The following is a 54,961-nucleotide window of genomic DNA, read 5'->3' on the forward strand; positions in this document are numbered from 1 at the left end:
GAGAATAGTATCTATTTTTACTTTTCATATTAGGAAGTTACCATACATTTTGTATATGTTTACTTCCTAAGCCCCAAGGTTTTTAGCAATTAAACATGACGGCGCATCAAAAAATGCAGGTTAAAACTGAACCAGTTCAATATTAAAAATGTGATTATCATTTTGTTTGAGCTATTCGGTTTATCGTAACTTTTAGCGACAAGCGCTGATGTACTTATTGATCTTGATTTATAATTGTTCAAAATACTGCCTCATCAGAACTGCCATGAAATATTTCAGCTGCGCTGTTTGTCATAATCAAGTGTTTTTCGCCAACACCGAATGTATGAGCTGTCATACAGCATTGGGTTATATTGCCGCTGAAAAAGACATGGGCTGTTTTGAAAAACACAGCGCGACGCTTTGGCTGGCACTTAATAATGAACAAAAAGGGAAACGCTACAAGCCTTGTTATAATTATCAGCATCACCAAGTCTGCAACTGGATGATACCCGCCGAAAGTGATGAAATCTATTGTGAATCATGTCAGTTGACCCACATTATTCCAAGTTTAGATAACCCCGACCATATCGTATATTGGGCGCGTTTAGAGTATGCGAAACGACGTTTTTTATATTTGATGCAACAGCTCAATATTATGCCTAGAGCCAAACGTAGTGATGATGATCGTTTTGGGCTAAGTTTCAATTTTCTAATGCCGACAGAAAACCAGCCTGTCATGACGGGACATGCCAATGGCGTGATTACCTTAAATGCCAGTGAAGCCGATGTGATTTACCGTGAAACAACGCGGGTTAAAATGGGTGAAAACTATCGAACCCTTTTGGGGCATTTTCGCCATGAAAGTGGACACTATTATTTTGATTTACTTCAACATGTATACCCAGAGTTAATTGATGAATTTCGTTTGTACTTTGGCGATGAACGCCAAGACTATAATGAAGCATTAAAACGCCATTATAATGATGGTGCACCGCTGAACTGGACAGATAATTTTGTTAGTTCCTATGCCAGTACACATCCTTGGGAAGATTGGGCCGAAACTTGGGCACATTATTTACATATGATGGATACCTTAGAAACCGCCTATCATGCAGGTTTAGTGGTCAAAACCAATAAACATAATTTGAATAATTTAGAACTTAATGAAAATCCGATCGGCGCACAAGATTTTGATTTATTGCTGCAACATTGGATGACACTCACCTTCAATTTAAATGCCTTAAACCGTAGTATGGGCCTAGATGATGCCTATCCCTTTACCTTGTCCAACCTCGTTTTAGACAAATTACGCTTTATTCATCATAAATTATTGCTGATTAGCTTTAATCAACCTGACACAGCTAAATTTTTAAGCTAACAATTCTTTAAACTGTGTAATTCCATTGCCCATGAATTAAAATAAATCAAAGCTTTGTGAGTGTATGTCATGTCAGTATTAGCAGCAACTTCAACCACCTTGATGATACTTATAAGCATCAGTCTTCTTTCTGGCTGCCAATTGATCAAACTCAAAAAAGATAAAATCAGCGCACTTTTGAATAAGGTCTGTTGAATAATATTTTGATTATTTGACCAAAATTTCATGGAGCATATGACGCAGCCATTGATGACTCGGTTTATGGTGACAGGACATATGCCAATACTGTTTTACCCCATAGGTTGGAAAAGCAATCGGTGCTTCAAATATTTTTAAATTGCCACGAGAAAGTAAGACTTCACTCAGATAATACGGCACTGTGGCAATCGCATCCGTATCTTGCACCACCAGACCCACACCTAAATAACTCGGCAAACGCATCAAAATATCGCGTTTCAAGTCGAGGTTCAGCAACTCATTTTCTATATGGTAATGCCCCATTCCGGCATCAATATCGATATGCGATTCACTTAAATATTGTGCTGTTGTAATGGTATCGCCTGTAAGACGCGGATGATCTTTTGCCGCAATCACCACATAATATTGTTCAAATAATTTTTGCTGATAAAAACCACTTTCTAAATGTGGTAAAAAACCCAGTGCCAAATCAATTTCGCCATTGGCCATTTGATAACTGGTCTCACTGGTAATTGGTCGAACATTTAAGCGGATTTGTGGCGCATGGTTTTTTAAATATTGGCTAATTTTAGGCAATAAAACCAAGTGCGATACATCGGTCATCGCCAAGGTAAATTTCTGATCCGAAATCGCTTGGTCAAAGTCGATCGAAAAGTTATTAATGGCTTCAACTTTACTTAATGCTTCACTGACCAAAGGAAAAAGCTGACGAGACAGTTCCGTTGGCACCATTTCATTGCCTATTCTTAAAAATAATGGGTCGTTATAATGCTGTCGGATTTTATTTAGGATATTACTCACCGTCGGTTGACTCATTTGTAAATGTTCAGCAGCCTGCGAGACATTTTTGTACTTATAAACATGAAAAAAAATGCTAAGAAGTTTACAGTCCAATTCAAACACGAAAGTTAAAATCCTTCATCGATAACGCTAAAATTTAGTTTGTATCATCGGCAGAAATATTGAAAATGCCAATATCGAAATATTACTTTTATTACCAATGAAACGCCAGACTATTTACCAACCCCACGTATGACTTTCATTCACTCCTTAGAATCCGCATAATTCCCTAAAATTGGGCGAGGATATAAAGCATGTTGAATGCTAAAAAATTGGTATGTTTTGACCTTGATGGGACACTCATTGATTCTGTGGGGATTTGGAATCAAGTCGATGCACAGCTCATTCAAGACTTAACGGGTCAAATCATCAGTCATTTAAGCATCCAGCAGCAACGTGATATTCAACTACAAAAATTTAGGCAAAGTCCTGATCCCTACCTAATGTACTGTCACTTTCTCAAAGAAAGCTATGAGATTCAAAATTTAAGCGTAGAAGAAATCAAAACGTATCGTTATACCATTTCATATCATTTTCTCGATCATGTGATTCAACTCAAACCGCAGGCAGAGATTTTTGTTCAAGCCTTAATTCAACAAGGCATCGCCGTTGCCATTACCACCACCACGAGTATTCACAATATTCGACGCTATCAATCCAAGAACGCGAATATTCATCCTAAATTGCATTTTGAACGAGACTTCCACCTCATATTGACCCGTGAAAATGTGGAAAATATCAAACCACATCCAGAAGTTTATTTAAAAGCCATGCAGCATTTTGGGTTTAAACCAGAGGAATGCTTAATTATTGAAGATTCTTTAATTGGTATTGAAGCGGCCAATCAAGCCGGTATTGAAGTTGTGGCGATTTATGATCAATATTCTGAACATGAGTTAGAGCACATCAAGGCAAAAGCGGATTATTTTGTACAAGATTTTGCTGAGTTGATTACGGTAATTTAAAATTCGACTTAGAAATAATCACAGAAAAATAAAAAAGCCCGAACGAATCGGGCTCTTTCTTCACTTCAATTTAATCGCTTTTCATACTGCCTGTTTCTTCAAATTTTGCATGCCAAGACAAAGCTTCATTTAACAGATGCGGTGTTTGTCCACCACGCTCGCAAGCACGTTCAAAGTAGCTCATCAATTCTGCGCGATAGCTTGGATGTGCACAAATTTCAATCACTTTGCGTGCACGTTCACGCGGCGCAAGGCCACGTAAATCTGCCAAACCTTGTTCGGTTACCACAATATCCACATCATGATCGGTGTGATCAGTATGGCTAACCATCGGCACTACAGATGAAATCGCACCACCTTTCGCCACTGATTTCGTTACGAAAATGGCTATATGTGCATGGCGGGTAAAGTCACCTGAACCACCAATGCCGTTCATCATTTTGGTTCCGGTCACATGGGTGGAATTCACGTTTCCGTAAATATCAAACTCCAATGCTGTATTGATTGCAATAATGCCTAGGCGACGGATGATTTCAGGATTATTCGACAGTTCTTGCGGGCGCAGCACAATTTTGTCTTTATATTGGTCAAAATTGCTCATCACATGCTGTGCGCAAGGTTCAGACAAGGTCATTGAGCAACCGGAAGCAAACTTCATTTTGCCTGAATCAATCAACTGGAAGGTACAGTCTTGAAGCACTTCTGAATACATTTCAAGATCATGGAAATTTGAATGTTCAAAGCCTGCAAATACTGCATTGGCAATCGAACCGACACCTGACTGCAATGGGCCTAAATTTTCAGGTAAACGACCATCTGCCACTTCACCTTCAAAGAAAGTAATTAAATGTTGAGCAATCGCTAAAGTTTCAACGTCTGGCTCGTCCATTTTGAATTGCGTATCTGGTAAATCATTGATCACAATTGCAGAAATTTTTTCAGGACTGACATTGATGCCAATCGTACCAATACGCTCACCCACTTGCGTTAATGGAATTGGCCCACGATTTGGACGCGCTTTTGGCACATAAATATCATGTACACCTTCAAGTACGGGATTGATGGTATTGTCAATTTCGACAATCACATGATCCGCCATTTCAATAAAGTTTGCCGAGTTACCGCACGAACCGGTTGGAATGATTTGGCCATCTTCGGTAATTGCGGTTGCTGCAATCACCGCTACATTAATACGCGGTAAATTATGATGGCGAATATTGTCTGCCATTTCAGACAAATGCTGATCGATATACATCACCTCACCCGCATTGATGGCTTTACGTAAGCCTGGGTCTGCTTGGTAAGGATAACGACGCTCAATGGCATGCGCCTCGTTTAAGCGGCCATCGATACTATTGCCTAGGCTTGCACCTGTTGCCAGCGTGATGCGTAAAGGATGTGAAGCAGCGTGATCGGCAAGTGCTAGAGGAACTGTTTTTGCTTCACCTGCACCACCAAAACCACTTAAACCAACCACTGAACCATCTTGAATTAACTCAATTGCTTTTTCAGCAGACATCACTTTGTCGTGAAGGGAGAGTAAACGAATGCGATCTAAACCGTTCATAATCAAAATCTCAAAAATAACATCTCAAAATAAACATCTATAGTGTCGCCATCCCAGCGGGCTGAAATGGCTTTGTTATTGCTTATCTAAAAACTTACTTATCTAAAAAAATGATAATTGAGGCAAATTACACAAGTTCAACCGCAATTGCTGTTGCCTCACCGCCACCAATACATAATGCCGCTACACCTTTTTTACCGCCTGTACGTTTTAGTGCGTGTAAAAGTGTCACGATAATACGCGAACCTGATGAACCGAGCGGATGACCTAGTGAGCAAGCGCCACCATTAATGTTCACTTTTGCTTCATCTAGGTTAAATCCATCAATGGCAAGCATGGTAACCATGGCAAATGCTTCATTCACTTCCCAAAGATCGACATCTTTGGCATCCCAACCTGCTTTTTGCAGTACTTTTTCAATTGCACCAACTGGCGCAATGGTAAATTCTGAAGGATGCTGTGAGTTGCTCGCATAGGCCACAATATTGGCCAATGGCTTTAAGCCACGTGCATTGGCTGTTTCAGCAGAAGTAATCACCAAAGCCGATGCACCATCAGAAATTGAGCTGGCATTAGCCGCTGTAATGGTGCCATCTTTTTTAAATGCAGGACGTAAAGTTGGAATTTTGTCAGCTTTTGCATTTAAAGGTTGTTCATCTTGTTCAACTACGACATCGCCTTTACGGCTTTTCACCGTTACAGGTACGATTTCATCTTTAAAGAAACCACCGTTAATGGCTGCAACAGCTTTATTTAATGAATTAATCGCAAACGCATCTTGTTGTTCACGGGTATAGCCTTTTTTGTCGGCCATTTCTTGCGCAAGAATACCCATCGACAGACCTGTTTCAGCATCCTCTAGGCCTTCTTGGAACATGTGGTCGGTGGTTTTGCCATGCCCCATACGGTAGCCCGCACGTGCCTTTTCTAATAAATAAGGGGCATTCGACATCGATTCCATACCGCCTGCCACCACAATATTGGCAGAACCAGCTTTAATCGCATCGGCAGCTTGCATCACTGCTTTCATCCCCGAACCACAAATTTTATTAATCGTGGTTGCACCTGTTGAATCAGGCAAACCCGCTTGGCGCATGGCTTGACGTGCAGGACCTTGTTTTAAACCTGCAGGCAGCACACAACCAAAAATCACTTCATCAATATCAGTAGGTTGTAAGCCTGAACGTGACACTACGGCTTGGATCGCTGTAGCACCTAAATCTGGGGCTGTACAAGATGAAAGTGAACCCTGAAAACCACCCATCGCTGTACGCACACCATCTACAATTACAATCATTTTTTATTTCATCCTGTTTTAAATCTTTTCAAACCAAGGAAACATGGCTGCTTCCTTGGTACTTTCCATCTTAATGTGTTTTGCTTAAATTTCGCCTACAGCTTAAGACTGAGCGGTGAAGTATTCTTCAGATAACTGCATAATCAGCGCAGAACCCGCTTTGATACGTTGCGCACGTGCTGCTAAATCAGGCAGGACTTTTTCAACATAATAGTCGGCAAGAACCAATTTGTTTTGGAAGAAGCTTTCTGGTTTTGCCGCTGCCGCTTTGCTAATACGTGCAAACATATATACAAAGCTTAATAAGCCCACAGCATGCAAGTAATCAACCGCGACTGAACTAGTGAAGTCAGGTGCGGTTTTTGACTGCTCAACAATAAATTGCGTTAAAGCTTCAACTTCGTCACAAACCTGAACCGCAGCCGTTTTCACTTTAGAATCCGACATTGACGCTGCAAATTCACGAATTTCTGCAATATATTCTGCAATGAATACACCATTACATTTCGTGGTTTTACGACCAATCAAGTCAATCGCTTGTACGCCGTTGGTGCCTTCGTAAATTTGTGAGATACGTAAGTCACGGATACATTGCTCCATGCCCCATTCACGAATATAGCCGTGGCCGCCAAAGCACATTTGCGCTTCTAGTGTTGCTTGCAGCGCAGTATCGGTTAAATAAGCTTTAGCAATTGGAGTTAACAGTGCAACACGGTCATTGGCCTTTTTCACAGCCGCTTCATCCGTTGAATATTTCGTGATGTCCAGTTGTTGACCGACATAGACCGCAAATGCACGAGAAGCTTCATTATTTGCGCGTACGTTCAGCAACATACGGCGTACATCACCATGGACTAAAATTGAATCTGCTGGTTTTTCTGGCGATTGAACACCCGTTGCAGAGCGACCTTGCAAGCGGTCTGTCGCATATTGTGCAGCGTTTTGATAAGCAAATTCTGCCGCGCCAATCCCCTGAATACCCATAGATAAACGCTCATAGTTCATCATCACGAACATCGCAGCAAGACCTTCGTTTTCTTTACCTACGATATAGCCTTTGGCACCATCAAAGTTCATGACACAAGTTGCTGAGCCTTTAATCCCCATCTTGTGCTCAATAGAACCTGCTGATACTGCGTTGCGCTCGCCGATTGAACCATCATCAGCATTGACATGAAATTTCGGCACGATGAACAGTGAAATGCCACGTGAACCCGCTGGCGCATTTGGTGTTTTTGCCAAAACTAAGTGAATGATGTTTTCACACAGATCGTGTTCACCGCTGGTAATGAAAATTTTTGTACCGGTAATATTAAATGAACCATCTTCATTGGGTTCTGCTTTGGTTTTAATGATCCCCAAATCAGTTCCTGAATGCGGTTCAGTCAAACACATCGTACCTGACCATTCACCTGTGTAGAATTTTGGCAAATAGGTTTCTTTTTGCTCTTGCGATGCGCGGTCATTGATCGCCATACCTGCGCCCACAGTCAACAGCGGATACAGCATAAATGAAGGGTTGGTACTCCAAATCATTTCATCTGCAAGCACAGTCAGCATTTTCGGCATGTTCTGACCGCCCCATTCTTCAGAAGCGCCTAAACCGACCCAACCACCTTCAGCGAATTGTTTGAACGCATCTTTAAAGCCTGTAGGTGTAGTGACAACGCCCTGATTAAACTGTGCACCGCCTTCTTCATCGGCACTGCGGTTCAAATCTAGAATGACGTTTTTCGAAAATTTCGCCATTTCTTCTAAAATGGCATTTGCAGTTGCCATATCGATGTGGGCTAAATTTTCATTTGACTGCCAGAATTCATCTGCCTGAAACACATCATTTAAAATAAACTCCATGTCTTTGAGTGGCGCATTATAAATTGGCATAATTTCTTCCCTTGTACATTGAATGCTGCTTTAAAGTAATGCCGCATTTTTTTTAGATAAAAGTATCCTAAGCGAAATCAAAGTTTTAATTTCAACTGAGTAAAATTGGTGAGATTTTGTGTTCGATGTTTTAACTAGAAAACATTGAAAAATACTGAAAATATAGCGTTCAGTTTTGAATTTTTTAGAACCGCGATCGGGCAGATAAAAATTGGATAAAGCAGATTAAGCTGATAAATTGATTTTTCGTTGAAGCGTACATATAGAACCTAAAACCTTGTCCAAAGGACTGATCTTTCAAACTCATGGTGATGAATTATTAGACTTAACCGCCGTTTTTGTGCGCATTGACAATAGAATAAAAAAAATTAAAATGGAATTTTATTCACTAGAAATGACCTCTAGAGTTCACTTTTCTTGACTTTACATAACAACTTATGAAAAACAGGAAAATTCCAATAATTTTCGAGTGTTTATTTTTAAACCAAATTTGAGCATTCTTCTCGACCATAGTGTTATTTTAGATAAGATCGAAAGACCGTAATCTAGGAGTTATGCTCGCCATTGATGTATTTGGAACGATAAAGATGACTACAGTACGCCAACAAAATTTTCTAATACGCAAAGAGAAAATTTTAGCGATGGCAGAAACGTTATTGCTGGATAATAATCAGGATATTACCTTAAGTGAATTGGCTAGCGAGCTAGATATTGCCAAAGGCACGATTTACAAACATTTTAAAAGTAAAAATCAGCTGTATTTAGAATTGATTATTCTGAATGAAAAACGCCTGCTGGAAATTTCTAAAAAATATAATCACGATATCAAGACTTATGTTTCGCAGTACATGCTGTACAACATGCTAAATTCAAACCGTACGATTTTATTGCATGTGATTGAAGAACGTTTGACCAATAACGAGCGTAAATTAAAAGAGTTATTTGAAGAATTATATCAAGTACGCGAAGAACGGATTATTGAAATTAAGGACATGACCAGTGACTATTTAAAATCACTCGAAAGTGCCATGTCGATCCGTGACTATTTATCCTACATTTGGACAGTGACTTATGGTGCATCGCTCCTGCTCAACTCGACACACTACCAAAAATCGATTGGTTCACGTGAGCGCCTAATTAAGCTTTATATTAACCAAGCACTGATGACCCCAGATAAAATTTCGGCGGTTTAAAACTTACAATATAAAAGCCGAACATCTGTTCGGCTTTTTTACAACGATTATCGATTTTCTTATTTATCGATCTTCTTAGGACTGAATGGGTGATCCATACATCACAGTAAAATCATCCTTAAGAAAGTCAATATCATTCTTTAAGCAATTACTGGCGGAAAACCATCTTCAGTCAATGCAGCAACAATTTTATCTTCTGCAACGGTCGTGTTCACTTCAACCAATTTAGTGTCCACATCAATATTTACAGTTGCATTTTCATCTAAATCTTTAATGGTCGCTGTTACGCTACGTGCGCAACCACCACAAGTCATATTTTCAATACGAAATTTCATTTTTTCTTCCTCATATTTCACTGATTAAGACTATAAACCTTGCCACAATAGGAAGGTCAAGGCATTTTTACTCTGGAGCGGTATGGCAACTTTCTGCTATTCCTTTTTCAATCTGGTTCAAAATATTACAGTCTGCTTGTTCATTGCCTGCACAGCCATCCACAGACTGCTGCAATATTTCTACCATGGCTTGTAAATCTGCAATTTTTTGATTCAAGGTATGAATATGTTTCAAAGCCAATTGCTTCACTTCGGCACTGTGGCGTTCCTCATTTTTCCAAAGACCAAGCAGTTCTTTCATTTGCTCAGATGAAAACCCCAAATCTCGTGCATGACGTAAAAAGCTCAAGATTTTCACATCCGCATCACTATAAATTCGATAGCCTGCTTCTGTACGTCGAGCACTTGTCAACAAGCCAATGGATTCATAATAACGAATCATCTTGGCAGAAATACCTGATATTTTTGCTGCTTGACCGATATTCATTTTAAGACTCCTTAAATACAGGCCCTTTAAAACCTTTGAGTCGAAGTGCGTTTGAAACTACAAAAACTGAAGATAATGCCATCGCACCTGCGGCAAACATTGGTGAAAGTAATATGCCAAAGAATGGATAGAGAACACCCGCAGCCACAGGAATTAACGCTGCGTTATAGACAAATGCCCAGAATAGGTTTTGACGAATATTATTCATGGTTGCCGTACTCAATGAAATTGCGGTTGGCACCATTTGTAAATTACCCGACATTAGTACCACATCCGCAGCTTCAATCGCCACATCCGTACCTGTACCAATTGCCATACCGACATCTGCCTGTGCCAACGCTGGCGCATCATTAATCCCATCACCGACAAAACACACAACACCATGCTCTTTTTGCAGTTGTTGCACTGATTGCACTTTTTGATCAGGCATCACTTCTGCAATAACATGGTCAATCTTTAATTGTTTCGCAATCGCTGTTGCGGTATGACGGTTATCCCCCGTGATCATGGCAACTTTTAAACCTAGATCATGCAAAGTTTGAATCGCTGAATAGGTCGTGTCCTTAATTGGATCGGCCACCGCCACAATTGCTGCAAGTTTCTGGTCAATTGAAATATAAAGCGGTGTTTTACCTTCATTGCCCATGTTTTGTACATATTCAGCAAATACGGAAGTCTCTAAACCCAGTTTTTGCATGAGATGATCGGCACCAATATAAATATGCTGACCATTAACCACAGCCTGAATCCCGGCACCTGTGACCGAGTCAAACTGTTCAACTTCAAGCAACTCTATTTTTTTATTTTGTGCAGCTTGCACAATCGCATAAGCAATCGGATGTTCAGACTTACTTTCAACTGATGCTAAAATTTGAAACACACGATCTTTATCAAAACCTTGTGTGACATCAAAATCAGTCAGCTTAGGCTTGCCTTCGGTTAGGGTTCCTGTTTTATCGACAGCAACCACTTGTGTGCTTTTAAGTTGCTGTAGCGCTTCACCTTTACGAAAAAGCACGCCAAGTTCAGCACCGCGACCTGTACCCACCATAATTGAAGTCGGTGTTGCCAACCCCATGGCACATGGACAGGCAATAATCAGTACCGCAACCGCATTCACTAAAGCATAAGTTAAACTTGGTTCTGGTCCAACAAAATACCAAACCAAAAACGTTATCACGGCAAGTGACATCACCACAGGTACAAACCATAAGGTGACTTTATCGACTAAAGCTTGAATCGGAAGTTTTGAACCCTGAGCCTGTTCAACCATATGAATGATTTGCGCCAAAACGGAGTCTTGCCCAACAGCAGTTGCTTTAATTTTTAAATGACCATTTTGGTTAATCGTACCGCCAACCACTTGATCCCCAACTTGTTTTCCCACAGGAATCGGTTCGCCACTGATCATTGACTCATCAATATAACTATTACCAGATACCACCTCACCATCCACAGGACAACGTTCGCCAGGCCGTATTTCAATGATCATGCCAGTTTGCACGTCTACGACTGGCATATCTACCGTTTCACCCGCGTGTTCTACACGTGCTATTTTCGGTTGCATACCTACTAGATATTGAATGGCTTGTGATGTTTTACCTTTAGCTTTGGCCTCCATAAAGCGGCCAAGTAAAATCAAAGCCACAATGACTGCTGCCGCCTCAAAATACACATGTACCGTACCTTGGGGCAATAATTGAGAAGCAAAAGTTGCAACGCATGAAAAACTATATGCCGCCAAGGTTCCCACTGCGACAAGTGAGTTCATATCAGGTGCTAAACGCAGTAATGCGGGTATCCCATGTTGGTAAAAACGTCGTCCGGGAAAAATCAACACCAGGGTGGTTAAAAAAAACTGAATGTACCAACTATTTTGGGTACCAATATTTTGTGCAACAAAATGATGGAAAGCTGGGATCATATGCGAACCCATTTCCAAAATAAATACAGGCACAGCCAAAACTAACACAATCCATAAATCACGTTTCAGCAAACGCAATTCATCAGCTTTTTTATCAGTTTGAGATGGTTGCTGGGTTGTAGAAAGCTCTGCGCGATAACCTGCTTTTTTAACCGCAGCAATTAATTCATTCACTTTTGATGCAGGTGCCTGAATAAAGGCTTTTTCCAATGCCAGATTCACAGTAGCCTGTGTGACACCATCAACTGCATTCAGTGCTTTTTCGACGCGGGCAACACAGGACGCGCAAGTCATCCCTTCAATATTCAGTTCAATATCTTGCGCGGCAACATAAAATCCGGCTTTTTCAATCGCCTGTATAATCTGCGTATTTTCTACCGATGCCACAGCCTGAATTGTGGCTTTTTCTGTGGCTAAATTGACTTGAGCAGAAACCACAGCAGGTACTTTTTGAATGGCTTTTTCGACACGTGCAACGCAAGATGCGCAAGTCATTCCTTCAATGTTCAGCTCTATGCTTTTAGTTGCAACCGTAAACCCAGCTTTTTCTACAGATTGAATGGCTGCTGCATAATTGATAGGTACATGACCACGAATATGAGCGGTTTCTGTCGCCAGATTAACCGAAGCCTCCTCAATACCCTCAACTTTTTTTAATGCTTTTTCAACACGTGCAACACACGACGCACAGGTCATGCCCTCAATTTCGAGTGTTCCTTCAGACAAGGATGATTGTGTTTGTAAGCTCATAACGATATCTCAATACTAAGACTCTATGACATGTTATAGCTTAAACATTGACATTATTGTAAGGTCAAGTTTTTTTATACTTCATTTCAGACTATAGCTGCAACATTAGGGATAAGGAACTGATTCAGTTGATTTATAACTATCGTCAGGGAGTGAGTGACTCTTAATAAAAAAACAATAAAAAAGCCCATTCAAATGAACAAGCTTTTTGTATTTTACTGAAAAATTAGTCAGCACTAATATCTTCAAATAAAACAGAAGAAAGATAACGTTCACCACCATCAGGTAGGATCACGACAATATTTTTCCCTGCATTTTCAGGACGTGCTGCTAGTTTAGCTGCCGCTGCCATTGCTGCACCACTAGAAATACCAACTAAGATACCTTCATGTGTTGCTGTTTTGCGCGCCCATTCAATGGCTTCGCTACTTTCAATGCTCATCACTTCATCAACAAGATCTAGGTCTAAGTTCCCTGGAATAAAGTTGGCACCAATCCCTTGAATTTTATGTGGGCCTGGAGTTAACGGTTCTCCTTTTTTCACTTGCGCAATAATTGGAGATTCCGCAGGTTCAACGGCAACAGAATAGATCGGTTGATTTTTTACTTTTTCAAAAAAGTTTGAAATACCGGTAATCGTACCACCTGTCCCCACACCTGCCACTAAAATATCGACTTTACCACCAGTCGCTGCCCAAATTTCAGGACCTGTGGTTTGTTCATGAATTTTAGGGTTTGCTGGATTTTCAAACTGTTGAGGTAAATAATAAGTGTCAGGATGTTCATCGACTAAATGCTGTGCTTCATCAATCGCACCTTTCATCCCTTTAGCAGGTTCAGTTAACACTAAATTTGCACCAAAAGATTTCAACACTTTGCGGCGTTCAATACTCATACTCGCAGGCATAGTTAATGTAATGTCATAACCTTTTGCTGCAGCTACGAATGCCAGTGCAATACCAGTATTACCACTGGTTGGTTCAACAATATGCATGCCCGGTTTCAACAAACCCTTTGCTTCAGCATCAGCAATCAGCGCAGCACCCACACGGCATTTAACTGAAAATGCTGGGTTACGACTTTCAACTTTTGCCAATACCGTTGCATCAGACTGAATTGCACGATTAATACGAACCAATGGCGTATTACCAATGGCTTCTGCATTATTACTATAAACCGCAATACCTAAATTTTCTGGTACTGGAAAAGCTGAATCTGTGCTCATGAATATTTCCCTGATGTCTTTGTATTAAAATGATGTTTAGATCATACAACCAAATTAAAATTCTGCATGTTTTTTTAAGCGAATGACTTATATCTATAAATGTTTTTATGATAGATTGCACTAAATTTAAGCAATAAAATTAACTGATAAACTTATTTTTTACTTATAAATAATATTGATATTAAGATTCACTAAAAACCATAAAATTTGTCTTATTTATTCAATGTATTAAAATCTGATATCCGTATACTTGAATTGTTGTTAATCCTATGGACATTTTCCAATGAATACCGATCTGGAAATCACCACTATGCGTGATTCTGCCGAACTCGTCGTGGGCGTTTTGAAATCACTGGCAAATACGGATCGTCTCCTAATCTTATGTCATCTGGCACAGCAAGAATTAAATGTGTCTCAGATTGAACAAATCACTGACATTAAACAACCTACATTGTCTCAACAATTGATGATGCTACGTAAAAGTGATGTTGTCATGACTCGTCGAGACGGAAAACAAATTTATTATTCGATTAAAGATGCCAATTTAGTTCAGGTATTGAATACGCTTTACCAGTTATATTGCCAACAACCCTTTAAGCAGTATTAATTTAAGCTACATTATTGAATGCTGTTCACCTTAATTTTAAAAACAATGAGCAGCATTTTTTCGATTTTTTAAATAAAAATTTAAAATAATTTCTTATTTTTCAATCTAATTCATAAATAAAAATTTATATAATGCCTCAGAACTTAAAAATGGTTTTGTACTATATTGAAATAGGATTCATCCTAATAAAGACTTCTTAGCACTTTTTGTGCATAATATATATGAATTTGTGATTTAGATAATTTTATGTCAGATTTAAAAAAATCCATGCTACAGCATTTCCCAGCTTGGCAATGGCTACAGACTTATACTCCTGTCAAATTTAAATCTGATGTATTGGCAGCACTCATTGTCATTGCCATGCTGGTTCCTCAAGGTATGGCCTATTCTATGTTGGCAGGTCTGCCACCGATCATGGGCTTATATGCCAGTATTCTTCCCATGATTGTGTATGCCTTGATTGGTGGAAGTTCGACTTTATCCATCGGGCCTGTCGCGATTATTTCGATGATGACTTTCGCTACACTCAATCCCTTATTTGAAGTGGGCTCGCCTGTTTATATTGAAGCTGCAACCTTATTGGCTTTGATGGTCGGGATTATTTCCCTACTTTTGGGCGTTTTACGCTTTGGCTTTCTGATTCAATTGATCAGCCATCCGGTCATTAAAAGTTTTATTATTGCTTCAGCGTTGTTAATTGCATTGGGCCAATTCAAATTTTTAGTCGATGCCCCCCTGCAAGCCAATAACATTCCTGAATTTGTCATTTCTTTATGGCAACACCTCGGTTCGATGCATTTTGCATCCCTGATCTTTGGTGTTATTGCCATTTTATTTTTGATTTACATGCCAAAACTGTTGGCCTCTCAATCGGTACAATCCCGAATCGGTTCGACTGCATTTTTAAGTAAAGCTCTCCCTTTATTGTTAGTCATCATGTCAATTGGCAGTGTGCTGCTGTTTAATTTACAGGATGTCGGCATCAAAACTGTCGGTGAAATTCCTTCTGGTTTTCCACCACTGAGCTTTCCGAGTTGGAACTGGCAATTGGTACAAACCTTACTGCCGGGCGCAACCATGATTGCGATGATTAGTTTTGTAGAATCTTTATCAATTGCTCAAGCCACCGCGTTACAACAACGCAGTCAGTTAAATAGCAATCAGGAACTGATCGCTTTAGGGCTTGCCAATTTAAGCGCCGGAGTCAGTTCATCATTTCCTGTGACCGGAAGCTTATCGCGTACCGTAGTTAACGCTGATGCCGGTGCCAAAACCCCCATGGCAGGTGTACTTTCCTCTCTATTGATCATCGTTGTTAGCTTATATTTCACTGGTTTCTTCCGTGATTTACCGCTGGTCATTTTGGCAGCAACAATTATGGTGTCGATCTGGAAATTGGTTGATTTCAAACCATTTATTGATACTTGGCGTTATTCCAAAGCAGATGGTATTGCCATGTGGGTTACTTTTTTTGGCGTAGTCTGCATTGATATTTCTACAGGTCTGATTATTGGCATCATTTCAACCTTTATTCTTATGTTATGGCGCATTAGCCGCCCGCATATGGCAGTAATTGGCTTGGTTGAAGGTACACAACATTTTAGAAATGTTCAGCGTCATCATGTCTATACCTCACCGCATATTTTATCCATGCGTATTGATGAAAACTTAACTTTTTTGAATGCCAACACCTTAAAAGGCTTCTTGATTAATGAAGTGAGTAAAAATGCAGAACTTGAGCATGTCATTATTAATTGTTCAAGTGTGAGCTCCATTGACTTAAGTGCTTTGGAAATGCTTGAAGATTTAAATCTTGAACTCTCAAAACTGAACATTCGCCTGCATTTTTCTGAAGTAAAAGGCCCTGTCATGGACAAATTGCAGCATTCAAAATTATTGACTCATTTAAGCGGTCAAATTTTTATGACGCATTACTTGGCGATACAAGAGTTAACCTCTTCAACTATGGAATATCAGATCTAATTACCCATAAAAATGCTCAGGCTTTAGCCAACCCCAATAGCTCTAGCTTGAGACTTTCTGTAATTACGAATCGATACAAATAAATACGTCATGAAAATCATGTATTTATTTTTAAATTAAATTATTTCCTAAGCACTGCACATTTTCGTATAAAATATGTGGTTAATTTTCATTTTTTTGTCATAGTAATTCTGACAAGGCTCTCCTATGTTTTCAGCATTTACACGCTTGAGTTTAGTAACCCGAATTATCATCGCCATTATTTTAGGTGTATGGGTTGCTGTCCTTGCTCCGGGCGTTGCCCCCTATTTAAGTTTACTTGGTGATTTATTCATTAAGGCATTGAAATCTGTCGCACCTGTTTTGGTTTTTGTACTCGTACTTTCATCGATTGCGAATTTCAAAGTGGGCAGCAGCAACGCATACATTAAGCCAATTATGCTGATGTATGCTTTAGGTATGTTCTTTGCAGCATTAAGCGCTGTTGTTGCCAGTGTTCTTTTTCCAAGCACTTTATTTCTTGATGTTGCCGCAGAAAATATCGTACCACCGGGTAGCCTGGTTGAGATCTTAAAAAACTTGCTGCTGAGTTTTGTTGCTAACCCTGTCACTGCGATTTCTGAAGCGAACTTCATTGGTATTTTGGCATGGGCGATCAGCCTTGGTATCGCTTTTCGTCATGCAAGTAACACTACACGCGTGTTCTTATCAGATGCTGCCGATGCAGTGAACAAAATCATTCGCATAGTCATTAACTTTGCACCAGTTGGTATTTTTGGCTTAGTCGCTGTGACATTTGCAGATGCAGGTCTTAAAACCTTAGTCAGCTATGCACATTTACTTGCTGTTTTAATTGGTACCATGTTCTTTGTCGCGTTGGTAATCAACCCAATCCTTGTGGCATTGATGACACGTAGCAATCCATATCCATTGGTTTTCCAATGTTTACGCGAAAGTGGTATTACTGCATTTTTCACCCGTAGTTCGGCTGCAAACATTCCTGTAAACCTTGATCTTGCAAAGCGTTTAGGCGTACCTGAATCAACTTCCAGTGTTGCAATTCCATTAGGTGCAACCATCAACATGGCAGGTGCATCGGTTACTATTACAATTTTAACACTTGCAGCAGTCCACACATTGGGTATTTCAGTTGATTTCACTACCATGTTGATTCTATCTGTAGTCGCAACTGTTTCTGCATGTGGTGCTTCTGGTGTTGCAGGTGGTTCTTTACTCCTCATTCCTGTGGCGTGTGGGCTATTTGGTATTTCGAGTGATATTGCTATGCAAGTCGTTGCCATTGGTATGGTGATTAGCGTACTGCAAGATTCAACTGAAACGGCCTTAAACTCTTCGACTGACGTATTATTTACTGCTGCAGTCGATCGTGGTTTAAGATAATATCTTGATATTAGATATTTTTTAGCGTCATGCCATGCCTTTTCAGACTTTACCATTATGGATTCAACTAGGTACTTTTTTTCTTGCCGTTAACGCAGGAATGATTAACGTCCTTGGACTGGTGACTGTTTTGCACCAGTCTGTTTCCCATATGACGGGTAACGTTAGTATGTTGGCCATGGCAATCATTGATTGGCAACCTGCAACGATTCTTTACTTAGTCTTGGTCGTGCTTTGCTATGTGATTGGCTCATTTTATAGTGGGCTGATCCTTGGAAATAGCCAGTTTAGCTTAAGTCGACGTTATGGTACGCCGTTAAGCTTGGTGGCTTTTTTTATTGTGCTCTGTTGGCTACTGTTACCCTATTTCCCTCGCTATGCTTTATTGTGGGCATGTGTCGCAATGGGGGTGCAAAATGCGATGGTCAGCCACTATAAAGGCACCATTATTCGCACCACTCACCTGTCTGGCGTATTAACCGACTTAGGTTTAGCCTTGGGCTATAAAGCGCGTGGCCTTGCGGTAGAATCCAAACGCGTTATTCTCCATTTACTGATCTTTGCTGGATTTATCGTTGGCGGTTTACTTGCCAGTGGGCTTTATCCTTATTTAAAATTAAACGCATTCCTCATTCCAGCTGCCTTAAGTTTTATCATGAGCGCAGTTTATTGGATGATTTATTTTCATTATCGACATATACACGATTAGTTGGAACGTACTATGGTTAAAAATGCATTACAGGCTCAACTGCTCAAAGCAGGTTTGGTCGATAATAAAAAGGCAAAAAAATTGTCTAAACAAGCTGTACATGAAAAACGTACAGGTGATAGTAATGAAGCTGAAATCAAAGCGAAAATTGAGCAAGATCAACAGCAAAAAATGGCTAAAGATCAGGCTTTAGAACAAAGCAGAAAAGCCGTTTTGCATGAAAAAGAATTGAAAGCGGCCATCATGCAAATGATTCAACAGCATAAAATTCGTGATACAGACGGTGAAGCTACCTATCAATTTATTGATGATAGCAAAATCAAAAAAGTCTATATCAACCAGCAAATTTACAATGCCCTTGTTTCAGGCAGTCTGGTCATTGCACGTGAAAATGCGAGCTATGCCTTCTTACCAAAAGCACTTGCAGAGCGTATTAATGCCAAAATGGAAGGCTTTATCATTGTCAATAATTCTGAGGTGAATGAGCAAACCACGGATGAAGAAGATCCGTATGCGGCCTATGTCATTCCAGATGACTTGATGTGGTAAGCATTGAAAAATTATCAAAGCTCCTTCATCGGGGCTTTTTTTATTGTCGTTTCTACCTTTGATTTAGGCTTGACCAATATTTTCCCGAACCTTAAGTTTATAAAATGCAAGCCTAATCAGCTAGTTCAGTAACATTTTGGACAAAACATGTCGTGGCTCAGTAAATAAATGGGTGAAAAATTTGCTTATCTCATATTCACAATTACAATAAATTAGTTTGCTAACCCTTTCATAAATAAGCGAAGGATGATTTTGGAAAAGTTTCAATTTATACAAAATATTCAAGATTGGTCAGATCAATATCCCTGGCTCGAAACGTTGACCTCTCTCAGCATCATTATTATTTTTGCTGTCATTGCAAATTTTATTGCAAAACAAGTGGTCGTACGCGGTATTCGAAAACTGGTTTCTAAAATGACCTTTAGTCATAGTCAGATCCTCTCCCAACATAGCGTCATTAAACGTTTTGCCAATATTGTTCCTGCAATTGTAATTTTGAATGGCATTACAACTGTTCCACATATTTCTCTTAAATTCGCCACTTTGGTTCAAATGGCATGTCAGGCCTTTATCTTCTTGACCATTGCGCTTGCGATCTCTGAATTATTAAATATTTTTAACCTGATTTATCAGCGTAATCCAAAATCACGAAATAAGCCGATCAAAGGCTATTTGCAGCTCATTAAACTCATTATCTATTTGGTCTGTGGTCTGATGATCTTGGGTACCTTCTTGAAAAAAGATGTGTTTACCCTATTGGCTGGTTTTGGTGCGATGGCTGCGGTACTGATGTTGGTTTTTCAAAACACCATTTTGTCTTTGGTAGCCTCAGTTCAAATTTCTTCTTATGATATGGTCCGTATAGGTGACTGGATTGAGATGCCTTCACTAAATGCAGATGGTGATGTCATTGATATGTCATTACATACAATTACGGTACAAAACTTCGATAAAACATTGACCACCATTCCAACCAATAAGCTGGTCACAGATACCTTTAAAAACTGGCGTGGTATGGCGCAAGCTGGTGTACGTCGTATAAAACGCTCACTCTATATTGATCAAAGTTCAGTACATTTTATGACGCAAGATGAGCAAAACAAGCTCAAAGAGTTCCTCTTGCTCGATCAATATCTTAATACCAAACATGAAGAACTAACCGAATTTAATCAGCAACTTAGCAATCAGTCTCAATATAATCAACGACGCTTGACCAATTTAGGAACATTCCGTGCTTATATCGAATTTTATTTAAAGCAACACACGGGTATTGCGCAGCATCAAACTATTTTAGTGCGTCAAATGCAACCGACCAGCGAAGGCCTTCCACTCGAAATTTATGCTTTTAGCAATACCATTGCATGGAAAGATTATGAAGCAATTCAAGCTGATATTTTTGATCACTTAATTGCCATCATTCCTGAATTTGGCTTGAAAATTTATCAAGCACCTTCTGGAACTGATTTTCAAAATATCACGTCTTCACGAGTAATGAATTTGGATTAAGTTCATTAATTAACCTATAAAAACGGGGGCTTAAATAGCTCCTGTTTTCAATATTCTGTTGTTATATTTATTACAAAAGATTGTACTGAATTATCAAAAAAAATTATACAAACTATGTACAAAAATAAAAAAAATATATACTCTTTGGTAAATAGCGCACAAAAAAACTTTTAAAATAGGAACTTGATCATGGAAGGCTCGTATATACCTTCTCAGAAATCAGTCAAAATACATACGGAAAAATTGTTTGATTCTATGAATCACTCTTCTGTTAAACACACGCTGCTCAAAGCAAATGCCTGCGATATTGCCAATCGTGAACGTATTGAAGCGGCATTATTAGACCCAATTGCGCGTATTCCACCTCAATATAAAAATGTTTATCATAAATTTCAGTATTTAAATCAAAAAAACTATTTAAAACAAGTCAATTATTTTGCCCAGCTCGCATTTTTGATTTATTTTTGGGCAGATCGTTATATATTGCCTGATATCGAAATCTTATCTGGAATGATCCGTATTTTGGCGATTATCGGAGCATTCGGGCTGAATTATATTTTATTTAAATACATCAAACGCATTCAATTTTTAGACCTCATCTTACCTTTGGCAACATGTCTTTCTGTCATTTTATGGTTTGAAATTTTATTACAATCCAACAGTACTCTGGTTTCGTCTTATCAATATGCCGCAGTTATTTTTATTGTTTTAGGTAACTTAGGTATACAGGTACATTTTCGGCCTTCATTAATCAGCTCAGCGATGATTACTAGTGCCATTTTATATGGAGTATGGCGTCTAAATGAATTGAACGACTTTATCATCTTCTTGTTTGTTTATACGCCGATTCTCCTTTTTAGTATTTATATTTGTTGGAACAACACACTCAACTCACGTAAAACATTTTTAAGAGCCTTATTAGACGACTGGAACTATCATACGCTGCGTCAGCTTGCACATACGGATGAACTTACCCAACTGAGTAATCGCCGACAATTCGTGCAAGCTGCAAATAAAAAAATTAATGAGACGCCTATTTCAGTTTCTACCAGCTTACTCATGTTTGATGTCGATAATTTTAAAGCAATTAATGACAAGTATGGGCACGATGTTGGCGACCAAGTACTGTGTTGTATTGCCGAAATCGCGCAGAAAGAAATGCGCTTTTACGATCTATTGGCTCGATTTGGTGGGGAAGAATTTATTGCCTTACTTCCTTATACTGTACAAACAGATGCCTTGAAAATTGCTGAACGTTTACGCCATAAAATGGAACAATATAGTTTATATATTCATGGGCAACACATACCGTTCTCTATTTCTATTGGTGTTTCAAAAATTGAGCCTGAGCATCCAAGCTTAGATCAACTGATTAAACATGCCGATATCGCCCTGTATGAAGCAAAACGTCAAGGACGTAACCGAGTCGTTCACTTTAATTATATGAATTTATGTCGTTAAACCTCTCGCTTTACTCAACAAAAACAACATGGTTTAAATAGCCTGAATCCATTACACTCAATTGATTCAAAAAGATTGATTAATGACAGTAAAATTCTCAGGTTATCTGCATGTTTAAATGGTTTGAAAGTTTAGTTGACGCTTATCCAGAAAAAGACCTAGATAAACCACTCCCAACCAAATTTTTTCCTTTTGTTTGGCACGCTGCAACGGGTGTAAAACAATATCTAGTAATCTTGGTTTTATGTACTGCCGGAGTAGCAAGCTTTGAAGCATTGCTCTATTCCAAAATTGGTGAACTGGTTAATTGGCTTAGCCAGTCACAGCCTGATACTTTTTTGCAGCAGCATCAAACCAACCTAACAATTCTGAGCTTTATTTTATTTGCCAATATTTTATTTTCATGTTTGCAAACCATTATTAAACATCAAATTCTATACAGTACATTTCCGATGCGTTTGCGCTGGAGATTTCATAATTTATTGTTAAAACAAAGTCTAGATTTTTTCCATAATGATTTTGCAGGACGCCTTTCTGCCAAAGTCATGCAAACTTCACTGGCCGTTCGTGAATTTTGGATTATTCTCGGTGATATGGTTGCCTATGTATTTATCTATCTTATTTCGATCACGATTATTTTAGGGGCCATTTCACCGCTTCTGGTTATTCCTTTAATTCTTTGGTTGGTGCTTTTTATTGTATCTTCGAGTTATTTCATTCCAAAGTTAAGCCAAATCTCCAATGAACAAGCCAATGCTCGTGCCGTAATGACAGGTCGTGTCACCGATGCGTATACCAACATTCAAACGGTTAAACTTTTTGCCCATGCAGGCCGTGAAAGTCGTTATGCCAAAGCATCGATGAAAGAATTTATGGTCACGGTCTATAAGCAAATGCGTTTGGGGGCTAAATACAACATTGCCACAAATTTTCTGATTATTGTGCTCTATGGTGGCGTACTCGGAACTGCAATTTGGCTGTGGATGAATGGACAAGCAGAACTCGGCGTGATTGCTGCCGCAACCGCGATGATCTTAAAACTCAGCAGTATTTCTGAGTTTATGATGTGGCAAACTTCGGCGTTATTTGAAAATGTCGGTACCATTCAAGATGGCATGAAAACCATGGGCCGTCCAATTCAAATCCAAGATAAAGAAAATGCACAGAATTTGGTGGTCAATCATGGTGAAATCAAATTTGAAGATGTGAGCTTTGCCTATAACGATAAAAATGTGATTGATCATTTTAATCTCACCATCCGCCCCGGTGAAAAAATTGGGATCGTTGGCCGTTCAGGTGCGGGTAAATCGACACTCATTCAACTCCTTCTACATTTTTATGAAATCAACCAAGGTCATATTTCGATTGATGGCCAAAATATAGAAGATATAACCCAAGACAGCTTAAGAAAAAGTATCGCTTTGGTGACTCAAGATACGTCACTACTACACCGTACTGTTGAAGAAAATATTAAATATGGTCGCCCAGATGCAACCGATGAAGAAATGTATAGCGCCGTACGTAAAGCCAAAGCGGATGAATTTATTCCTCAACTGATTGATTTACGAGGACAACGTGGTTATGACGCATTTGTCGGTGAGCGTGGTGTCAAACTTTCAGGTGGCCAACGTCAACGTATTGCCATTGCGCGAGTATTTTTAAAAGATGCTCCGATTCTAATTTTGGATGAGGCAACCAGTGCGTTAGATTCTGAGGTTGAAGCGGCAATTCAATCAAGTTTGGATGATTTAATGCAAGATAAAACAGTCATTGCCATTGCTCATCGTCTGTCTACGATTGCTCAAATGGACCGTTTAATTGTCCTAGATCAAGGCCGTATCGCAGAACAAGGTACACATGATGAACTTGTCGCATTAAATGGAATCTATGCTCACCTGTGGCAACGTCAGACAGGTGGATTTTTAATCGAGCAACACAAAAAACAATCAAAGGAGGATTAGTATGCTGTATTTGGAAGACCTTAAAGTTGGGGATCGTTTTATCAGCCGCGAATATGAAATGACTGTTGAAGAAATTAAACAGTTCGCACATGCTTACGATCCTCAGGAATTTCATACAGATGAAGACAAGGCCCCAGAACATCCAGTGTTTAAAGGTTTGGCTGCAAGTGGTTGGCATACCGCAGCGGTCACCATGCGCCTTTGGACAGAATGCTTCCCGGTGGCTTATGGTTTAATTGGTTCTGAATCCAGCCTGCGTTGGCCACGCCCCACGCGTCCGGGCGATAAACTTCATGCTGAAGTTGAAATTGCAGCCATTACGCCATCAAAAAGTAAAAATGACCGTGCCATTGTCAGTTATGTGACGCAAGCACTCAATCAACATGGCGATGTCCTTTTTATGTCGACCACCAAGATTATTGTGTTTAGTCAGGACTTTAAGCCTGAGTAATCAACATACGATCTACTTTACATCTCCAAAGTAGGTCGTTATAAATAAACGCACATTCAGTTTGTCCAACAATTTTTGTAGGATCAAACTTATTTTCATGACAATATCGTTTTTGAACAAAAGAAAAATCACATTGCAACGGAACGCTATGAAAACAATTCATCCCCGTCAGGATCAGGGTATTCCGGGAGTCTATGGACTACTCCTTTTAGATGTTGTCTCACGATGGGGTTATACTGCTGAAACCTTATTTAGCCCATTTGGACTAAATAGCGAACAACTCGCTGAGCCAGATTTTCGTATTCCAACACCACTTGCCAACCAGCTGATTGAACATGCATTACGTTTAACCGGTGAACCAACTCTTGGCTTTCATCTCGGCAATCAAATGCGTATCTCGATTCATGGCTTTATTGGCTATGCTATTATGACGGCCAAAGACATCACTGATGCCTTAGTCTTGGCTAATCGTTTTATTCAACTGCGAATGCCCTTTTTACAGTTATTTTTTTCAACTTTTGGCAATAAAGCCACCATTCAATTGCAAACTGATGTGACTTTAGAACCGTTACGGACTGAAATTTCGATTGCCCTGATTTTTGGCATGATCAGTATGGGGAAAGCGATTACTGGTGTAGATTATTCTGCCGGTGAAATTGACTTTGATTTTCCACAGCCCGATGGTTTTGAACGTTTTATTGCCAAATATCCACGTCACCACTTTCGATTCGATCAGCCACATTTGTTATTAAGTTTCGATAAACAGTATTTAACCAATAAATTAGTACATGCCGACCCGATTGCCAGTCAAATTGCCATCAATCAATGTGAAGCTGAACTATCAGCGCTTGGTGAGCGTCATCGGATTGCAATGCGTGTACGCGATATTTTGACCCATTCAGAACAGCATTATTTGAGTATTGAAAGTGTCGCAGAACGCCTACACATGTCAGATCGGACACTCAAACGTCAACTTGCGGCTGAAGGAACGTCATTTTCAACCTTAGTAGATGAAGTACGTTATCGTCATGCCACCTCGTTATTGTCTCGGACAGACTTTACTTTAGAACAAATTGCCGATGAGTTGGGTTATAGCGACGTTGCAAATTTTAGTCGCGCGTTTAAACGCTGGAGTGGTCGCAGCCCAAGTAACTGGCGCAAAGATCCGTACTTATAAGTCTTTTGTTTTAAGTAAAAAGCATGTATAACTCATGCCAAAAATGAATTTAATGGATTTAAGGAGTTATCAATGAATCATCCTTCAGATTTGAAGTATGCAAGTACGCATGAGTGGGTACGCATTGAAGGTGAGCTCGTTGTTACGGGTATTTCTGATCATGCACAAGATGCTTTAGGCGATTTGGTTTATGTGGAAGCGCCAGAAGTTGGACAGCATATCACTGCGGGTGAACAAGCAGGTGTGGTTGAATCGGTAAAAACTGCTTCTGATATTCATGCGCCCGTTTCAGGAACTGTGGTAGAAGTAAACCCAGACTTAGAAGATGATCCTGATTTTGTAAATGATGCACCTTATAGCAAAGGTTGGATTTATAAAATCAAACCTGACAATATTGCCGATGTAGAAGCACTTTTAAGTAGTGAGCAATACGAAGCAGGCCTATAATTTCATGTAGGCTTATTGGCTTTAGGAAAAATCAGCCTGTGTGCTGATTTTTTTATTTCCAGAAAATGAAAAATGATAATTTAACCAAATTAAAATACTGAATATTTAAAAAATATAAAACAATTCTCACATTAGTTTACTTTTCTAGTTTTTTAACTAAAATGTACACACTTCGTGCCCCACGTTGAGTTGTCACTTTGGGTTGATATCCAATTTAGTGGTAATGAAAAATCATAAACATAAAACGGAGGCCCTACTTCTGCTCAACTTGGTGTGACATGTCTAATCTCAATACTGAAACGTTATGGAATAAATCATTTATTCTCTGTTTGGCGAATAATTTATTTTTATTCATTTTTTATTTTGCACAAACCACGATTCTGCCTATTTATATTGTCAATGATCTTGGTGGCAGTCTTTCTCAAGCGGGTCTGGCCATGACTTTATTTATGGCGTCGGCAATTGCAGTCCGCCCCTTTAGCGCCCTCATTATTGAGAAAATAGGCACGAAGAAAGCATTATATATTTCTGAAACGATGTTTTGTCTATTTTGTTTGACCTATATCTTTGCAGACAATCTCACCTTGCTCATGATCATCCGTTTTCTTCACGGGATTTGGTTCAGTATTTTAACCACGGTGAACGTGCCGATTGTAAATGCCTTTATTCCTGAAAAACGTAAAGGTGAAGGTATGGGTTATTTTCTTGTATCCATAAACTTAGGCATTGTACTCGGCCCTTTAATTGGCCTGACCCTGATTCAGCACACCAGTTTTGCCAATATCTCCGCTTTATTACTGGCGTGTGTGGTTTTAGGTTTTATATTTTGCCTGATGATCCCCTTACAAAATAAAGCCAAAGAACCAGCACCACTTCAGCCCAAAAAGCTCTCTGTACAGGACTTTATTGAATTTAAGGCAGTCCCCGTTGCGCTGATGGCCATGATGATCTCATTTTGTTATGCCAGCATCATGTCTTTTATTTCTACGTTTGCAGACGCGAAAAATTTACTCAGTTATGCAGGATTATTTTTTGCCGTCTTTGCCGTTTCAATGATGAGTCTGCGCCCCATCACAGGACGTCTTTATGATCGTAAAGGGCCAAGTTATGTGGTTTATCCAGCCCTCATCTTATTCGCAGCGGGTTTATTGGTCTTAAGTCAGATCAATTCCCTCACTGGTTTTATGATTGCAGCCGTATTCATTGGGATGGGATTTGGTTCCGTACAACCCTGTTTACAAACCATTTCGATTCAGCGCTCACCTAAACATCGTATTGGGCATGCCACCTCAACCTATTTCACCTGTTACGATTTAGGTATTGCTATCGGTTCTCTGGTCCTAGGTCTGGTTATTTCTGGTTATGACTATAGTACGGCTTATATACTGTGTGCAGTTTTAGTCCTGATCAGTTTGATTTATTATCATTTTGTGGTGGCTCAACAAAAAACGGCATAATTTTGGGGAAATCCGATTAGCGTATTCATCATTAAAAAAGGCTTACATCAGTAAGCCTTTTTTGGGAACGAAATTTTCACTGTAAATTATTCGGTAATCTCTTCAACTTCCGCTTCAGCTTTTTTCTCTTCAACCATACTCAAACCCTGAGATGATGCTGTGGTAACGTTAGAATTTGCTCTTGGGCTTTTTAGTTTAATCTGTAAACGCAGCTCATTGGTTGAGTCTGCATTACGCAGTGCCTCCTCATAAGAGATTGCCTCATCGTTATACAAATCAAATAAAGCTTGGTCAAACGTTTGCATACCTAATTCACGTGACTTCGCCATGATTGCTTTTAACTCATGGAAATCACCTTTTAAAATCAGATCAGATATCAAAGGAGTATTCAGCATAATCTCAACTGCGGCACGACGTCCTTTGCCATCTTCAGTACGAATCAAACGCTGTGAAATAATCGCCTTCATATTCGACGATAAATCCATCAACAACTGGTTGCGGCGCTCTTCTGGGAAGAAATTAATAATACGGTCTAAAGTTTGGTTGGCATTGTTTGAATGCAGTGTGCCTAGACATAAATGCCCTGTTTCGGCAAAGGCGATGGCATGTTCCATGGTTTCGGTATCACGGATTTCACCAATCAAAATCACATCCGGTGCCTGACGTAAGGTATTTTTCAAAGCATTGTGCCAAGAGTGACAATCCACCCCGACTTCACGATGAGTAATCATGGATTTTTTATGCTTGTGCACATATTCCACAGGATCTTCTACAGTAATAATATGCCCTGCACTATGTTCATTACGATAGTCAATCATGGCTGCTAAAGAGGTCGATTTACCTGAACCCGTGCCACCAACCACCAAGACCAGCCCACGCTTTTCCATGATCACATGCTTCAATGACTCAGGTAATCTTAGTTTTTCAAAATTTGGAATCTCTGCGGTGATGGTACGAATAACCATGCCCACATGCAGTTGTTGCTGAAACACATTGACTCGAAAACGCGAAACATTGGGTACACTAATGGCGAAATTACATTCCAGCTCAGTTTCAAACTCTTTGCGTTGTTTTTCATTCATCAAACTATAAGCAAAGAGTTTGGTTTTTTCAGCATCTAAAGTCTGTTGCCCAAATGGCTTCATCAATCCCTGATGTTTAATACTTGGTGGAAAATCTGCTGTAATAAATAAATCCGAACCACCGTATTCGACCACTTTGGTCAACATGTGAAACATAAAACGGCGCGCTTCTTCGAGCAGATCAGCGGTATACATAACTTTCCCCAAATTCAAAATATTTCAACCGTTGTATATGGCTTAATTATGTTTTTGCAATATACAAGGTTAGAGTTTATTGTGCATAAAAATCACAGTTGCCTCAAACTTAAAGTGCTGAATTATTGAAGAATATTAAAATTAAATGTGCGCTATTTCATGTTTTAAGTATACTTTTGCGTATTCAAAACAGTATTGGGTAAAATCAAAATAAGATGAGATAACTAAAAAGCCTCAACCATTATTTTCAATATGGTGAGGCTTTTTAAATCAAACTATTTGTATTGGAGCTTACGCACTGCGTTTAATATTTTCAGCGCGTAAATCATCGGTAATTTGCTGAATTAAAGCTTCAGTTTTCTCCCAACCCAAACAACCATCCGTTACCGACTGACCGTAAGCCATATCGCCAGAAATTTTCTGTGCACCATCGACTAAATGACTTTCGAGCATCACGCCACGAACTTGAGTCTCCATACGCTGTTGGACAATGGTACGTAACACTTCAGGCTGTTTCATTGGATCTTTATGGCTATTGCCATGACTACAGTCAATGACCAACGCAGGCAGTTCGCCTTTAACCTTGGCTTTGATTTTTTCAATTTCAGCGACATCATAGTTCGGGCTAGTATTTGAGCCACGCAAAATTAAATGCGCCTTTGGATTACCTTTCGATGAAAGAATACTTGGTAAACCACTTTGACTCATGCCCATGAATTGATGTGCATTTGAAGCTGATTGAATCGCATCTAATGCGATTTGAATCGAACCGTCCGTGCCATTTTTGAAGCCAATGCAGTATGGCATGTGGCTAGAAATTTCACGGTGAATTTGGGATTCACTGGTTCGTGCGCCAATCGCACCCCACGCCAGTAAATCGTCGAAGTAAGCAGTAGCCATTGGGCTTAAAATTTCTGAAGCAATCGGCAAACCCATTTCAATAATTTGTAAGTATAATTCGCGCGATTTTTCTAAACCTAGCTGCATATCTGCTGACCCATCCAGATTTGGGTCATACATGAAACCTTTCCAGCCAACGGTAGTGCGCGGTTTTTCAATATATGCACGCATAACAAGGAAAATTTGGTCAGACACTTGCGCCTGTAATTGTTTAATTTTTTCAGCGTATTCAAGTGCAGATTGAGGATCATGAATCGAACAAGGACCTGTAATCACCATTAAACGTGAATCGGTGCCCGCTAAAATATTTTGAATCGTTGTTCTGTGTACTGCAATTTGTGCAGCCAAATGTGCTGACAATGGTAATTGCTGTTTAAGTTCATGTGGCAAACTTAAAGTGGTTTCACTCGCGTGAAGATTTTTAGATTGTGTTTGTTGTAAAGCAGTATTTAGCGCATTCATTGGCTTATTTCCTCTGGACTGTTTTCTTGCAGTCTGAACTTTTATTTGAGCGTTATGGGACTTTGGGACTTCAGGGCTTTAGACATAAACTGACTAAAGTAAAACCAATAACCATTGCTAAAATATGAATTGCGTAATGTATACATGAAAATTCTCCTAAAAAATTATAAAAATCAAGGCATAAAAAAACCTGATCAGGGTTGCCGATCAGGTATAAACTTGGTGGGCAACCATTTTTCTTGCCCGAACGCGTTCAGGCAATTATCTAAACTGCCAGAAATAATAATAAGCGTTTGCGATCAATGGTTGCTTTAACATCTTGATATCATCAAAAAGTAAATGTCTGAAAATTAAAATACGCTGTATTTCTCACTTTGACAATAGTTTTTTTAGTTTTGTTTTTTATTTTTACAATTGGAATGATTGTATAAATCTCGAACCTCACTTTAAACCAATTTATTCACATATTGATTAAATATTCACCTTTATTTAAACTGAAGCCAGTCCAAATACCTCTCTACCTTTTTCTTTTGAGTATCTGCCCATGGAGTAAGCGCTGTTTCATCATCAAAATCATTTCTGTTTAATTTTTGATGTGTAAAATAGCGCCTTTTCTTCATCTATTTAAAATACTTAGATTTTCTCTATAAATTAATCCAATATTTAATCGCTATTTTGCGCATGCATCTTATATGAGGCGCATTTATGACGCAATTAACCACTCCTCCATCGACATATATCTCTGCCTGCAACATCCACCAGCTGAGTTTAGAATTTCCCAATAAGACCATGTTCTGCGAACTGCCATTTAATTTAGTGCAGCGGCAAATTTCAGCCTGCATCGGATTCATGGTGAAACCATTGCTGATGCATTTGGCGTTGCTCCACTGCATCAAGCTTTTGAGCGGATTGACGCTGGCAGCGCAAGTTTTGAAGATTTTGATTTGGTTGAAAATCACTGGCACCTGCCCGCGCAGTGGCAAGCTCAATTAAACCATGCTCAACTGCCGCGGGATTTAAACTTTCCTACCGCATTACTCAGTGAAGGCCAGAAAACAAAACTGGCCTTATGCGCTTTATTTTTAAAGCCTGATCATTACTTAAAGCAGAACCCCGCACTTGGGCGGGGGTCTGTATCCAATCTGCAGGCTTTAAAGATGAGGCGTTCTTATTCAAAAACTTACCGATCAATTTATCCATCTGAAATGCGGTCTGCGAGCTGGAAGCTTTGCAAACCGGCATTTAAAAGTTAAATGTGCTCGCCAGCACCGATTGCACACGCTGTTTGGCTTTCATCGCATAGTGCTTGGTTTCCGCTTTCCAGTCATTTGGCAATGAATACTTGGCAATACGCACCCAAACACTGCCAAACTGTTTCATGAAGCTGGCTTCATTGTAGTGAATGCCATATTCGGCGCACAATGCGCGGATTCTTGGTGCAGCTTCCGCATAGCGGTTCGCCGGCATATCTGGGAATAAATGATGCTCAATTTGATGACTTAAATTGCCGCTTAGAATATGCAACCACTGCGTTCCGCTGAAATTGCTGGAACCGCGGATTTGGCGTAAATACCATTCTGCACGGCTTTCATTGTCGATATTGTCCATCTCAAAATTTTCAGCATCTTCAGTAAAGTGACCATTAAAAATCACGGCAGACGCCCATAAGCTGCGGATCACATTAGCTATGGCATTGCCGGTAAAGACTGGAATCATATTTGGCCCAGCAATGAGCGGAAAAAATACATAATCTTTAAGAATTTGACGCTGCATTTTTTTGCGTACTGGCTCTGCATCTTTCCATACTTGCGCCCAAGTTTTGGTTTTATAGGCAATCACATCTTCGATATGCAGGTTTTGTACACTCACATACCATTCAAAAAACAGCATCAGCTGCGCCGCCAATGGAAGGTTGAATAAAAAGCGTGGTTCCCATTTTTGTGCATCACTCACCCGAATCAGACCATAACCCACATCATGATCCATACCGACAATATTGGTATAGGTGTGGTGAATATAATTATGCGTATATTTCCAGTCAGGGCCTGTCGCCATAGTATCCCAGTCATAATTGACGCCATTCAGGCTCGGATCATTCAGCCAGTCAAACTGGCCGTGCATGACGTTATGGCCCAATTCCATATTTTCCACGATTTTAGAGAGGCCTAACAGGCCTGTGCCTAACAACCATACTGGCGGCAGCCAACCTGCGAACATCAGCATGCCGCGTGAAGCAATTTCACTATAGCGGACAAAGTTGCGGATTTTATAAATATATTGCGCATCTTTTTCGCACAAGCTGTCCATAATTTCACGGCGGATGACTTCAACTTTTGCGCCAAACTCTTCAATTTGGTCTGAGCTTAGATATTGAGATTTACTGTTCACATTAAAATTGACGGGCTTATTCATTTATTTTTCTCCCCTTTAGCATCTATTTAAATGGTTTATAGATTAATGGTGACTGGACTGATGGCTTGCGAAATGCACAGCTTGATCTGTGAATTGCTTTGGCTGTTGATTTCGCCCGTCAGCATATTTTTAACCGAGCCATTGATTTTGGTGCATGAGCAGGTATTGCAAATGCCCATGCGGCAACCATGTGCTGGCCTTAAGCCTGCTTGCTCAGCGCTTTCCAGCAAATTGCTTTTGGCTTGGAACTCCTGCTGCGCGAGTAAAAATTTCACCGGCTGCTCCGCAAGCGTTTCATCAATGGTCAATTGAAAATATTCAGTATGCAGCTGTTCAGTTAATTCCAGCGCTTGATAGATCTTCTGTGCGCTTTGCATCATGGCCGATGCGCCGCAGGCATAGCATTCGCGCTGCTGGAAATTTTCAACCAATTTTCTGAGCAGTTCTTGCGTTAAGTGCTGCTTCCGCTGCGCCGTATTGATCAGATGCAATTTAAATTGCGGATATTGCTCCGCCAAGGCTTTCAGTTCAGCGGCATAAGCATTGTCACGGCTAAAATAAAGCAAATCGACCGGTTTGGAATGATTGAGCAAATGGCTGTTCAATAATGCATAAATTGCGCTAATGCCGCTGCCTGAGGCAATCAGCAAACTCGCACGTGCAGAAGGCTGTAAAACAAAATCGCCCTGAGGCTGCGAAATTTCGACAATTGAATTTACAGGTAACGCTGTTAATGCATTGGAAACAAGGCCTTGCTTTTTCACGGCAATGCTCAATAAACCTTGCGGTGAAGCCTGAGCAATCGAATAACTTCGCTGCTGGCGTACACCGCAAATCACCACAGTCACCAATATGCTCTGTCCTGCCTGATAAGTGTACAATTGAAAGTTTTGATTTGGGCGCAATTGCAGCTGAATAAAGTCGGCGCTTAATGGTTTGACATTGATGATTTCAGCTTTAATTTTTTTCCATGCCCAAATTGAGTTGAATTTCTCTGCAATAAAATCAACAAAATCTTCACGAATCCACTCCGGCTTATATTCTGCGCGTATATGCATATGACCCTCGTTTTGACTGGCTTTTAAAATAATATACAAGTGTTCATTATTGTGGTGCCAAGATATGGCATGGTTATTTTATGTTCTATGTCAATACGGGACAGAATCTATCATTTACGGTTTATTTGCATTTCTTGTCAGACAAGCTGGCATATTTTGCCAATCATGAGTTCCAATTCATCTTAGGCAGCAGGAAAAGCTCAAATGATTTAAAAAAACTGCAGTTGTTTATCTGCATGACACGCCCTAGATCGTTCAACGTTGAAGGCATAAAAAAACCAAGCTGAAGCTTGGTTTTTTTATCAACTCTGAGATTAAAAATAATTAATCTTCAAAATGCACCACAGAACGAATAGATTTGCCTTCATGCATTAAATCGAAAGCTTCGTTAATTTTGTCTAAGCCCATGGTATGCGTCACAAATGGTTCCAGTTGAATTTCACCTGTCATCGCTTCTTCCACCATACCCGGCAATTGCGAACGACCTTTTACACCACCAAATGCAGTGCCTTTCCACGTACGGCCTGTCACCAATTGGAATGGGCGAGTAGAGATCTCCTGACCTGCACCTGCGACGCCAATAATTACTGATTGGCCCCAGCCGCGGTGCGCGCATTCCAAAGCCGAACGCATGACATTGGTATTGCCAATACATTCAAATGAATGGTCTACGCCCCAACCGGTCATTTCTACAATCACTTCCTGCACAGGACGATCATGCTCTTTTGGATTCACAAAGTCGGTTGCACCAAATTCTTCAGCAAGCTTGAATTTGTCTGGGTTGGTATCGACTGCAATAATACGGCTGGCTTTGGCTTTTTTCGCGCCTTGTACAACAGCCAAACCAATACCGCCTAAACCAAAGACCGCAACTGTATCGCCTTCCTGAACTTTAGCGGTATTTTTCACAGCACCTAGACCGGTTGTTACGCCACAGCCTAGTAAGCACACATGTTCATGATTGGCTTCAGGGTTAATTTTTGCCAAAGAAACTTCAGCAACAACGGTATATTCAGAGAAGGTTGAACAGCCCATGTAGTGATAAATTGGCTGACCATTATAAGAAAAACGCGTGGTGCCATCAGGCATCAAGCCTTTACCTTGAGTTGCACGTACTGCAACACACAAGTTGGTTTTTCCAGATTTACAGAATAGGCATTCACCGCATTCCGCCGTATATAAAGGAATCACGTGATCACCCGGCTGAACGCTGGTTACACCTTCACCGACTTCAACCACAACGCCTGCGCCTTCATGGCCCAACACGGCTGGAAATACACCTTCTGGATCATCACCAGACAACGTAAATGCATCGGTATGACATACACCAGTATGACTGATTTTAACCAGTACTTCTCCGGCTTTTGGCGGCGCCACATCAATTTCGACAATTTCTAAAGGTTGGCCTGGCCCAAATGCGACAGCTGCACGAGATTTCATTGAGTAAACATCCTTTGTTGGCAAGTTTAACAGATGATCTACAGTAACCGCTTTTTATTGCATGATTCAACCTTTAACATGATGATAATATGAGCTTATAACTTTTTTGCTTCCGCCATAATAAATATGCAGATACATTCGTCGATACCAACAGTTTCATTTTCTTTAATGTTTCTGATGCTTACGGGGTGCAGTTTACCAATGAATACATCAAAGCCTGAATTACCCATTCAACCGCATTCGAAGCATTGGTTAAATGACAGCAATGTTGATGTTCAGTTGACCAAAGGACTAACAGGTTATCTGGCGCTAGATGATGCATTTATCAGTATTGCATCGCGTGTGCATTTAATCCGTTCAGCACAGCACAATATCGACCTGCAATATTATATTTGGAAAGATGATTATATTGGCCATATGATGCTGCATGAGCTGCTCAAAGCAGCAGACCGTGGCGTAAAAGTGCGGCTTTTAATTGATGACCAAAATGGTATACAGCTTGATGATGCGCTGAAAACCCTTGCTGTGCATCCTAACTTCGAAATTAAGTTATTTAATCCTTATAAATTTCGAAAATTAAGAGTTATCGATTATGCGTTTCGCATGAAAAATATTAATCATCGCATGCACAATAAACTGATTATTGCCGATGGTACGATTGCAGTGACTGGTGGGCGCAATATCAGCCGTGAATATTTTGATGCCAGTGAAAGTTTCCAATTTACTGATTTAGATATTCTTTTTTATGGTAATGCGGTAAACCATGCCAATGAGGTATTTCTGGACTTCTGGAATGATGATTTAAGTTATGATGTGCGGCAATTATTGGGCAACGGTTCTAAAGAAAGTTTGGTGCAGTTAAATCAACACTATGAACAAGATGCCATTCAAAAAAATAATGTCGAAAATAAAATTGAATATGCACAGCAGCAATTAAATGAAAATCTAAAACAGCGTAAATTTAACTGGGCACCCGCACACTTTGTTGCCGACAGTCCGAATAAGATCCGCAGTAATGCCAGCAAGGAACAGTTGATTTATCGGCAAATGGTTCACTTTATGGGCGTGCCGAAACAGCATTTGGAACTGGTATCGGCCTATTTTGTCCCGACACAGCGCGGCACAGACTATTTAACTCGATTAACCAAAAATAATATCAAAGTCCGTGTACTCACCAACTCTTTAGCGGCCAATGATGTGGCGTTGGTGCATGCGTTTTATCAAAAATATCGTCATGATTTACTGAAAAATGGCGTTCAGCTTTATGAGTTTAAGCCCTATATCGAGCGTAAAAAAAGAACTTGGTATGAAATAGCAACCGGTAGTGTCATTCCAGCAAAAGGTAAAAATGCGTCCAGTCTGCATGCTAAATTTTTTGATATAGACGGTATGGTCTTTATTGGTTCATTTAATTTTGATCCTCGATCGGCAAATTTAAATACAGAAGTTGGATTGGTGGTCAAATCAGAACAGCTGCAAAATCAAATTTCTAAAACATTAGATCAGTATTTGCCACACGTCGCGTATGAATTAAAGCTCGATCAAAATGATCAAATCATCTGGCTCGACCATCAACCTGATGGCTCTATCCATGAATTAAAAGTTGATCCGAACACAACCAAATTCCAGCGTTTTGCTATGCATACCGTGTCTTACTTACCAGTTGAATGGATGATGTAATTCATTTGCAATTACATTTTCTATTCTTAGTACGATTCATTAAACATAATTAAAGCTGATTAGCAGCTTTAATTATGTTTTGAATTGGGTTCAATTTGGAATTTAAATTAGATTCCATCCATTTTAGTTATCATTCGCCTATTATTTAGACATAAAAAAGATCAATACATGTAAAGGTTTTACAGCACTTTTCCATTGCTTTAAAATTATCAGCGCAACACATCTCCTTTATTTATGCTTCGTGATCTCCCCTAATGCAATTTTTTGATTTAAGCCGCCAGTTCAATTTAAGTGATATTTTAACCCCATTTAAGACTTTAGAAGACTTAGACGCTCAGGAATGGATCCTATCCAAAGTCCGTGTTGAACATGATTGTTTAAGTGATCATGAGCTGATTGAAGGTCAAGCTGTTCTTAAATCGAATCAAAATATTCAGATTGAACTGGAGTGGCTGATTCAAGACACAGGACATGAACTCCAAGTCTTGTTTAAAGGCATTGAAACAGCTGCTACGACTGAAACCTTCGTCATGGTTAAAGGTGCTCAACTGATTGATGCGGATCAGCAAAAGCTGTCGTCTCAAGCGCTGAGTTTGTGGATTGATGGAACTTTACTGCCTTTGATGCCAAATATCCGTAAGGAAATCAAAGCTCGTTTAAACCTATGGGACTATGTCGAATATGATGGCTAAGGCTTAGTGCTGCTGTGTTTTCCTCTTAGTTTCATTGTTAAGGTATAAATATCTAAAATTTATTCGATTCTACCTCAATCATTTTAAATATGACCAATACTCTCTTAAAGTAAGCCTATTTCTTTAAATAATTGTGCATAAGCTTCGGCTTTTTTCTCTAGCGCCAAAGGGTAAGCGCGTGATGAAGATGGCATTCGATATAAGGTTAAATCTCGGTCGGCAAAGGTTGCATGTGCAGAATGTCCAATTTTAGGTTTTTCTGCATCTTCAGGCATCGACAGCATTAAGGTATCCGTCGCTTTATCGCCAGTGGTCATAATACTGCGACAATCTGGCATTTGCGCTAACAGTTTGGCGATATTCGTTCGTTGATGAATCTGTAAAAATTTATCTGATGCATTGCCTTTCAGCCGAATTACTTGATAAGCAGTATCAAAAAAACCAATACCTTTTTCATTCAAAAAATCTCGAATCAACTGTTCTTTGAACGTTTTACTGTCCACATTGAGAAAATAGTTTTTATCCTGAAAAAAACAAATTCCAAAAATTTTCCACATGTCATTTTGATAATTGGGATAATAAAATTCCATTTTCCAGCGTGCTTTTGGTGGCGGAAAACTGCCCATGATCAGTAATTTACCATTCTGAGGCAAAAATGGCTGAAAGGGATGCGTTTCAATCTCACCAAGATGATCGACTGCGTTTTGAGTAGGTTCTAATTCAAGTTTTTTCATTCTTAAAATTGTACTTTTTTGAGTGATCAAAATTGCTGACGGATCAGATTTGCAGCTGTTTTACCCCAAATCTGATAAATTTCTTTACTTGGATGAAAACCATCAGCAGCCATGTCTAAATTTAACGCTTGATATTTTTGCAAATCATATTCGATCCACTGCATATTGCTGCGGGTATGTACCAATTGAGCCAATTTCACATTCATTTGTTTGGCATATTGTCCAAAAAGCCAGCTTAAAGGATTCGGCAGCGCTGGGAACAGATGCATAGGCGGAACACCTGCTGCTATCACCAATGTAGGACTAAATTTCTGTTGAATCAAGTGATATAAATCCTGCTGCTGCTTTATCCATTGCTTTGCAGACATTAGTTTGGTGACATCATTCACACCCACTGATGTCAGCACGACATCATAATGATGATTTCCTAATGTGTGAACGTTCTGAATTATTTGACTCGTTCCATCACCAGTTTTGGCATGCAGTTTCCAATCAATTGCATAATCCATTTTCAATTCGTCAATAACTGCACCGAGTAAGGCATCCTGCTGGGTTTCTACACCGACACCTGCCGCTGCGGAATCACCCAGAATTAAAATTGAGAGTGGTTTACCCATACCCGTGTGCCCTTCACGCTGCCCTTTCGGTTCTAGCAAGCGTGGCGTATTCTTTTTGATGCGATAGCCTTGAACGATTAAAGCCGGAATTAATATGATCGTGACCGCTTTTAACAACATAATTAGAAATCTTAAATTTTTAGATGAGTTTTAAAGAAATATAGCTGATTACTTAACTCTTCAGTACACCAAAAACCTTAAAGAATGGAATTTTACAGGTATTTTTACGTGCTGATATTTTTATAATTTAGTTATATAGCTCACTGCATTTGAATGATCGACTGAATCTTATTCGTATTTTCAATATTCAAAATTTTTAGTATTCAAATTTCACTTAAAACAGGATCAAAAAATTTAAAAGCCCCGATTGGGAGCTTTTTAATAAACTAAATGATCAAAGACCTTAACCTAATTTATTGACAATTTTAAGTGGCAATACTTTCATCGCGAGACCTAAAGGTAACCATGGCCATTTGGGTACATAAGCTTTAATTGGTGCTTTTTCAATTTCAGCAGCCAAGAGGTGTGAACCAGTTTTTTCATCTACTTCAAATGGTAATTTTTTGGCACCTTCGTTAATTTCAGTACGAATATAACCCGGGAAAATTGTGGTGACTTTGATTGGCGTATCAATCAATTCTGCTCGAATCCCTTCAGCCAGTGCTGCAACTGCTGCTTTACTTGCACCATAAGCGGTTAAATGCTTCGGCATACCGCGGATCGCACTCATCGAAGAGATCACCACCAAATGACCAGCATTTTGTGCTCGGAAAATTTCAACTGCAGCTTCACACTGTGCTAAAGCTGAAATGAAATTCGTTTCCACCGTTGCGCGGTTAATTTCAAAGTTACCTTTACCAATACGACGACCATTACCAACGCCTGCATTCACAATCACACGATCGATCGAGCCAAAATCTTCTTTAAAAGCACGGAATACTTCAAACACTTGATCGTAATTGGTGACATCCAGTGTTTTGGCAATTACTTGAATGCCATATTGGCTTTCTAACTCTTGTTTTAAACTTTCTAAGCGTTCCAAACGGCGTGCACAAATCGCTAAGTTATAGCCTTTTTGCGCAAATTCACGTGCCATGCCAGCGCCGATCCCTGAACTTGCACCGGTAATTAATATTGTTTTTGCCATGATCTATTTCCTATCTGCATGCTGTACTGTCACATTAAATCCATGTGAGTAAGTTGGGATTTTCCGCTTTAATGAAATGGTGCTCATTTAAGCTTAATAATTGCGGCTCATTTGCGACTAAACGCAGCGTGGTAATACTGGTGTTGGCAATCGCCCAGTTTAAGGCAAAAGTTTTTTCAGGACTTAATCCCAAAATTTTACCTGCTGCGACTGAAATCACGCCGCCCGAAGTAAAGACCACTGCATAACGTGGTTTGGTTTTTGCCAAATCATTACAGAGTTTTTGCAAAGCGGTTTCAACGCGGTTTTTAAAGGTGGGCCAAGACTCTTCATATTCATGGTGATAATCACCACCTGTCCAGCGACCGATTGCACCTTCAAAAATTTTGGCTAAATATGCACGCGGGTTTTCCTCTTTTGCCACATCTTGTTTGAGCAAATGTGGTTCATTAAAACGCGGCTCATATTGTGCAAACACTTGCTGATGATTAAATTCATTCCAACTGCTGTCAGTGACGATTTCAGCTTCAGGGAAACATTCAGTTAAAGCAATATTGGCGGTTTGCTGATGGCGCTGCATCGAACCTGCCACTACATGAGGCGCTTCTTTGAGAATATCATCGAAATATTGCCCTAAAACTTTCGCCTGTAACTCTCCATTTGGAGAAAGCTTGTCGTAGCTTTCTGCCCCAAAGGATGCTTGTCCATGACGAATCAGATAAATGGTGGTCATTTTCCTAAAATTTCCTTCATTTTCTCAATGTATTTTTGAGCAACTTCATTGGCTTCTATTTTTTGTAGTCCAATCAGTTTTAAAGCACGAATATGTAAGGCATGAATCACAATCCAAAAATCTTTAAAGGCAGGATTATTGGTTTGTTTGTGGTAGAAACGGTAATAAATCTGCTGTGCAATCACGGCTAAACGGAAAATACCAAACACTTCATAAAATGCCCAGTTGTCGGTGTGAATTCCCATTTTTTCTAAATAATAATCAACCACTTGTTTACGTGTGAACATACCTTTTAAATTGGTCGGCTGACGACGAGTCGCTTTAAAAATAGCACTGTCTGAGTCTTCGACCCAATAAGCCAAAGCTGAACCCAAATCCATTAAAGGATCACCCAAAGTCGCCATTTCCCAATCCAATACACCAATCACTTCAGTTGGGTTTTCAGGGTTTAAAATGACATTATCAAAACGCCAATCGTTATGAATTACACAGGTTTTACTGTCTTCAGGAATGTTATCTTGCAGCCAATGACGCACGTATTTAAATGAAGGCACATTAATAGTTTTGGCTTTTTCATAGCGCGCATCCCAACCTTCAACTTGGCGGCGGCAATAACCTTCACCTTTGCCAATTTTCTCAAGGCTCGTACCTTCATACGGAACTTGATGCAGATCAATCAGTTTATCAATCACGTTAATGCACAATTCATGCACTTGAATTTCATTGAAATTCAGCTCTTTAGGTAAATTAGCACGGGGAATAATGCCTTCTACGCGTTTCATCACATAAAAGTCACAACCAATGACCGACTCATCCTGACAAAGAGCAACCATTTCAGGTAAAACAGGATAAAACTCTGATAAGGCTTTTTGAACATTATATTCGCGCGCCATGTCATGTGCAGATTTGGCTTTGGTGCCTTTGGGTGGGCGGCGTAGGATTAAATCAGCATTGTCATACTTTAAACGATAGGTCCAGTTTGATGCTCCGCCCGAATACTGTGTGACTTCTACAGGTCCAGAAATATCTACCCCATTTTCAATCAACCAGTTTCCGACTGCGACCACATCTAACTCTTCGCCTTCGCGAACTGAACCACCTACATCAATCACTGACATGCTGTTATTCCTAATACCCAAAACTTTTACGTTTATTTAACTGAAGCGCGATTTAAATTTTAATCCCGCTTTTTTATAGCATGACCAGCCACCGCTCGTCATGCTATTGAGACAATAAGCTTACTTTTTATGACGTGAACGATAACCACGTTTTGCCAGTTCTAATTTTGCAATCATGCCTTTATGCACTTCATCAGGGCCATCTGCCAAACGTAATGAACGTGCTTGAGCAAAGAAACCGGTTAATGGTGTATCACGCGATACGCCTGCACCGCCATGGATTTGGATCGCCATATCCACCACTTTTTCAAGCACGCTTGGCGCAACCACTTTAATAGCAGAAATTTCAGTTAAAGCCGCCATATTACCTAAAGTATCCATTTTATAGGCAGCATATAAAGTCAACAAACGGGCCTGGTCAATGGCAACGCGCGCTTCTGCTACACGTTCTAGATTGCCGCCGAGTTTTAAAATTTCTTTACCAAATGCGGTACGACTCATACCACGATCAATCATCAGTTCTAATGATTTTTCTGCCGCACCAATACAGCGCATACAATGGTGAATACGGCCTGGGCCTAAACGACCTTGGGCAATTTCAAAACCTTGCCCTGCACCGCCAATAAAGTTTGCAACCGGTACACGCACATTGGTAAAGCTGATTTCACCATGACCATGTGGTGCATCATAGTCACCAAATACAGGGAGCATACGTTCAATTTGAACGCCCGCAGTTTCAACTGGGACTAAAACCATCGAGTGTTGATGATGACGGTCTTTGCTTTCATCTGGGGTATGCGCCATAAAAATGATGATTTTTGCGTTAGGATCCCCTAAACCTGACGACCACCATTTACGACCATTGAGGACGATTTCATCACCATCTACAACCGCTGTTGCTTCCATATTGGTGGCATCCGATGACGCCACCGCAGGTTCAGTCATACAAAATACAGAACGGATTTTGCCTTCAAGTAGTGGCGTTAACCACTGCTGTTTTTGTTCTTCGGTACCATAACGCCAAATCACTTCCATATTTCCGCTGTCAGGCGCATTACAGTTAAAGACAGTTGGTGCAAGTAAACTACGACCGGATAATTCGGCAATATGTGCATATTCTTGCACAGATAAACCTTGCCCTAAGGTGTCACAAGGCAGGAACATATTCCAAAGCCCAGCTGCTTTTGCTTTGGCTTTTAAAAGCTCAAGCTGTGCAGGCCATTGCCATTTTGTCCAGTCGCCACCTTGATTCAGCTCATGCACTTCGGCCCAAAATTCAGGTTCAATCGGTTCAATTTCGTCTGTAATAAATTTTTTAGTTCTTTCGATATAATCTTGTGCACGTGCTGATAATTCAAACATGGCCACTTCCCTCAAAAATATTCTGTGCTTTGGTCTTTACAACACCATAACGTGAAAACTAATATGAACAAAATGATTTAATTCAATATTTAAAAATGAATACTATTCATAAAAGCACTGTGCTCGATATGGGGATTTTTCACCGTATTGATATCAATTTATATCCTCTTTTTGTTTCCGTCTATGAACAGAAAAGTATTTCCAAAGCCGCACAAATTTTGTGTATTACCCAATCTGCGGCAAGTCATGCGTTGCAGCGTTTAAGACAACATTTGCAGGATGATTTGTTTGTGCGAGCTGGGGCAAAAATGCTACCAACGCCCTTTGCAGAACAAATTTATCCGGTGATCAAAAATGCATTAATTGCAATTCAAAGTATTTCTGTCCAAAAACAGCAATTTGAACCTGCAATGGTGCAAACCTTAAAAATTGCCGTACATGATGAAATTGAACCGATCATTTTTCCCAAATTGGTCGAGCATTTTCAGAATAGTCATTTAGACATTCAATTTTTTAGTATCAAACTTGATCGTAAAAGCATTGTGGCAGATCTTGCTGCGCAGCAAATTGATTTTGTGATTGATTTAGAACAAAACTTTGGAGATAAAATTTCCTATCAATCTTTGGTTCAGGATCATTTTGTGGTCTGTAGCCAACATCCACAGATGGATCAAGAAACGTATTTTTCTTCCCCACATATTGGGGTTTCGTCACGCCGTACAGGGGTTTTAGTTGAGGATATTTATTTAAATCGTAAAAAGTTATCGCGTCAGATATTTTTACGTTGTCAGCATTACTCTACCGCTTTGCAAATTTTAAATCAGCAAACTGAAGCAATTTTAACAATTCCTAAAAATATATTAGCGCACCTTCAAGTTGCAGAATCTCTAAATATTTTTGAAGTGCCTGTTGAGTTACCAAATATTAATTTGGGGATGTATTGGCATAATGATTTGGAGGGGAATTTAAGACATGTTTTTTTGCGAAGCGAAATTTCTAAAATTTTTGCTTAGGCTATTTTGACAGATAAACAATAGACACGCTTAGGCTATTTGTGTTGAGATATTGAGAATTGTGCGATTATTTTTATAGCAAATGTTATGTATATCCAGCTTTGGTGCGTGATCGTCGTTTTATTCAACAGTCAAATTATTCGCATTCTTATAAGATATACACATCTCATTTTGCTTTTTGATATGTATTTATTCATATCACATTTTTATGTTTTCAAATCTTCCTGCAAGTTGGCTAATTGGGCTTGGCGCATTGCTTTGCCTAATCGCGCTCTATGTGATTGTTAAAATTCTTCGTTTTCTGAATGATTTTTTTAGACCCTTTAAGAAAGGTAAATCCTATCTTTGTCGTGTTTCTGCGATTAGTGATGGTGACACCCTCACCTGCTACCGTATGAATTTAAGACGTTCTGAAACCAAACTGCGTTTCGCCTATGTGGATGCACCTGAGTCGAGTCAAGCCTATGGCAAAGAATCGGCTCGCCTGATTAAATCGATGGTGTATAAAAAATTCATTCGGGTACAAATTACCGATGTAGACCGCTATGGTCGCTGTGTTGGGGTGATTTATCGTTATCGCAAAAGTATGAATGAGGAAATGGTGAAACGCGGTGCCGCTTGGGTGTATGAAGAATATATTCGCGATAAAAAGCATCTCAACTATATGATGGCATTACAAAATAAAGCTCGTAAGCAAAAGAAAGGTTTATGGAAAGCTAGCCGTCCAATGCGTCCCAAAGAGTATCGAAAGCTGAATAAATAAAACTCGAAGTAGATTTAAGTGGAAAATTAACCGGTTCAATTTAAATAGGCTATTACTACAAATAGTCTATTTTTTTGTTTAAAGTTTGAACTTTTTTCAGATTTCAATACAATAGCCTTGCTCTTTAGGGCGTACAAAAATAATTTAAATATTAAAACTTTGGAAAAATAATGACCGAAATTACTTCAACAGAACTTAATCCATTTCCAGAAAATTCAAACATTCACACACCAATTGCAAAAACAGATCATCCTTTATCTCCAGAAGGTCGTTTTGGTCGTCTGTCCTATTTGGCGTGGATGTTTATCATTGGCATGATGTATACCTGTGCTTTAGGAATTACTGTCGTCATAGGTTTGCTTGCTGTTTTCACTTCACCTGAGCGCAGTATTGACGCTTTATTCAATTCAGCACTGGGTATTTCAGCAATTGTCTGCATGATCGTATCTGTCATCGCCATGTTCGTTGCAACAGTTTGCATTACCATTCGTCGTTTACATGACTTAAATAAAAGCGGCTGGCTGTGTCTTATTTTCTTTATTCCTTTAGTCGGCACGATTTTTGGTCTGTATGTAATGGCGGCAAAAGGAACGGCTGGTGACAATAAATTTGGTGCAAAACGTCCGACAGAACAAACAGAGAAAGTCATTGGTTCACTTAACCTCGTTCTGATTGTGCTGTATTTATTGGTCATGATCCCAACGCTGATGAGTTATCAAAAAGTTCTAAGTCAGATGAGCCAAATACAAAGCGAAGAACAAGTCATGATGAATGAAGGTGAAGCTGAAATGAGCGATGAACAACTTGCAGCTTACTTACAACAAGTTGAAGCTGATGTTGATGCGAAATTAGTAGAAGATGCATCTAACATCCAAGCAATTGATGAAGCGATTGCCGCTGCTAAAGCATCGATTGAAAACTAATTACTCATTTTTCTCAAATGAAACCAGTGCTCGCACTGGTTTTTTTATGGCTCTCACCAATGGTCTGAAAGTATTTAGGGATACTTGAACTTGTCGTTTAATCGGCGTAGAGTTGCACATAATTTAGTTACCCTAGTTAACTATTATGAATTCTATTCTTGGATTTCGTTCATCTTTACTACGCTGCGCGCGGATGATGAGTGACGAAATCAACATGCTATTACTGCCCTACCAATTGAACTATTCCTTATGGCAAGTCATGTTTGTGATCCGTGAAAAAAACGGATGTACCTCTATTGAAATGGCTGAATATTTAAATGTCTCCAAACCATCGATTGCCAAACGTGTTCATGCGCTCTCTCAATTGCACATCTTGACCCATGTTGAAACCGAAGATAAACGTCAGAAAAAGTTAATCCTGAGTGAAACGGGCCTTGCTCTATTTCAGCAATGTGCCCAAGACATTGACCATTTTGAACAAAGTTTGATTGCGCAATTCAACCCGCAAGATATTCAACATGCTGTACATATTTTTCACTCGATTGTCAGTGCACTAGAAGCCCAACATTCAGGGGATCAGCATGCCGACTAAAACACCGTTATGGACACGCAACTTTATACTCGTAAGCGCCATTAACTTCCAACTGGTACTAACTTTTTATTTATTGGTTGTGGTCATTGTCGGCTATGCTGTCGCTGAACTTGGCGCAACCACGGCACAAGCAGGCTTAGTTTCAGGTTTATTTATTGTCGGAACCTTAGTTGGCCGCTTATTGGTCGGTAAATTTTTAGCACGTTTTGGACGTAAAACCACGCTTATTGTTGGACTTGCTGGATTCCTTATTTTTTCAGGCTTTTACTTTATCCATTTTGGCGTGGGTATGCTGCTGCTCATCCGCTTTATGCATGGTTTTATGATGGGTATGGCTTCAACGGTTTTGGGGACAATTATTGCCCAAATTTTACCGGCAACACGTCGTGGTGAAGGCATTGGTTACTACAGCATGAGCAGTACCTTAGGGACAGCTATTGGACCATTTCTTGCGATTTGGATGATGCTAAACGTTGGTTATCAATCGATATTTATCGTTTCAACCGTGATTGCAATCAGTTGTCTGATTGTGGCAGTGCTGATTCAAGTCCCTGACCTACCGACAAGCAACAAACCCATCGACACCGTGGTCGCAGCGAAAAAACCGAGCTGGATTTCACAATTTGTCGAACCCAAAGCATTGCCCATTTCCTTGATTATGCTGTTTACGTCTATTTGCTACTCCGGCGTACTTTCATTCATTAACTTTTACGCCAAAGAAATTGATTTAGTCGAAACGGCTTCTTTTTTCTTTTTAATGTATGCCATTGCCATTTTAATTTCACGTCCATTTACTGGCCCAATGATGGACCGTAAAGGTGAAAATATCGTGATTTATCCTGCCTTTATTATTATGGGAGTTGCTCTCGTCTTACTCAGTTTAACCCACAGCTCATGGATGCTTTTATTGTGTGCTGGCTTATTGGGCTTAGGCTACGGTAATATTCAATCGGTCTGTCAAACCGTTGCAGTCAAAAGTGCGCCACTGGAACGTATGGGCTTTGCAACCTCCACATTCTTTATTTTCCTTGATGCAGGCTTAGGCTTTGGTCCGTATTTTATTGGTAAGCTGTTGGACTATATTGGCTATTCACAATTGTATCTTTACAGTGCATTTGCCGCTTTCGCATGTATTGTGGTCTATTATTTTTTACATGGCCGCCATGCAAGAAAAATGGCTTAAATTGCGCTGCAATGTATTTTTATATTTCAAATCGTCGGCTAAAACGCCGGCGATATTCCAAGGGCGTCAGCCCAGTTTTTTTATGAAATAAACGTCGAAATGAACTTGGATCGCTATAGCCCACATCATGCATAATTAAATCTAATGCATGCTCCGTTTCCTCCAAACGTTTACGTGCAGCTTCAATTCGAATCGCCTGTAAATATTGATTGGGCGGCACATCTAAAGCGCTATTAAAACGTCGAATTAAAGTTCGTTTGGTCACATTAAATTGTGTAGCCAAATCATCCAATACGATGTTTTTTTGAAAATTCTGTTCTAGCCAATCCTGTACTTTTTGCACCAATTCATCCTGATGTGGCTGACCAATTTTCATTAATGAATAGGACAACTGACTATCACGGCGATAATCCAAAACAAATGATTTTGCCGTCTGAATCGCAATGTCAAAGCCATAAAAACGTTCAATTAAATGTAGTCCCAAATCAAACCATGCCAAACCGCCACCTGCACAGTATATGTGTTGATCATGGCTAATGAGCTGATCCACATTCAGCTTGACCAATGGATAACGCGCACTAAACAGATGCTGAAAACCCCAATGCGTTGTGGCTTGCTTATGGTCGAGCAATCCTGCTTCAGCTAAGAAAAAGTTACCGGTACAATTGCCTGCAATTAAACTCGGTTGTTGATACTGTGCTTTTAAGAAATTAATCAGTGCTGGATTATTTTCCAATACATTCAGTATTGGTGCGCCGATGGTTGGCACAATCAGAATATCCGCGTGACGAATCTCAGCAAATGAACAGTCAGCCTCAAGTCGAATCCCATTAATGCATTGAATGGATTGGCCATCCGCCGTTGCGATATCTACTTCAAATAAACGTTGTACTGCTTGTTTTTGAATACGATTCCAGCTCACGCCTGTCATAGAAAATAAATCAACAACACCTGTAATGGCGGAAGCCAAAGCACCATTAAATGCCAATACCACTATTTTTATCATATCCATTAGCACTCGTTAATTATGTCACTTTTGACTTATTTAGTGTCATTATTGACAATCCTTTAAAGCAAATGCAACTGCTAATCTATCCTAAATAAAAGTTCACCCATGAGTTTGTGCAATGCCACAGCTAATCAATAATAAAGACTTAAATTTTCTACTTTATGACGTATTTAAAGCTCAAGAATTAACTCAAATGCCGCGTTATGCCGAGCATGATGTGGAAACTTTTAATAGTATTTTGGAAACCGCTCAAGGCATTGCCAGCGACTTTTTTGCTCCACACAATGCCAAAGCAGACCATCACGAACCCACTTTTGATGGTCAACAGGTTTCAACCATTGCTGAAGTTAAAACCGCATGGCAACAATTTGCCGATGCGGGATTCCTTTGTGCGCAGCATGACTATGATATGGGCGGTATGCAACTACCTACCCTGATCAATATGGCGGCCAATGCCTATTTCATGTCTGCCAATCCATCAACTGTTGCTTATTCATTTTTAACCGCTGCCGCAGCCAATGTCATTCAAGCTTTTGGTTCTACAGCACAAAAAAATACTTTTTTGCCTCCTATGTTGAGTGGTCGTTTTTCTGGCACGATGGCACTCACTGAACCGGATGTCGGCTCATCGCTTGGGGATTTAAGCACCAAAGCCATTCCTCAGGCCGATGGCACTTATTTAATAAAAGGCCAAAAAATGTTTATTTCCGGTGGTGATCAAGACATCACGGAAAATATTGTGCATTTGGTGTTAGCGCGTATTCAGGATGCACCTCAAGGGGTTAAAGGTATCTCTTTATTTATTGTGCCTAAATTTAAAACCCATACCGATGGCACTGTGGCTGAACAGAATGATGTTCAACTGGCTGGCCTACTGCATAAAATGGGTTATCGCGGCACGACTTCTACGGTACTAAGCTTTGGTGAACGTGATCAATGCACTGGCTATTTAATCGGTGAAGCCGGCTCTGGCTTAAAATACATGTTCAAAATGATGAACGAAGCTCGTGTCGGCGTTGGTTTGGGCGCTGCCATGATTGGCTATCGTGGTTATTTAGAATCATTAGATTATGCAAAAAATCGCCCGCAAGGCCGTATTGTTTCCGACAAAGATCCAGCCGCAAAACCCGTCAATATTATTCAACATACGGATGTCAAACGTATGTTGTTGGCGCAAAAATCCTATGTAGAAGGTTCGCTGGCTTTATGTTTATTTGCAGCACGTTTAATCGATGAACATCAAGCGGGTGGCAATGAAGAGAGTGCGATTTTACTCGACCTAATTACACCAGTTGTGAAGTCATTTCCCTCTGCCTATGGCCCGAAAGCCAACGATTTAGCGATTCAGGTCCTTGGTGGCGCAGGTTACACCCGAGAATATCCACTTGAGCAATGCTACCGTGATAACCGTTTAAACCCGATTCATGAAGGGACTTTTGGCATTCAGTCTTTGGACCTGCTCGGTCGAAAACTTTGGCAGCACAATGGCAAAGGGCTTGCATTATTAATGCAACAGATACAACAAACTTTAGATGCCTCTCAAGATGGGCGCATTCACCCCCTAGCGAAACGTTTCCAACAACACCTGCAAACTGTAAAAAACACCACAAGCGTGCTTGGAAATGCCTTGATACAAGGACAAGTTGATCAGGCATTGGCGAATTCTGCCCTATATTTGGACATGATGGGCCGCGCGATTATCGCTTGGCTTTGGTTAGATATGGCCAATAAAGCCATCAATAAATTTGCAACTTCAAACCATGAAGAAGATCAAAACTTTATGGCTGGAAAACTACAAGCCGCACAATATTTTATACGCTGGGAATTACCTGAAGTTGAGCATCAAGCGAAATTACTGGTTGATTTGGATGAGACCTGTCTCAACATGCATCAAGATTGGTTCTAACCCTCCCTTTTTAGTTCACTCCTCAATGGACTAAAACGGACAAAGTTTTCAAGGATGAAAACTTTGTCCACCCTATACATATAGCTAAATTCTAAAAATATCAGCACGTAAAAATAGCTGTAAAATTTCATTCTTTAAGGTCTTTGGTGTACTGAAGAGTTAAGTAATTAGCTATATAGGGGTAAAACAACATCTGAGATACAAAAAAAGAACCATTTTTCGGTTCTTTTTTTGTATTTCAAATCATGAAAAATTATTGAAATACTTTGAAACGCGCAGCATCATCCATATAGGCTTTTTCACCCGCGTTACCTTCGACAGAACCGAAAACCAATTGCGCACGGAGTTTCCAAGTTGTAGGAATATCCCATTCAGCATGCGCATGTTCATCCACAATTGGATTGTAGTGCTGTAATGAAGCACCTAAGCCTTCGGTATGCAATGCTGTCCAAGTTGCAAATTGTGCAATGGCTGTAGAATGCTCTGCCCAAACTGGGAAGTTATCGGCATACGATGGGAACTGCTCTTGTAAGCCTTTTACCACGTCTAAATCTTCAAAAAATAGAACTGTGCCCACACCTGCAGCAAAACTTGCCATTTTCGCTGTTGTCCTTGCAGCGCCTTCTTCATCTTTAGCATAAGACTTTAATTTATCCGCCACTAAGCCCCAAAATTTTTCACTTTCGCCATTAAATAAAATCACAGCACGCGAAGATTGAGAGTTAAACGATGATGGGCTTTGTTTAATCGAAGTCTGGATCAAATCAGTTAGATATTCAGGAGTTTGGCTCACATTTTTACCAATAGCGTAAATCGTACGGCGTTTGCTAATAAGATCAATAAACTGATTTGACATATTTCTAAAGTCCTTAAATAAAAGAATAAAAAAGCCTTATAAAAGCGATCTATTCAGAGGGAGAAAAATTGATATAGCTAAATTCTAAAAATATCAGCACGTAAAAATACCTGTAAAATTCCATTCTTTAAGGTCTTTGGTGTACTGAAGAATTAAGTAATCAGCTATATTTCAATGTTGGGCTATTTATTAAAAAACAACCCAAAACGATGCCTGTGATGTACAGTAGGCAAAAACATGTGTAAATCTAATGCTCTCATGAGCATATAAAAAATCCTCCTAAACGGGAGGATTTTTAAGCCCTTAAAATTTGGCTTCAAGCACCTGTGTTGGTACTTGGTTTTTCCATAAGTCACGTAAGGTTGGCAGGTAGAATTTTTCACCAAGCTCAACCAGTTCAGCATCAATCAGGCCATGTACTTCATGCATAAATAAGTAATCAAGTTCCACCGTCTGCAATTTTGATTGTGATTTTTTAAACTCTTTACGTTTTTGCTGCGCTTTTTTCACTAAATTATCTGCATACGCACGATCTTTATATTGTGCAATCGCGTTTAAACGTAGTTCAATCACGCCCCAACCACTGAGCAATAATTTGAACTTTGCAAAATCTGCTGTCGTTGATTCCCAGCTCATTTCATCCAGATTTTCATCTTCAGGCAGAACCGGTAATAATAGCTCCATCACACTTGGGAAAATCTTTTTAAAATTCAAAACAAATTTAACAGGATGCTCACCCGGATAGTCTTTAAATTGAACTTGCTTCTGGACATCGGTTAAAAATATTTTGAGCATTGGGAGAAAATCCTTAAATAGAACACTATTTTATTCATTTTTATTTCGTAATTTGTATTTTAATCACAAAATAAAAATTAAACAAAAACAGAAAAGACAGGCATTTTAGCAATTATGGCAATTTATTCAACGCTAATTCAGCTTTAAAAAAACGCACCAATTTACGATAGTCTTTTTGGGCATACTTTTTTATTGTTTAGAGATAGATCACAAGTCAAAAGCATAGAGGTGTCTATGTGTTCAAACTTTGAAGCAATAAAATCAGATCGAGCCTTCTTGCTTAATTTTCCCGAACCACCGAAGCTCGAATTTTCTAAAGAAATTTTTCCCACCTATAACACCCCTTTAGTTTTCTCAAACAAAGGGAATATTGAGTGGCGATTGGCGAAGTTTGGCATGATTCCTCAATGGGCTAAAGAATTAAAATATGGCCGTCATACCTACAACGCCAGAACGGAAACCGTTGCAGAAAAACCGACCTTTAAAAATGCTTGGCATAAAAATCAGTTTGCACTTATTCCAGTCGAAACAATATACGAACCAAAATATAAAGATGGCAAACCTCATTGGTACGGGATCGCGCGTGAAGATGGTATGCCTTTTACTGTGGCTGCTCTCTATGAAAATGCGGTCATTAATGGTGAGCAAGTCAGATCTATGAGCATGTTGACAATCAATGCAGATCAACATCCATTTATGAAACAATTTCATGCACCGAATGATGAAAAGCGTAGCCTCATTGTGATTCCTGAAGAATATCGCGAAGATTGGCTCAATACGAATTTTGAAGAAGCACATGAGTTTTTCTTTGAAATGCCGGACGAATTTATATCGTTCCCTAAAATAAAAAGAGGCTGAATATTTGATATTCAACCTCCATATATTTAAATAACGGTAAAACTTAAAACGACTTACTTAGCATTGGGTTCAACCATTTGTTCAGGGCGAACAACTTCATCAAACTGTTCAGCAGTCACTACACCGAGTTCAACCGCAATTTGTTTTAAAGTTTTACCTTCCCTATAAGCAATTTTTGCCACTTTTGCTGCATTTTCATAGCCAATCACAGGGTTCAGTGCTGTGACTAACATTAAAGAATCATGCAAGAAGTGATCAATTTTTTCGCGGTTGGGCTCAATACCCACAGCACAGTGGTCATTAAAGCTATTACATGCATCACCGAGCAATTGAATGGATTGCAATAAGTTAAATGCAATCACTGGCATAAATACGTTTAATTCAAAATTCCCTGAAGCCCCAGCCACGTTAATGGTTGTGTCATTCCCCAACACTTGTGCAACGACCATGGTCATCGCTTCACTTTGTGTCGGATTCACTTTACCCGGCATGATGCTAGAACCTGGTTCGTTTTCAGGAATATGCAGTTCACCAAAACCACAACGTGGACCACTCGCTAACCAACGCACATCATTGGCAATTTTATTTAAGCTGACCGCCAGTGTTTTTAATGCACCTGATGCAAATACAGCTGCATCACGACCTGCTAGCGCTTCAAATTTATTTGGTGCAGTGACAAATGGCAACCCGGTTTGCTTTGCAAGTTCAGCCGCTGCTTTTACTGCATAATCTGGATGCGCATTTAAGCCTGTACCAACCGCTGTACCGCCCAAAGGTAATTCATATAACCCTTCTAAGGCCTGAGTTAAACGTTTTAGCCCATGATCTAGTTGTGATACATATCCACTAAATTCTTGACCTAAGGTTAATGGCGTCGCATCTTGTAAATGGGTACGACCAATTTTAACGATATCTTTAAAATCATTCGATTTAGCATCTAAAGTATTGCGTAATTTAGTGACTGCTGGAATTAAAAGCTCATTGATCTGTAAACTTGCAGCAACATGAATTGCAGTTGGAAATAAGTCATTGGTCGACTGCGCACGGTTCACATGGTCATTCGGATGCACAGGTTTTTGCGCACCTAAAGGATTGCCCAATTTTTGGTTGGCAATATTGGCAATCACCTCATTACAATTCATGTTACTTTGAGTCCCTGAACCAGTTTGCCAAACTACAAGCGGAAACTGCGCATCCCACTGCCCCGAAATCACTTCTTCAGCAGCATTTACGATATAACCTGATAATTCTTGAGGGATTTGACCTAATGCTGCATTGGTGATTGCCGCCGATTTTTTAACAAGCCCCATAGCACGGATCATTGGACGCGGTAAACGTTCACCACCAATCTTAAAGTTCTGCAAACTACGTTGGGTCTGTGCGCCCCACATCGCTTTGCTTGGTACTTCAACTTCACCCATCGTGTCATGTTCAATACGTGTTTGCATGGTTTTCCCTCATATCCTTATCTATCTGGACGAAAGTTCAGAAACTTCCGTGATCATTTAGCAACAGTCTATTTAAACCGCTTAAATATGTAAATGATAATTATTATCATTTTAATGGTTTATTTGATCAGCTTGATCACTTTAATATTGAAAGCGTTATCGTCTAATTCATATACGCGAATCTCAACTTTCTAAACTCTTGAAATAAAAAGGACATAACACAATTTAGATTTCGACTAAGAAAATTAC

Annotated in this window: 48 protein-coding genes; 25 read left to right on the forward strand and 23 right to left on the reverse strand. The window is 39.7% G+C overall.

The annotated features are described in order from the left end of the window. Positions 1 to 265 precede the first annotated feature (265 nt). Complete coding sequence (locus ACN6OV_RS01515) at positions 266 to 1,360, forward strand: zinc-binding metallopeptidase family protein (RefSeq protein ID WP_427949043.1); 1,095 nt, start codon at positions 266 to 268, stop codon at positions 1,358 to 1,360. 207 nt (positions 1,361 to 1,567) lie between these two features. On the opposite strand, the gene ACN6OV_RS01520 is transcribed toward ACN6OV_RS01515, so the two are convergent. Further along, positions 1,568 to 2,461, reverse strand: a complete 894-nt coding sequence (locus tag ACN6OV_RS01520; RefSeq protein ID WP_427949045.1) for a LysR substrate-binding domain-containing protein — start codon at positions 2,459 to 2,461, stop codon at positions 1,568 to 1,570. A 191-nt stretch (positions 2,462 to 2,652) separates the two neighbouring features. On the opposite strand from ACN6OV_RS01520, the gene ACN6OV_RS01525 reads away from it, so the two are divergent. Continuing rightward, positions 2,653 to 3,363 carry an HAD family hydrolase gene (locus tag ACN6OV_RS01525; protein WP_427949047.1) on the forward strand — a complete coding sequence of 237 codons (711 nt, stop codon included), beginning with the start codon at positions 2,653 to 2,655 and terminating at the stop codon, positions 3,361 to 3,363. A 70-nt stretch (positions 3,364 to 3,433) separates the two neighbouring features. On the opposite strand, the gene ACN6OV_RS01530 is transcribed toward ACN6OV_RS01525, so the two are convergent. From ACN6OV_RS01530 to ACN6OV_RS01540, 3 genes are all read right to left on the reverse strand, one after another. Beyond that, on the reverse strand, positions 3,434 to 4,930 hold the full coding sequence (locus ACN6OV_RS01530; protein WP_427949048.1) for a succinate CoA transferase: 1,497 nt from the start codon (positions 4,928 to 4,930) through the stop codon (positions 3,434 to 3,436). 127 nt (positions 4,931 to 5,057) lie between these two features. Then, a complete protein-coding gene (locus tag ACN6OV_RS01535) occupies positions 5,058 to 6,227 on the reverse strand; it encodes a thiolase family protein (protein WP_427949050.1) in 1,170 nt (389 codons plus the stop codon). 102 nt (positions 6,228 to 6,329) lie between these two features. Next, a complete protein-coding gene (locus ACN6OV_RS01540; protein WP_427949051.1) occupies positions 6,330 to 8,111 on the reverse strand; it encodes an acyl-CoA dehydrogenase C-terminal domain-containing protein in 1,782 nt (593 codons plus the stop codon). A 587-nt stretch (positions 8,112 to 8,698) separates the two neighbouring features. Here ACN6OV_RS01540 and ACN6OV_RS01545 point away from each other — a divergent pair. Beyond that, positions 8,699 to 9,304: a TetR/AcrR family transcriptional regulator gene (locus tag ACN6OV_RS01545; RefSeq protein WP_427949053.1), complete on the forward strand. Its 606-nt coding sequence runs from the start codon at positions 8,699 to 8,701 to the stop codon at positions 9,302 to 9,304. Between the two features lie 140 nt (positions 9,305 to 9,444). On the opposite strand, the gene ACN6OV_RS01550 is transcribed toward ACN6OV_RS01545, so the two are convergent. The 4 genes from ACN6OV_RS01550 to cysK form a co-directional block, all read right to left on the reverse strand. Then, on the reverse strand, positions 9,445 to 9,639 hold the full coding sequence (locus tag ACN6OV_RS01550; RefSeq protein WP_427949055.1) for a heavy-metal-associated domain-containing protein: 195 nt from the start codon (positions 9,637 to 9,639) through the stop codon (positions 9,445 to 9,447). Positions 9,640 to 9,706: 67 nt separating this feature from the next. After that, complete coding sequence (gene cueR / locus ACN6OV_RS01555) at positions 9,707 to 10,126, reverse strand: Cu(I)-responsive transcriptional regulator (protein ID WP_427949057.1); 420 nt, start codon at positions 10,124 to 10,126, stop codon at positions 9,707 to 9,709. A 1-nt stretch (position 10,127) separates the two neighbouring features. Next, a complete protein-coding gene (locus tag ACN6OV_RS01560) occupies positions 10,128 to 12,800 on the reverse strand; it encodes a heavy metal translocating P-type ATPase (protein WP_427949059.1) in 2,673 nt (890 codons plus the stop codon). Between the two features lie 226 nt (positions 12,801 to 13,026). After that, positions 13,027 to 14,025, reverse strand: a complete 999-nt coding sequence (cysK, locus tag ACN6OV_RS01565) for a cysteine synthase A (protein WP_427949060.1) — start codon at positions 14,023 to 14,025, stop codon at positions 13,027 to 13,029. A 283-nt stretch (positions 14,026 to 14,308) separates the two neighbouring features. Between cysK and ACN6OV_RS01570 the strand changes: the two genes are divergently transcribed. From ACN6OV_RS01570 to ACN6OV_RS01625, 12 genes are all read left to right on the forward strand, one after another. Beyond that, the gene (locus tag ACN6OV_RS01570) at positions 14,309 to 14,632 is read left to right on the forward strand and encodes an ArsR/SmtB family transcription factor (protein WP_427949062.1); all 324 of its coding nucleotides are present in this window, start codon (positions 14,309 to 14,311) and stop codon (positions 14,630 to 14,632) included. 246 nt (positions 14,633 to 14,878) lie between these two features. Beyond that, on the forward strand, positions 14,879 to 16,615 hold the full coding sequence (locus tag ACN6OV_RS01575; RefSeq protein ID WP_427949064.1) for a SulP family inorganic anion transporter: 1,737 nt from the start codon (positions 14,879 to 14,881) through the stop codon (positions 16,613 to 16,615). Positions 16,616 to 16,822: 207 nt separating this feature from the next. Next, the gene (sstT, locus tag ACN6OV_RS01580) at positions 16,823 to 18,016 is read left to right on the forward strand and encodes a serine/threonine transporter SstT (protein ID WP_427949066.1); all 1,194 of its coding nucleotides are present in this window, start codon (positions 16,823 to 16,825) and stop codon (positions 18,014 to 18,016) included. Between the two features lie 34 nt (positions 18,017 to 18,050). After that, entirely contained in the window at positions 18,051 to 18,725 is a 675-nt protein-coding gene (locus ACN6OV_RS01585) for a YoaK family protein (RefSeq protein WP_427949067.1), read from the forward strand. Positions 18,726 to 18,737: 12 nt separating this feature from the next. Next, positions 18,738 to 19,274 carry a DUF2058 domain-containing protein gene (locus ACN6OV_RS01590; RefSeq protein WP_427949069.1) on the forward strand — a complete coding sequence of 179 codons (537 nt, stop codon included), beginning with the start codon at positions 18,738 to 18,740 and terminating at the stop codon, positions 19,272 to 19,274. 252 nt (positions 19,275 to 19,526) lie between these two features. After that, on the forward strand, positions 19,527 to 20,780 hold the full coding sequence (locus ACN6OV_RS01595) for a mechanosensitive ion channel family protein (RefSeq protein ID WP_427949071.1): 1,254 nt from the start codon (positions 19,527 to 19,529) through the stop codon (positions 20,778 to 20,780). Positions 20,781 to 21,035: 255 nt separating this feature from the next. Further along, positions 21,036 to 22,241 (forward strand): GGDEF domain-containing protein, encoded by a 1,206-nt coding sequence (locus tag ACN6OV_RS01600; protein WP_427949072.1) that lies wholly within the window; start codon positions 21,036 to 21,038, stop codon positions 22,239 to 22,241. 110 nt (positions 22,242 to 22,351) lie between these two features. Continuing rightward, on the forward strand, positions 22,352 to 24,202 hold the full coding sequence (locus ACN6OV_RS01605; RefSeq protein WP_427949074.1) for an ABC transporter ATP-binding protein: 1,851 nt from the start codon (positions 22,352 to 22,354) through the stop codon (positions 24,200 to 24,202). Position 24,203: 1 nt separating this feature from the next. Further along, positions 24,204 to 24,653, forward strand: coding sequence for a MaoC family dehydratase (locus tag ACN6OV_RS01610; RefSeq protein WP_427949077.1), 450 nt, complete (start codon positions 24,204 to 24,206; stop codon positions 24,651 to 24,653). Positions 24,654 to 24,801: 148 nt separating this feature from the next. Beyond that, positions 24,802 to 25,830, forward strand: a complete 1,029-nt coding sequence (locus ACN6OV_RS01615; protein ID WP_427949079.1) for an AraC family transcriptional regulator ligand-binding domain-containing protein — start codon at positions 24,802 to 24,804, stop codon at positions 25,828 to 25,830. Positions 25,831 to 25,902: 72 nt separating this feature from the next. Next, the gene (gene gcvH / locus ACN6OV_RS01620; protein ID WP_427949081.1) at positions 25,903 to 26,277 is read left to right on the forward strand and encodes a glycine cleavage system protein GcvH; all 375 of its coding nucleotides are present in this window, start codon (positions 25,903 to 25,905) and stop codon (positions 26,275 to 26,277) included. A gap of 278 nt (positions 26,278 to 26,555) precedes the next feature. Continuing rightward, a complete protein-coding gene (locus ACN6OV_RS01625; protein ID WP_427949083.1) occupies positions 26,556 to 27,734 on the forward strand; it encodes an MFS transporter in 1,179 nt (392 codons plus the stop codon). Positions 27,735 to 27,820: 86 nt separating this feature from the next. Here ACN6OV_RS01625 and ACN6OV_RS01630 read toward each other — a convergent pair whose 3' ends face one another. Further along, positions 27,821 to 29,011: a PilT/PilU family type 4a pilus ATPase gene (locus tag ACN6OV_RS01630; protein WP_427949085.1), complete on the reverse strand. Its 1,191-nt coding sequence runs from the start codon at positions 29,009 to 29,011 to the stop codon at positions 27,821 to 27,823. Between the two features lie 291 nt (positions 29,012 to 29,302). After that, positions 29,303 to 30,373 carry a 3-deoxy-7-phosphoheptulonate synthase gene (locus ACN6OV_RS01635; RefSeq protein ID WP_427949087.1) on the reverse strand — a complete coding sequence of 357 codons (1,071 nt, stop codon included), beginning with the start codon at positions 30,371 to 30,373 and terminating at the stop codon, positions 29,303 to 29,305. 705 nt (positions 30,374 to 31,078) lie between these two features. Here ACN6OV_RS01635 and ACN6OV_RS01640 point away from each other — a divergent pair. Then, a complete protein-coding gene (locus ACN6OV_RS01640; protein WP_427949088.1) occupies positions 31,079 to 31,366 on the forward strand; it encodes a hypothetical protein in 288 nt (95 codons plus the stop codon). A gap of 249 nt (positions 31,367 to 31,615) precedes the next feature. On the opposite strand, the gene ACN6OV_RS01645 is transcribed toward ACN6OV_RS01640, so the two are convergent. The 3 genes from ACN6OV_RS01645 to ACN6OV_RS01655 form a co-directional block, all read right to left on the reverse strand. Further along, positions 31,616 to 32,785: a fatty acid desaturase family protein gene (locus ACN6OV_RS01645; RefSeq protein ID WP_427949090.1), complete on the reverse strand. Its 1,170-nt coding sequence runs from the start codon at positions 32,783 to 32,785 to the stop codon at positions 31,616 to 31,618. A 35-nt stretch (positions 32,786 to 32,820) separates the two neighbouring features. After that, positions 32,821 to 33,843 carry a ferredoxin reductase gene (locus tag ACN6OV_RS01650; RefSeq protein WP_427949092.1) on the reverse strand — a complete coding sequence of 341 codons (1,023 nt, stop codon included), beginning with the start codon at positions 33,841 to 33,843 and terminating at the stop codon, positions 32,821 to 32,823. 324 nt (positions 33,844 to 34,167) lie between these two features. After that, a complete protein-coding gene (locus tag ACN6OV_RS01655; protein WP_427949094.1) occupies positions 34,168 to 35,283 on the reverse strand; it encodes an S-(hydroxymethyl)glutathione dehydrogenase/class III alcohol dehydrogenase in 1,116 nt (371 codons plus the stop codon). A gap of 126 nt (positions 35,284 to 35,409) precedes the next feature. On the opposite strand from ACN6OV_RS01655, the gene ACN6OV_RS01660 reads away from it, so the two are divergent. Next, positions 35,410 to 36,963, forward strand: coding sequence for a phospholipase D family protein (locus tag ACN6OV_RS01660; RefSeq protein WP_427949096.1), 1,554 nt, complete (start codon positions 35,410 to 35,412; stop codon positions 36,961 to 36,963). A 254-nt stretch (positions 36,964 to 37,217) separates the two neighbouring features. Continuing rightward, on the forward strand, positions 37,218 to 37,655 hold the full coding sequence (locus tag ACN6OV_RS01665; protein ID WP_427949097.1) for a hypothetical protein: 438 nt from the start codon (positions 37,218 to 37,220) through the stop codon (positions 37,653 to 37,655). A 104-nt stretch (positions 37,656 to 37,759) separates the two neighbouring features. On the opposite strand, the gene ACN6OV_RS01670 is transcribed toward ACN6OV_RS01665, so the two are convergent. From ACN6OV_RS01670 to ACN6OV_RS01695, 6 genes are all read right to left on the reverse strand, one after another. Then, positions 37,760 to 38,389, reverse strand: a complete 630-nt coding sequence (locus ACN6OV_RS01670) for a uracil-DNA glycosylase family protein (RefSeq protein ID WP_427949099.1) — start codon at positions 38,387 to 38,389, stop codon at positions 37,760 to 37,762. Between the two features lie 26 nt (positions 38,390 to 38,415). Beyond that, on the reverse strand, positions 38,416 to 39,126 hold the full coding sequence (locus ACN6OV_RS01675; protein ID WP_427949101.1) for an SGNH/GDSL hydrolase family protein: 711 nt from the start codon (positions 39,124 to 39,126) through the stop codon (positions 38,416 to 38,418). A 283-nt stretch (positions 39,127 to 39,409) separates the two neighbouring features. Continuing rightward, positions 39,410 to 40,153, reverse strand: coding sequence for an SDR family oxidoreductase (locus ACN6OV_RS01680; protein ID WP_427949103.1), 744 nt, complete (start codon positions 40,151 to 40,153; stop codon positions 39,410 to 39,412). A 34-nt stretch (positions 40,154 to 40,187) separates the two neighbouring features. After that, positions 40,188 to 40,886, reverse strand: coding sequence for a histidine phosphatase family protein (locus ACN6OV_RS01685; RefSeq protein ID WP_427949105.1), 699 nt, complete (start codon positions 40,884 to 40,886; stop codon positions 40,188 to 40,190). After that, entirely contained in the window at positions 40,883 to 42,004 is a 1,122-nt protein-coding gene (locus tag ACN6OV_RS01690; RefSeq protein ID WP_427949107.1) for a phosphotransferase family protein, read from the reverse strand. Before ACN6OV_RS01690 ends, ACN6OV_RS01685 begins: the two co-directional genes overlap by 4 nt. 120 nt (positions 42,005 to 42,124) lie before the next feature. Beyond that, positions 42,125 to 43,366 (reverse strand): acyl-CoA dehydrogenase family protein, encoded by a 1,242-nt coding sequence (locus tag ACN6OV_RS01695; RefSeq protein ID WP_427949108.1) that lies wholly within the window; start codon positions 43,364 to 43,366, stop codon positions 42,125 to 42,127. A 95-nt stretch (positions 43,367 to 43,461) separates the two neighbouring features. Here ACN6OV_RS01695 and ACN6OV_RS01700 point away from each other — a divergent pair, with 95 nt between their 5' ends. The 5 genes from ACN6OV_RS01700 to ACN6OV_RS01720 all read left to right on the forward strand — a co-directional run bounded on the left by ACN6OV_RS01700 (position 43,462) and on the right by ACN6OV_RS01720 (position 47,840). After that, entirely contained in the window at positions 43,462 to 44,379 is a 918-nt protein-coding gene (locus ACN6OV_RS01700) for a LysR family transcriptional regulator (RefSeq protein WP_427949110.1), read from the forward strand. 208 nt (positions 44,380 to 44,587) lie between these two features. Then, positions 44,588 to 45,142 carry a thermonuclease family protein gene (locus ACN6OV_RS01705; RefSeq protein ID WP_427949112.1) on the forward strand — a complete coding sequence of 185 codons (555 nt, stop codon included), beginning with the start codon at positions 44,588 to 44,590 and terminating at the stop codon, positions 45,140 to 45,142. 170 nt (positions 45,143 to 45,312) lie between these two features. Continuing rightward, positions 45,313 to 46,065 carry a DUF805 domain-containing protein gene (locus ACN6OV_RS01710; RefSeq protein ID WP_427949114.1) on the forward strand — a complete coding sequence of 251 codons (753 nt, stop codon included), beginning with the start codon at positions 45,313 to 45,315 and terminating at the stop codon, positions 46,063 to 46,065. 145 nt (positions 46,066 to 46,210) lie between these two features. Next, entirely contained in the window at positions 46,211 to 46,657 is a 447-nt protein-coding gene (locus tag ACN6OV_RS01715) for a MarR family winged helix-turn-helix transcriptional regulator (protein WP_427949116.1), read from the forward strand. Beyond that, positions 46,647 to 47,840 (forward strand): MFS transporter, encoded by a 1,194-nt coding sequence (locus ACN6OV_RS01720; RefSeq protein WP_427949118.1) that lies wholly within the window; start codon positions 46,647 to 46,649, stop codon positions 47,838 to 47,840. The genes ACN6OV_RS01715 and ACN6OV_RS01720 overlap by 11 nt, the downstream gene beginning before the upstream one ends. Before the next feature lie 19 nt (positions 47,841 to 47,859). On the opposite strand, the gene ACN6OV_RS01725 is transcribed toward ACN6OV_RS01720, so the two are convergent. Then, entirely contained in the window at positions 47,860 to 48,846 is a 987-nt protein-coding gene (locus tag ACN6OV_RS01725) for a GlxA family transcriptional regulator (RefSeq protein WP_427949128.1), read from the reverse strand. 121 nt (positions 48,847 to 48,967) lie between these two features. Between ACN6OV_RS01725 and ACN6OV_RS01730 the strand changes: the two genes are divergently transcribed. After that, positions 48,968 to 50,755, forward strand: coding sequence for an acyl-CoA dehydrogenase (locus ACN6OV_RS01730; protein WP_427949120.1), 1,788 nt, complete (start codon positions 48,968 to 48,970; stop codon positions 50,753 to 50,755). 253 nt (positions 50,756 to 51,008) lie between these two features. Here the strand turns inward: ACN6OV_RS01730 and ACN6OV_RS01735 are convergent, their stop codons facing one another. Both ACN6OV_RS01735 and ACN6OV_RS01740 read right to left on the reverse strand, forming a co-directional pair. Then, the gene (locus tag ACN6OV_RS01735) at positions 51,009 to 51,611 is read right to left on the reverse strand and encodes a nitroreductase family protein (protein WP_427949121.1); all 603 of its coding nucleotides are present in this window, start codon (positions 51,609 to 51,611) and stop codon (positions 51,009 to 51,011) included. Positions 51,612 to 51,914: 303 nt separating this feature from the next. Beyond that, positions 51,915 to 52,406 carry a hypothetical protein gene (locus ACN6OV_RS01740; protein WP_427949123.1) on the reverse strand — a complete coding sequence of 164 codons (492 nt, stop codon included), beginning with the start codon at positions 52,404 to 52,406 and terminating at the stop codon, positions 51,915 to 51,917. 234 nt (positions 52,407 to 52,640) lie between these two features. On the opposite strand from ACN6OV_RS01740, the gene ACN6OV_RS01745 reads away from it, so the two are divergent. Then, positions 52,641 to 53,264 carry an SOS response-associated peptidase family protein gene (locus tag ACN6OV_RS01745; protein WP_427949125.1) on the forward strand — a complete coding sequence of 208 codons (624 nt, stop codon included), beginning with the start codon at positions 52,641 to 52,643 and terminating at the stop codon, positions 53,262 to 53,264. Between the two features lie 53 nt (positions 53,265 to 53,317). Here ACN6OV_RS01745 and fumC read toward each other — a convergent pair whose 3' ends face one another. Continuing rightward, positions 53,318 to 54,712, reverse strand: a complete 1,395-nt coding sequence (gene fumC / locus ACN6OV_RS01750) for a class II fumarate hydratase (RefSeq protein WP_427949126.1) — start codon at positions 54,710 to 54,712, stop codon at positions 53,318 to 53,320. Positions 54,713 to 54,961: the final 249 nt, after the last annotated feature.

Source organism: Acinetobacter sp. (assembly GCF_050285345.1).
Lineage (GTDB): Bacteria > Pseudomonadota > Gammaproteobacteria > Pseudomonadales > Moraxellaceae > Acinetobacter.

Bases quoted from the DNA above. Each gene is read 5' to 3' on its own strand.
- ACN6OV_RS01515 (WP_427949043.1), top strand. From the start codon at position 266: ATGAAATATTTCAGCTGCGCTGTTTGTCATAATCAAGTGTTTTTCGCC.
- ACN6OV_RS01625 (WP_427949083.1), top strand. From the start codon at position 26,556: ATGTCTAATCTCAATACTGAAACGTTATGGAATAAATCATTTATTCTC.
- ACN6OV_RS01545 (WP_427949053.1), top strand. From the start codon at position 8,699: ATGACTACAGTACGCCAACAAAATTTTCTAATACGCAAAGAGAAAATT.
- ACN6OV_RS01645 (WP_427949090.1), bottom strand. From the start codon at position 32,785: ATGAATAAGCCCGTCAATTTTAATGTGAACAGTAAATCTCAATATCTA.
- ACN6OV_RS01725 (WP_427949128.1), bottom strand. From the start codon at position 48,846: ATGATAAAAATAGTGGTATTGGCATTTAATGGTGCTTTGGCTTCCGCC.
- sstT (WP_427949066.1), top strand. From the start codon at position 16,823: ATGTTTTCAGCATTTACACGCTTGAGTTTAGTAACCCGAATTATCATC.
- ACN6OV_RS01675 (WP_427949101.1), bottom strand. From the start codon at position 39,126: ATGTTGTTAAAAGCGGTCACGATCATATTAATTCCGGCTTTAATCGTT.
- ACN6OV_RS01575 (WP_427949064.1), top strand. From the start codon at position 14,879: ATGTCAGATTTAAAAAAATCCATGCTACAGCATTTCCCAGCTTGGCAA.
- ACN6OV_RS01540 (WP_427949051.1), bottom strand. From the start codon at position 8,111: ATGCCAATTTATAATGCGCCACTCAAAGACATGGAGTTTATTTTAAAT.
- cysK (WP_427949060.1), bottom strand. From the start codon at position 14,025: ATGAGCACAGATTCAGCTTTTCCAGTACCAGAAAATTTAGGTATTGCG.
- cueR (WP_427949057.1), bottom strand. From the start codon at position 10,126: ATGAATATCGGTCAAGCAGCAAAAATATCAGGTATTTCTGCCAAGATG.
- ACN6OV_RS01695 (WP_427949108.1), bottom strand. From the start codon at position 43,366: ATGTTTGAATTATCAGCACGTGCACAAGATTATATCGAAAGAACTAAA.
- fumC (WP_427949126.1), bottom strand. From the start codon at position 54,712: ATGCAAACACGTATTGAACATGACACGATGGGTGAAGTTGAAGTACCA.
- ACN6OV_RS01705 (WP_427949112.1), top strand. From the start codon at position 44,588: ATGTTTTCAAATCTTCCTGCAAGTTGGCTAATTGGGCTTGGCGCATTG.
- ACN6OV_RS01525 (WP_427949047.1), top strand. From the start codon at position 2,653: ATGTTGAATGCTAAAAAATTGGTATGTTTTGACCTTGATGGGACACTC.
- ACN6OV_RS01585 (WP_427949067.1), top strand. From the start codon at position 18,051: ATGCCTTTTCAGACTTTACCATTATGGATTCAACTAGGTACTTTTTTT.
- ACN6OV_RS01700 (WP_427949110.1), top strand. From the start codon at position 43,462: ATGAATACTATTCATAAAAGCACTGTGCTCGATATGGGGATTTTTCAC.
- ACN6OV_RS01735 (WP_427949121.1), bottom strand. From the start codon at position 51,611: ATGTCAAATCAGTTTATTGATCTTATTAGCAAACGCCGTACGATTTAC.
- ACN6OV_RS01690 (WP_427949107.1), bottom strand. From the start codon at position 42,004: ATGTCAGTGATTGATGTAGGTGGTTCAGTTCGCGAAGGCGAAGAGTTA.
- ACN6OV_RS01535 (WP_427949050.1), bottom strand. From the start codon at position 6,227: ATGATTGTAATTGTAGATGGTGTGCGTACAGCGATGGGTGGTTTTCAG.
- ACN6OV_RS01665 (WP_427949097.1), top strand. From the start codon at position 37,218: ATGCAATTTTTTGATTTAAGCCGCCAGTTCAATTTAAGTGATATTTTA.
- ACN6OV_RS01615 (WP_427949079.1), top strand. From the start codon at position 24,802: ATGAAAACAATTCATCCCCGTCAGGATCAGGGTATTCCGGGAGTCTAT.
- ACN6OV_RS01630 (WP_427949085.1), bottom strand. From the start codon at position 29,011: ATGTATACCGCTGATCTGCTCGAAGAAGCGCGCCGTTTTATGTTTCAC.
- ACN6OV_RS01660 (WP_427949096.1), top strand. From the start codon at position 35,410: ATGCAGATACATTCGTCGATACCAACAGTTTCATTTTCTTTAATGTTT.
- ACN6OV_RS01655 (WP_427949094.1), bottom strand. From the start codon at position 35,283: ATGAAATCTCGTGCAGCTGTCGCATTTGGGCCAGGCCAACCTTTAGAA.
- ACN6OV_RS01670 (WP_427949099.1), bottom strand. From the start codon at position 38,389: ATGAAAAAACTTGAATTAGAACCTACTCAAAACGCAGTCGATCATCTT.
- gcvH (WP_427949081.1), top strand. From the start codon at position 25,903: ATGAATCATCCTTCAGATTTGAAGTATGCAAGTACGCATGAGTGGGTA.
- ACN6OV_RS01605 (WP_427949074.1), top strand. From the start codon at position 22,352: ATGTTTAAATGGTTTGAAAGTTTAGTTGACGCTTATCCAGAAAAAGAC.
- ACN6OV_RS01600 (WP_427949072.1), top strand. From the start codon at position 21,036: ATGAATCACTCTTCTGTTAAACACACGCTGCTCAAAGCAAATGCCTGC.
- ACN6OV_RS01680 (WP_427949103.1), bottom strand. From the start codon at position 40,153: ATGGCAAAAACAATATTAATTACCGGTGCAAGTTCAGGGATCGGCGCT.
- ACN6OV_RS01590 (WP_427949069.1), top strand. From the start codon at position 18,738: ATGGTTAAAAATGCATTACAGGCTCAACTGCTCAAAGCAGGTTTGGTC.
- ACN6OV_RS01635 (WP_427949087.1), bottom strand. From the start codon at position 30,373: ATGAATGCGCTAAATACTGCTTTACAACAAACACAATCTAAAAATCTT.
- ACN6OV_RS01710 (WP_427949114.1), top strand. From the start codon at position 45,313: ATGACCGAAATTACTTCAACAGAACTTAATCCATTTCCAGAAAATTCA.
- ACN6OV_RS01530 (WP_427949048.1), bottom strand. From the start codon at position 4,930: ATGAACGGTTTAGATCGCATTCGTTTACTCTCCCTTCACGACAAAGTG.
- ACN6OV_RS01570 (WP_427949062.1), top strand. From the start codon at position 14,309: ATGAATACCGATCTGGAAATCACCACTATGCGTGATTCTGCCGAACTC.
- ACN6OV_RS01550 (WP_427949055.1), bottom strand. From the start codon at position 9,639: ATGAAATTTCGTATTGAAAATATGACTTGTGGTGGTTGCGCACGTAGC.
- ACN6OV_RS01650 (WP_427949092.1), bottom strand. From the start codon at position 33,843: ATGCATATACGCGCAGAATATAAGCCGGAGTGGATTCGTGAAGATTTT.
- ACN6OV_RS01685 (WP_427949105.1), bottom strand. From the start codon at position 40,886: ATGACCACCATTTATCTGATTCGTCATGGACAAGCATCCTTTGGGGCA.
- ACN6OV_RS01560 (WP_427949059.1), bottom strand. From the start codon at position 12,800: ATGAGCTTACAAACACAATCATCCTTGTCTGAAGGAACACTCGAAATT.
- ACN6OV_RS01730 (WP_427949120.1), top strand. From the start codon at position 48,968: ATGCCACAGCTAATCAATAATAAAGACTTAAATTTTCTACTTTATGAC.
- ACN6OV_RS01720 (WP_427949118.1), top strand. From the start codon at position 46,647: ATGCCGACTAAAACACCGTTATGGACACGCAACTTTATACTCGTAAGC.
- ACN6OV_RS01740 (WP_427949123.1), bottom strand. From the start codon at position 52,406: ATGCTCAAAATATTTTTAACCGATGTCCAGAAGCAAGTTCAATTTAAA.
- ACN6OV_RS01745 (WP_427949125.1), top strand. From the start codon at position 52,641: ATGTGTTCAAACTTTGAAGCAATAAAATCAGATCGAGCCTTCTTGCTT.
- ACN6OV_RS01610 (WP_427949077.1), top strand. From the start codon at position 24,204: ATGCTGTATTTGGAAGACCTTAAAGTTGGGGATCGTTTTATCAGCCGC.
- ACN6OV_RS01715 (WP_427949116.1), top strand. From the start codon at position 46,211: ATGAATTCTATTCTTGGATTTCGTTCATCTTTACTACGCTGCGCGCGG.
- ACN6OV_RS01640 (WP_427949088.1), top strand. From the start codon at position 31,079: ATGACGCAATTAACCACTCCTCCATCGACATATATCTCTGCCTGCAAC.